The following is a 54,935-nucleotide window of genomic DNA, read 5'->3' as shown; positions in this document are numbered from 1 at the left end:
CGCCGGAGCAGCTCGCCGCCGTGCTGACGCGTGGTGCGGGGATGGGGCTGCGTCCCGCCGTGCACGCGATCGGCGACGCCGCGCTCGCGCACGTGCTCGACGTCTTCGAGGCGACAGGGGTCACGGGGCGCATCGAGCACGCGCAGCTCGCGACCGACGTCGACGTCGCGCGGATGGGGGCGCTCGGCGTCACCGCATCGATCCAGCCCGAGCACATGCTCGACGATCGCGAGCTCATCGCCCTCTACTGGGCCGGCCGCGAGCGACTGGCCTATCGCATCCGGTCGCTGCTCGACGCGGGCGTGCGCGTGATCCTCGGATCGGATGCGCCGGTCGCGCCGCTCGACCCGTGGGTGTCGCTGTCGGCCGCGGTGACGCGCACGCGCGACGGCGACGCCCCGTGGCAGCCCCACGAGGGGATCGACGTCGCGACGGCGCTCGCGTGCTCGACGCGCTCGCGCATCGAGGTCGGCGAGCCCGCCGACCTCGTCGCGATCGACGCGCCGCTCGAGCCCGAGCGGCTGCGCACGATGCCCGTCGCCCTGACGATCGTCGGCGGCGACGTGCTGCACACGACGCTCTAGGACGGACGCCGCCGGCGTCCGGCGCCCTGCAGCGCCGCGACCGCCGCCCACACGAGCAGCGCCGTCGCTGCGCCGAGCAGCAGACCGCCGACGACGTCGCTGAGCCAATGCACGCCGAGGACGAGCCGGGATGCCGCCATCGCCACCATCCACGCAGCGGCGAGCACCAGCCATCCGCGCGAGCCGGCGGCGATCGCCACGGCGAGCGCGAGCGCCGCCGCCTCGGCGGCGTGCCCGGAGGGGAAGGCCGACGAGTGCGCCTCGAGCAGACCGCCGTCGGGCCGCGCCCGACCGAGCCACGGCTTCATCGCCTCGCTGAGGGCGAAGCCCGCCACCGCGCTCGTCGCCACGGCGATCGCCGCCCACCAGCGACGCCCGGCGACGAGGAGGAGCACCGCGACGACGCCGACGACGGCCGCCCCCGTCCTCGCGCCCACGAGGTCGAGCGCCGAGGCGATCGAGACCATCCATCCGGTGCGAGCGGTGGCGACCCACGCCTGCACGGCCTCGTCGGCCTGCGAAGTCGCGCCCGCGCCGACCGCGGCGGTGAGCGCCACGAGGCCCACGAGGCATGCGAGCCCGCCGAGGGCGAGGCGGGCGGGGCGGATGCGGCGCATCCAGCCACGCTACGGCTTGTCGAGTCGGCACCATCGATCCGACGATCGGTGGTGGACATCCGACAATGCACGACGGAGCATGCGGAGGCCGATCTGTCGCCCGCGTCAACGCTCGCCCCACGCTCGGGGAGTCGGCGTACCGTCGCAGCCATCCGCGAGATCCGTTCGATGGAAGCCATGGAGGAATCGGTGGTCGACACCCTGTCCGCATCCCAGCCGCTCGAGGTCGAGGAGACGCACGCGCCCCTGGATCTCGAGCCCGCGCCGCGCCGCGCCCGCATCGACGTGGACTGGCTCGGCCGCGACCTGCTCGGCACGTGGGCCGAGCGTCGCCTCGCCGCACGCGCGAAGGCCGCGAACCCCGCCTACCAGCGCATCCCGAACCAGACGATGGAGGAGCACCGCGAGCGCGTGCTCGGCCAGCTGCGGATGCTCGTCGACGACGGCGCCGTGCTCGTGGCCTTCCCGAAGGAGCTCGGCGGCGAGGACGACCACGGCGGCAACATCGCCGGCTTCGAGGAGCTCGTGCTCGCCGACCCCTCGCTGCAGATCAAGTCCGGCGTGCAGTACGGGCTCTTCGGCGCCGCCGTGCTGCACCTCGGCACGACCGACCACCACGAGCGGCTGCTGCCGCCCATCATGCGCTTCGACGTGCCCGGCGCCTTCGCGATGACCGAGACGGGGCACGGGTCGGACGTCGCGTCGATCGGCACGACCGCGACCTACGACGAGGCGACGGAGGAGTTCGTCATCCACACCCCCTTCCGCGGCGCGTGGAAGGACTACCTCGGCAACGCCGCGAAGGACGGCGTCGCGGCGGTCGTGTTCGCGAAGCTCGTCACGAAGGGCGTCGACCACGGCGTCCACGCGTTCTACGTCGACATCCGCGACCCCGAGACCGGCGAGTTCCTGCCCGGCGTCGGCGGCGAGGACGACGGCTTCAAGGGCGGCCTCAACGGCATCGACAACGGTCGGCTGCACTTCGACCACGTGCGCGTGCCGCGCCGCAACCTGCTGAACCGCTACGGCGACGTCGCCGCCGACGGCACCTACTCGTCGTCGATCGAGAGCCCGGGACGCCGCTTCTTCACGATGCTCGGCACGCTCGTGCAGGGCCGCGTCTCGCTCGACGGCGCCTCGGCGGTGGCGTCGAAGGCGGCGCTCGCGATCGCGATCCGGTACGGCGCCGAGCGTCGCCAGTTCCAGGCGTCGAGCGACGTCGAGGAGGAGGTGCTGCTCGACTACCGCAGGCACCAGAAGCGCCTGTTCACGCGCCTCGCCGAGACGTACGCGATGTCGTACGCCCACGAGCGGCTGCTCACGGAGTTCGACGGCGTCTTCTCGGGCGAGACCGACACCCCGGAGGCGCGCGAGGACCTCGAGACGCTCGCCGCCGGCCTCAAGGCGCTCTCGACCTGGGCTGCGCTCGACACGCTGCAGGAGGCGCGCGAGGCGTGCGGCGGCCAAGGCTTCCTCGCCGAGAACCGGCTGACGATGCTGCGCCAGGACATGGACGTCTACGCGACGTTCGAGGGCGACAACACCGTGATGCTGCAGCTCGTCGGCAAGCGCCTGCTGGGCGACTTCGCCAAGCAGTTCAAGGGTGCGTCCGCCGCGCAGCTCGCGCAGTTCGCTGCGAAGGAGTTCGCCGGACGTGCCGCGGCGCAGGTCGGCCTCCACGTCGTCGCGCAGGACGTGCGCGACCTGCGGCAGCCGGCGACGGCGTCCCGCGCCCTGCGCACGACCGCGGTGCAGCGCGAGCTGCTCACGGACCGCGTTGAGACGATGGTCGCCGAGATCGGTGGGCGCCTGCGCCACGTGCCGCGGGGCGACGCCGCGAAGACCGCGAAGGCGTTCAACAACGTGCAGAACGAGCTCATCGAGGCCGCACGGGCCTGGGCCGAGCTGCAGCAGTGGAAGGCGCTGACGGAGGCCGTCGAGCGGATGTCGGGCGAGACGGCGCGCGTCATGACGTGGGTGCGCGACCTCTTCGCGCTCACGCTGCTCGAGCGGCACCTCGCCTGGTACCTCGCGAACGGTCGCCTCTCGGGCTCGCGTGCGAAGGTCGTGACGTCGACCATCGAGCGACTGCTCGTGAAGATCCGACCGCACGCGCTCGACCTCGTCGACGCCTTCGGCCTCGGCGACGAGCTGCTGCGCGCCCCGATCGCGTCGGGGGTCGAGGGCCAGCGGCAGGCGGAGGCGATGGCGTACTACGAGGCGCACCGCGCCGCCGGCACGCTGCCGACGCCCGAGAAGCAGGCGAAGCGCCGCTGACGCCGTCTCCCGACCAGCTGCTCGGAGGTCGTCTCCGTGCAGCTGGTCGAGGAGCGCAGGCGCGCAGCGCCTCCGCGTCACGAGACCTCGTGACCGCCGCTCCTGCCCGATCGCGCGTGGTCGCGGGGAGCGGGCATGTCGCGTGGTCTCGTGACGGCTCCTCGCTGGCGCTCGGGGCCTCCTCGACCGGCTGATGGTGCGGTCGGGGGGTCTTCGATGGCGACCCCGTGCAGCTGGTCGAGGAGCGCAGGCGCGCAGCGCCTCCGCGTCACGAGACCTCGCGACCGCCGCTCCTGCCCGGCCCCGCGCATCGCCACCGCCGCGGCCCGGTATCGTCGCAGCACGTGAGCGAGAGTCTGTGGGCCGCGTCGGGCGACGAGCTGCTGCGGCGCACGGCGTCCGCCGAGCCGACGCCCGGGGGCGGCTCGATCGCCGCGCACGCCGCGTCGCTCGGCGCCGGCCTCGTGCTCATGGCGATCGACGTGACGCTCGCGGGGAAGGGCATGGACGACGATGCCGCCGCAACCCTGCACGAGGCGCGCACGCGAGGCGAGGGCATCCTCGAGACGCTGCGTGCAGCGGTCGACGTCGACGTCGAGGTCTTCGAGGCGCTCATGGACGCCTACCGCATGCCGCGCGGCGACGACGCCGAGCGTGCCGAGCGCACCGCGGCCATCCGCGTCGAGACGGTCGTGGCCACCGTCGCGCCGCTCGATGTCGCGGACGCCGCACTCGAGGCCGTCGCGTTCTCGACGGCCGTCGAGCCCCTCGTGAAGACGGGCGTGCGCAGCGACGTCCTCGCCGGTCGCGACCTGCTGCTCGGTGCGGCGCGCGCCGCGATCCGCACGGCCGACGTCAACCTCGCGGGCCTCGACGACGAGCCGGCGCTCCAGGAGCGCAGGCAGCGCGCGTGGGATGCGATCCTGACCGCGCTCGAGGTCGGAAGCCGCGCATGACCGCCACCATCGTCGACCCGTCCGAGGTCGCCCGCGCGTACCGCGACGAGGTGAGCTCCGCCGTCGCGGCGCTGGTCGAGCGCGGTCGGAGCCTCCGCGTCGTCGGCATCCTCAGCCAGGACGACGGCCCCGCGGCGACGTACGCGCGCTACGCGCGGAAGGGCTGCGAGGCCGTGGGCATCGCCATGGAGGTGCGGCACGTCGGCGCCGACGAGGTCGAGGCCGCGATCGCCGCGGCGAACGCCGACCGCGACGTCGACGGCATCTTCCTCTACTACCCGCTCATGGATGCCGCCGCCGACCGCTGGCTGCGCGAGCTCGTCGACCCGCGCAAGGACATCGAGGGCATGCACTCCTTCTGGAGCCGCCTGCTCTACGAGAACCGCCGGTTCGTCGACGACGACGGCGCGAAGCGCGCGATCCTGCCCTGCACGCCGCTCGCGATCCTCAAGCTGCTGCAGCACGCGGGGATGCGCGGCGAGGGCTCGGAGGCGCCGCTCGAGGGCCTCACGGCGTGCGTCGTGAACCGGTCCGACATCGTCGGCCGCCCGCTCGCGGCGATGCTCGCGAACGACGGCGCGCGCGTGCACTCCCTCGACGTGCACGGCTCGCTGCTGCTCGAGCCGGCGATCGGCAGGCACACGCACGACGTGCGCGACTCGACGGCGTCGCGCGCCGAGGCGCTCGCGGAGGCCGACGTCGTGGTGTCGGCGGTGCCGGCGCCCGCGTTCGAGCCCATCACGGGCGCCGAGCTGAAGCCCGGGGCGCTGCTCGTGAACGTCGCGGAGCGCCGGAACTTCGACGACTCGGCGCTGGAGGTCGCGTCGGCGTTCGTGCCTCGCGTCGGCCCCCTCACCGTGACGATGGCGACGCGCAACCTCGTGCGCCTCGTCGAGACGCTGGGGCGCTGACGCTCCAGCCTCGGCCGGCGAGGGCCGTGGCGGGACGTCGGGACGTGCCCCGACGCGGCCGGGCGCGTGGCTGGGACGGAGCGGCGCTCGCGTGGTCTCGTGACGCGTGCTCGCCTGGCGGCTCGCGCGCTCCTCGACCGGCTGGTCAGGGAGCCCCTTCCCGGTACCGGCCCTTGAGGTGCGAGCGGAGCGAGCCTCGAAAGGGTCCCTCGCACCCGCGTGTCCCCATCAGCCGGTCGAGGAGGCCGCAGCCGCGGGCTGCAGCCGTCACGAGACCTCGTGCGTGCCTGCTCAGCGCGACCGAGCACGTGGCTGCGCGGGTGCGGCGGTCGCGTGGTCTCGTGACGCGTGCTCGCTGCGCTCGCGCGCTCCTCGACCAACTGCGTGGGGCCGCCCCAGAACCGGCCCTTGAGGTGCGAGCGGAGCGAGCCTCGAAAGGGTCCCTCGCACCCGCGTGTCCCCATCAGCCGGTCGAGGGGGCCGCAGCCGCAGGCTGCAGCCGTCACGAGACCTCGTGCGTGCCTGCTCAGCGCGACCGAGCACGTGGCTGCGCGGGTGCGGCGGTCGCGTGGTCTCGTGACGCGTGCTCGCCTGGCGGCTCGCGCGCTCCTCGACCGGCTGGTCAGGGAGCCCCTTCCCCGTACCGGCCCTTGAGGTGCGAGCGAAGCGAGCCTCGAAAGGGCCCCCGCACCCGCACCCGCATGCTCCCATCAGCTGGTCGAGGAGGCCGCAGCCGCAGGCTGCAGCCGTCACGAGACCTCGTGCCGTGCGCGCTCGACGCGACCGAGCGCGTGGCTGCGCGGGTGCGGCGGTCGCGTGGTCTCGTGACGCGTGCTCGCTGCGCTCGCGCGCTCCTCGACCAACTGCGTGGGGCCGCCCCAGAACCGGCCCTTGAGGTGCGAGCGAAGCGAGCCTCGAAAGGGTCCCGCTCGTCGGTCGGGTCGCACGGCTGGCCGAGGAGGCCGCAGCCGCAGAGGGCCGTCGATGCCTCAGGCGGGCGAGTCGACGATCCCGACGAAGCGGCCACCGATGCCGTCGATCTCCGATCGCACCGTGCCGGCTGCCGGCCGCGGCGCCTCGGAGGGGTCGTGGCGGTCGCACAGCACCATCGTGAGCTCCGGCCACCACTTCTTCGGCCGCTCCCACTCCTCGAGCCCGCACACGACGCACTCGAGCCGCACCCAGACCGGCCGCGCGCCCGGGCGCCGGTCGGCGCGGGACTGCAGGAGCCAGGCAGGTGGCTCCGCCTCGATCGCCGTCAGCTCCCCGTCGCGGATCATCGCGGGGATGCCGTGCCGCTCAGCCATCTCCACGGGGATGTCGAGGCGGATGGCGGCCTCGCGTCGCGTGAACATCTCTCCAGCGTAGGCGCGGGCCGACGAGCCGTCGGCGGCTAGGACGCCGCCCGGGCCGCGACGAGGTCCGGGTGGTGGATCGCCGCGACGTCCGGATGCGCCCGCAGCCGCGACTTCAGCGCGTTCTCGCCGTAGGTGGCGTAGATCGGGTTCGCCGGGTCCTGCGAGACGCCGCCCGCCTCCGCGGCGAGCGCCGGCGGGAGGTCGAGCACGGGGATGCGCGCGTCGAGCCCGGGATTGAGGAAGAAGGGGATGGAGACGCGGTCCTCGCCCGACCGCGGCGTCAGCACGCGGTGCCGCGTCGCCTGGAGGTAGCCGTTCGTCGCGTGCTCGAGCAGCTCGCCGATGTTCACGACGAAGGCGCCGTCGATCGGCGGCGCATCCACCCACGCTCCGTCGATCTCGACCTGCAGGCCGTCCTTGCCGGGCTCGACCCACAGGAGCGTCAGGACGCCGGAGTCCTTGTGCGCGCCGACGCCCTGGCCGTCGCGGCGCGCGTCGGAGCCGGGGTAGCGCACGATCTTGATGAGCGTGAAGGGATCGGCGAAGGCGTCGTCGAAGACGTCGGCGGGTGCGCCGAGCGACTGCGCCCAGGCGGCGAGCAGCCGCCGCCCGACGTCGGTGAGCCGGTCGTGCCACTCGCGCACGACGACCTCGAGCTCGGGCAGCGACTCGGGCCAGAGGTTCGGGCCCTGCAGCCGCCAGTAGTCGGCGTCGTCGCGGTCGGAGGGCTCCCGCTCGGGACCGACGTCGATCTGCTCGCGCCGATCGACCTTGCCCTCGGTGCGCTCGCCGCCGAGCCGCGTGTAGCCGCGGAAGTGCGGGCTCGTGACGTTCTCGATCGCGAGCTTGCGATCCTCGGGCAGCGCGAAGAACGCCCTGGCGAGTCCGTGCACCCGGCTCTGCAAGTCGTCGTCGACGCCGTGGCCGACGAGGTACAGGAAGCCGACGTCGCGCGTCGCCTCGCGCAGGCGCGTGCGGAAGGCGGCTGCTGCCGCCTCGCCGCGGTCGAGATCGGAGAGGTCGAGGACGGGGAGGTTCGCCATGGTCCGGCCACCGTAGCCGCGTCCTCCCACGTGGGGCTGCGGTGCGTCGTCATGTGACGGCCGACCGAGCACCGGCGCGCCCGGCGCAACACGTCCCGATCCCCGTCGAGCCGCCTCCCGGGGGAGCAGTCGGCCGCCTCCCCTCGGCCGACGCCTCGCTGGCGCACGCTGGCTACGCTGACGCCATGCCGTCCCCGCGCCCGTCGAGACTCGCGATCGCGGGCGCGGTCGTCTCGCTCGTCGTCGTCACGGCCGTGCAGCTCGGGCGCCTCGGCATGACGGGCCGGCCGATGCTCGGCTGGCGCGAGCTCGGTCTCGGCGGCATCGCACCCGCGCTCGCCGCCGCGAGCGTCATCGCGGGGATCGTCGCATCCCTCGCGCTGCTCGTCGTCGACCGCTGGCCGCGGACGGGGATGCTCGTCGCCGCGGCGTCCGCGACGCTCACCTGGATCCTCGTGCCGTGGCCGCCGCCGATCGGCGTGCTGCCCTTCGCGTTCGCGATCGTGCTGGCCGTGCGCCGCGGGGAGGCGATCTGGGCCGTCGGCGCCGTCGTCGGCACGCTCGTCGCCGCGGTCGTGACGATCTCGATCGTGAGCCCGCCGAGGGGCTGGATCGTGACGTCGGTCATGACGTGCGTCGCGTTGACGATCGTGCTCGTCATCGCGACCGCGCGGCGCGCCCGCCGCGAGCAGGAGCGCCTCGCCCGTGAGCAGGCGGAGGAGCAGGCGCGCACGCGGCAGGCGAGCGAGCGCGAGGCCATGGCCCGCGAGCTGCACGACGTGCTGGCGCACTCGCTCTCGTCGATCTCCGTCCAGGCGAACGTCGCGCTGCACCTCGCCGACCGCGAGCCCGCCCGCGCGACCGAGGCGCTCGCGACCATCCGCGACACGAGCAGGCAGGCGCTCGACGACGTGCGCCACATGCTCGGCGTGCTGCGCGGCGAGGCCACGGGGCCGCTCGTGCCCGAGGCGAGCCTCGACGCGCTCGACGCGATCGTGGCGAGCGCGACGGCGATGGGCGTCCGCGTCGAGATCGCCGACGCGCTCCAGCCGAGGCCGGCGACGGCGATCCAGTCGGCGATCGTGCGCATCGTGCGCGAGGCGCTCACGAACGCCGCGCGCCACGCGCCCGGCGCGACGGTGCGCATCGCGCTGTCGCGCGCGGACGGGGCCGCCCGCGCCGCCATCGTCGACGACGGTCCAGCGGGTCCCGCGCCCGCGACGCCCGGCGCCGGCACCGGCATCCTCGGCATGCGCGAGCGGGCGGCGCTGCTGGGCGGCACGCTCGAGGCGGGCCCGTCCGGCCGCGGCTTCGCCGTCGTCGCGACCTTCCCGGAGGCACCGTGATCCGCGTCGCCCTCGTCGACGACCAGGCGCTCATCCGGGCCGGCCTCCACGCGCTGGTCGACTCCGAGCCCGACATGGAGGTCGTGGGCGAGGCGGCGACGGGCGAGGATGCCGTGGCCCTCGTGCGCGCCGAGCGGCCCGACGTCGTGCTCATGGACATCCGGATGCCGGGGCGCGACGGGCTCTGGGCGACGCGGAGCATCGTCGCCGATCCCGATCTCGCCGGCACGCGCATCGTCGTCGTGACCACCTTCGAGCTCGACGAGCTCGTCGGCGACGCGATCGTGGCCGGCGCGAGCGGGTACGTCGTGAAGGACGCCGACCCCGTCGACCTGCTGCGCGCCGTGCGCGTCGCCGCGGAGGGCGACGCGCTGCTCAGCCCCTCCGTCACCAGGCGTCTGCTCGAGCGCGTCGCGGACGGCATTCGACCGGTCGACGCGGCACCGCTCGCCGCGCTCACCGAGCGCGAGCGCGAGGTGCTCGCGCTCGTCGGCGAGGGCCTCACGAACGAGGAGATCGCCGCGCGGCTCGTGCTGAGCCCGTTGACGACGAAGACGCACGTGTCGCGCATGATGGGCAAGCTCGGGGCGCGCGATCGCGTGCGGCTCGTCGTGCTCGCCTACGAGACGGGCCTCGTGCGACCCGGGTGGGCGCAGGGCTGATCGCCGACCGCCTCCTGGGGGAGGCAGCAGGTGCATCCCGACGCCGGACGCGCGGACGGGGTGCGCGGCGGGAGCCTCGACGTGGCGGTCAGGGCGACCGCAGGTCAGGAGGACCGACATGTCCATCACCATCGCGCAGGCGGCGCCGGCGCTCGTCGAGCAGCTCGACCGCTTCGGACCCGGCGGCGGCCCGCTGTGGTTCCTCAGGATCCTGATCCCGCTGCTGTGGATCGGGATCATCGTGGCCGTCGTGCTGCTGCTGCGCCGGTCGCTGCGTCGCCGCCCGTTCGTGCACGCGGCCGCCGCGGGCGAGCAGGCGCTCGCGACCCGGTTCGCGAACGGCGAGATCGACGAGACCGAGTACCGCGCGCGCCTCGAGGTGCTGCGCAGCGAGCGCGACCGGCGCTGAGCCGCTCGCCCGCCGGGATGGCCGCATCTCGTCGCGAGCGACGCCGCTCGCGGCGCCTCGCGACGAGATGCGTCCCCCACGACGGCCCTTCGGTCGCGATGCGGCATGCGCTCCCGCGTAGCGTGGATGCGAGGACTCGGACTCGGGGGAGACGATGACGCGACGACGCATGCCCGTCCGGCGGGCGATCGCCGGCCTGTACTGGCGCTGCAGCCGATGGACGCTCGTCCGCGAGGAGCCGGCGGTGCAGGGCTCCCGCATCGTCATCGGCGCTCCGCACACGTCGAACTGGGACTTCGTGCTCATGCTCGCGATCGCGTGGTCGCACGGCATCAGCCCGCGCTTCCTCGGCAAGCACCAGCTCTTCCGCGGTCCGGCCGGCTGGATCATGCGCCGCCTCGGCGGCATCCCCGTCGACCGCCGCGATCCGTCGCGCATCGTCGACGAGGTCATCGCGCTCATCGAGGGCGGCGAGGAGATCCAGCTCGTCGTGACCCCGGAGGGCACGCGCGGCTCCGGCACGCACTGGCGCAGCGGCTTCCACCGCATCGCGGTCGCGACGGGCCTGCCCGTCACGCTCGGCTACCCGGACGTGACGACGATGACGGCGGGGCTCGGCCCCACGTTCCACCTCACGGGCGACGTGCCGACCGACATGGATCGCATCCGCGCCTTCTACGCCGACAAGGCGGGCGTGCGTCCCGAGCTGCGCACCGAGCCGCGCCTCGCGAGCGAGGACGCGATCCGCGCCTGACCGGTCGCGGCGTCACTCCTCCGGGCGCTCGTCGCGCGTGCGACGGAGGCCGCGCAGCGCGAGCACGAGCGTCGTCGCGGCGCCCGCGAGCAGCAGCACGCCGAGCACGACCGTCATCGCCGGCGTCGACGGACCCCGAGCGCCCGCGGACGCCGTGAGCGCGACGGGATCGACGAGGCACGCGGCACCGAGCACGCCGAGCGTGGCGACGACGAGCCCCGAGGCGAACGGGCGCACGCGACGGAGGCTGCGCATCGGCAGCAGCAGCGCGACGCCGACGGCGGCGAGCGCGATCGTCACGGCCAGGAAGGCCAGCACGGCGACGAGCGCTTCGCCACGGCCGAGCGCGATCGGCAGCGCCACGAGCAGGCAGACGCCGGCAGCGCCGAGCATCACCACGCCGACGACCACGTCGGATGCCCTGGGTCGTCCCTCGCCTCGCATGCCTCGATCGTCGCAGGCGGGGCTGGACGCGTCCCGCACTGCCTAGGCGTCGGCGACGCGCCGGAAGCGCGGGCCGACGTAGCCGTCCTGCTGCACGCGCTCGACGAACATCGCGACCGGCCGGACCCACAGACCGCGCTCGCCGTACGAGGCCCGGTAGACGACGAGGCGCTCCTCCGTCTCCGAGTGCGACGCGACGCCCAGCACCTCGTACCGCGCGCCCTTCCAGTGCTCGTAGACGCCCGGCGTCGGCTCCTCGCTCATGCCGTCATCCTCGCAGCCGGCAGTGCCGTGCCACGGGCATGGGCCGCCGACGTGCTTCGCGACTCGGCTAGCCTCGCGCCGTGGCGAGACGCATCGAGCTCGAGAACGTCGCAGACGGGATGACCGGGCACTTCGTCCGCGACGCGGGGTGGGAGCAGGACTGGATCCTGGGCGATCTCGCTCGCGCGGCGGTGCTCTCGGGCTCGAGCACCCTGAGGCTCGACCTCGAGGGATCGGACCGAGCGGCGACCAGGGATGCGCGCATCCTTCGGGCGGACCTGCAACGGCATCTGGCACGACGCCGGATCCCGTCCGAGTGGGTCGTCGGCGCGACGCTCGAGCTCTGGGTGCTCGCGGTTCGAGGACGTCGTGCGCAGGTTCGCTGTCGGATCTCGATCGCCGACGACCTGGGTCGGGTGCACGCGTCCACGCGCTCGACGGCGGTCGGCCTGCCGCGATTCGGTCTCGTCAGCCGGCTCGCGCGTCGCCTGATCCCGGAGCGCTGACACCGAGATCGGCGTGCAGCCCGCACCTCCCGAGCTGCCATCGGTCGACGAGCAGACCTGGCTGCGTCGACGACCGAGCACGCGCCCGGGCATGAAGGAACCCCCGCGATGTAGAAGCTACGCGGGGGTTCAGCAGCGGCGTAACGACCGCTGCGTGGCTCCGACGGGCGTCGATCCCGTGACCTCACGATTTTCAGTCGTGCGCTCTACCAACTGAGCTACAGAGCCGGACCGGGAGCGCGGCCCCCGGACCTAGCGTGAACCCCTCGCTCTCGCGAGGGGCCGCACCGCGACCCTGACGGGACTTGAACCCGCGACCTCCGCCGTGACAGGGCGGCGCGCTAACCAGACTGCGCTACAGGGCCTTGCATCATCGACCAGTGACCCCAACGGGATTCGAACCCGTGCTGTCGCCGTGAAAGGGCGATGTCCTAGGCCGCTAGACGATGGGGCCATGCGTCATGGACTCATGGCTACCGAGGGAAGACACTACGCGACGATGCCTCCGCCTGCAAATCCGGCGCCGGGCGCGTCCGCCGCGCGTGTCGGGCGCCGTCGCGGGCGAGCGCCGACCGGCGCGCAGGAAGGTCGAGCGGGCTCACGCGACCCACCGCGCGCCGCGGCGGATCCGGTGGAAGAGGATGCGAGCATGGCCGGGCTGCGCGCGGGCACCCGCGTCGGCGAGCCGGACGAGGGCACGCCCGCCGACCATCCTTGACTCTCAACCTCTGGTTGATAGTCTGCAGCAGCCAGCCCCGTCTCCATCACTGGCGAGGAATCCCGCATGCAGAGCACCGCGCAGCCGCAGCGACGTCCGTCGCGCCTGCGCCTCGGGCTCATCGCCACGGCCGCGATCGCTGCGCTCGCCGCGACCATCGTCACACCCGGCAGCCCCGCGCAGGCCGAGGACGCCTGGGGCTTCCCGACGTGGAGCGAGGTCGAGGCGGCGCGCGGCGACGTCGCAGCGCAGCAGGCGCAGATCGCCGAGATCCGCGATCTCATCACCAGGCTCGAGTCCGAGCAGGCCGCAGCCGAGCAGCTCGCGAACCAGCGCGCCGGCGAGGCGGCCCTCGCGCAGGAGCGCTACGACGAGGCGGCCTTCACCGCATCGCAGCTCGAGGAGCAGGCGGCTGCCGCGCAGCGCGTCGCGGAGGACTCGCAGCGCGCCGCGTCACAGCTCGCAGCGCAGCTCGCGCGCACCGGCGGCACGGGAGACCTCTCGGTCGAGCTCTTCGCGAACCCCGGCAGCGCCGACGAGTGGCTCTACCGGCTGAGCCTGCTCGACAGCGCCGCCTCGACGGCTGACACGCTCTACACGCAGGCGCAGCAGGACGCGAACACCGCGTCGTCGCTGCAGGACCAGGCCGACGTCGCCCGCGACGAGCGGCAGCGGCTCAGCGAGGAGGCGAACGCCGCCCTCGAGGCCGCGACGGCGGCGGCGGCCGAGGCGGCGGCTGCGGTCGACCGCACGAACGCCCACAAGGCCGAGCTGGAGGCGCAGCTGAGCGTGCTCGAGGAGAACCGCGCCGCGACCGAGGCCGACTACAACGCCGGCCAGCAGTGGTACGCGTACCTCGCCGAGCAGGAGCGACTCCGTCAGGAGGAGGAGCGTCGTCAGCAGGCGGCTGCGGCGGCAGCCGCGGCGGCAGCGGCTGCGGCCGCGCAGCAGAACGGCGGCAGCAGCAGCGGCGGAAGCGGTGGCGGCTACGCCGGCCCGGGCGTCTCCGGCAGCGGATGGACCTCGCCGCACTACGGTCGCATCTCGTCGACGTTCGGCTGGCGCACCGACCCCGTCACGGGATCCTTCTCGAAGCTCCACGCCGGCCTCGACATCGTCGCAGGCTGCGGCACCCCGATCTACGCCGCGGCCGCCGGCACGGTCGCCGTGCGCGGCCAGGACTCCTACGGCGCCAACATGATCTGGATCGATCACGGCGGCGGCGTGCAGACGCGGTACTACCACATGGCCGCGCCCTCGCCTCTCGGCTACGGGCAGTACGTCGCGGCGGGTCAGGTCGTCGGCTACGAGGGCTCGACGGGCTGGTCGACCGGCTGCCACCTGCACTTCGAGATCCGAGTGAACGGCGTGGCGCAGGATCCGCTGCCGTTCCTGCGGGCGCGCGGCGCGAACATCTGACGCGCGAGGCGACGGTCGCTCGGCACCCTTCGAGGCTCGCTGCGCTCGCACCTCAGGGAGCGGGTGGTGGCCGCTGCGCTCGCCGCGACGAGCGGGTGGTGGCCGCTGCGCTCGCCGCGAGGAGCGGGTGGTGGGCGCCGCGCACGCAGACGACGAGGGCGGCGCATCCATCGGATGCGCCGCCCTCGTGACGTGCTGCTGCGGTCGTCAGTCGCGACCGGGCGCCGGTGCCTCCACGGGCGCGTCGTCGTCGTGGCCCGACGCCTCGAACGCGGCGAATCCGGCCCGCACGGTGGCCTCGGCGGCCTCCGCGCCCTCCCAGCCGCCGACCTTCGCCCACTTGCCGGGCTCGAGGTCCTTGTAGTGCAGGAAGAAGTGCTCGATCTCGTCGCGCGTCTGCTTCGGCACGTCGTCGATGTCCTGGATGTGCGACCAGCGCGGGTCCTTCTCGAGCACGCAGATGACCTTGGTGTCGATGCCGCCGTCGTCCTCCATGTTCAGCTGCCCGACGGGGCGCACCTTCACGAACACCCCCGGCGGCACGGGGTACTCGAGCAGCACGAGCGCGTCGACGGGGTCGCCGTCGAGGCCGAGGGTCTGGTCGAAGAAGCCGTAGTCGGTCGGGTAGACGAAGGTCGTGAAGAGGACGCGGTCGAGGTAGACGCGACCGGTCTCGTGGTCGACCTCGTACTTGTTGCGGCTCCCCTTGGGGATCTCGATGACGACGTCGTAGGCGGCCACTGGCGCTCCTGTCTCGGGTGTTGCGATCGGCAATAGGATCATCGCATGCCCCCCACCGACGACCGGCGCCCTCGGCTCACGCCCGCGGTCGCCGACACGCGGCGCGCGGTGCGCGAGTCGCTCGCGGGCATCGAGGAGGGCGCGCTCGTGCTCGTCGCGCTCTCCGGCGGCCCCGACTCGCTCGCGCTCGCCGCGGCGACGGCGTTCGAGGGACCCCGGGCAGGGATGCGCGTCGGCGGCGTCGTCGTCGACCACGGGCTGCAGGAGGACTCGGCGCAGGTCGCCGAGACCGCCGCGCAGCAGGCTCGCGACCTCGGTCTCGACCCGGTGCTCGTGCGGCGCGTGACCGTCGACGGGCACGGCGGCCCCGAGGCTGCCGCGCGGCAGGCGCGCTACGCGGCGCTGCTCAAGGCGCGCGCCGAGCTCGACGCGGCGGTCGTGCTCCTCGGCCACACGCTCGACGACCAGGCCGAGACGGTGCTCATCGGCCTCGCGCGCGGCTCCGGCCCCGAGAGCCTGTGGGGCATGCACCCGGCGATCGGCTTCCTCCGCCGGCCCTTCCTCACGGTGCGGCGCGCGGACACCAAGGCTGCCTGCGGAGACCAGGGCCTCACGCCCTGGCACGACCCGCACAACCACGACGAGCGCTTCCTGCGCGCACGCGTGCGCGACCGCGTGCTGCCGATCCTCGACCAGGAGCTCGGCGGCGGCGTCGTCGAGGCGCTCACGCGCACGGCCGACCAGCTGCGGGAGGATGCGGAGGCGCTCGCGCACTTCGCGCAGGAGCAGATCGGCGACCTCGTCGAGCACGCCGAGGGCGGCCTCTCGCTGCACGCGGGCGCGCTCGCGTCGAACCCGCCCGCGCTCCGGCAGCGCATCATCCGCCTGGCGGTGCAGAGCGAGTTCCACGTCTCGCTCACCCGGCAGCAGACGCTCGAGGTGTCGCGGCTCGTGACCGACTGGCATGGCCAGGGGCCCATCCACCTGCCCGGCATCCGCGTGGCGCGCGAGGGCTCGCTGCTGCTGTTCACTGCCGCCTGAGGCCGCGGTCGTCCGCGCATGTCCGCCCGGGCATGCAGCGAGGATCGGCGCGTGAGGTCACGGCTCCATCACAATGGCGCGCCGGGCGGTGCCGCGCCCGTATGCCCGCGAGGCTGGGGCGATCAACCTGCATGCCCGATCGAGCGCATCCGGTGTCACCGGAGCCCGATGCCGGACATGACGGGACGGATGCGCACCTCGCGCACGAGAGGAGACGCCGACATGACCCGCCGAGTCCGCCCCCTGGCCATCGCGGCGACGGCAGCGATCGCGCTGCTCGCCGTCGCCGGCTGCGCGCCCGCGAGCGACGAGGCCGTCGGGGAGTCGTCGCAGCCGTCGCCGAGCCCGTCGGCCGAGCCGTCGACGAGCGCCTCCGACGATGGCATCGACACGAGCGACTGGCTCGAGTACTCGACGCACGACGGCGACATGACCTACCGGTACCCCGCCGACTGGACGCTCGAGAGCGAGTCCGTGGAGTCGTCGCCGGAGATGGGCGGTCGATGGTTCGACGACGCGAGCCTGACCGCTCCGAACGGGCAGGTGCTGCTGCAGTCGTCGGACTTCGTCGACATCGGCGGCGCATGCGGCGAGGACGACCAGTTCCCGATCGAGGTGCTCGCGAGCGAGCCCGCCGACGTGCAGCCGCTCGTCGAAGGCGAGACGCCGCAGATCACGACGGTCGCGCTCGGCACCGCGGACGGGCGCTGGACCTTCGGCGTCGGCATCACGTCGGCCGATCGGCTGCCGGCGCCGGATTCGACCGGGTGCGGCTGGTACTTCGTGCACGGATCGAGCGACGGCGGCGTGTCCATCGGCACCCACTTCGTCATGGCCTCGGGCGAGGACGATCCGCTCTGGACCGTCGACACCCTCGACGACGCCGAGGCGTACATGGAGACCGAGGAGTACGCGACACTCCTCGAGATCCTGCGCTCGGTGCGCACCGCCTGACCGCGCGGGCGACGGCCGAGTCGGTGCGCGCGGGCGCCGACGTCACCGGTGCCCGCATGCCGGACATGACGGAGCGATCGTGCCGACCGAGGAGACCCGCCATGCACCGCATCCGACTCGCACCGCTCGTCGCGCTCGTCGCTGTCGCCGTCGCCGGATGCTCCGCTGCCGACGCCGACCCGGCCAGCTCGCCCGGCTCCACCGCGTCGCCCAGCGCGTCGTCGACTCCGACGACCGCGCCCTCGGCGTCGGAGGAGCCGTGGCAGACGGTGACCGCCGACGACGGCGCGACATGGAGCATGCCGGCCGACTGGACGACGGTGGATGCGAGCACCGAGGGCGAGGTCGGCGGGTGGCTGCAGGTCGACGTGCTCGACGAGGACGGCGACCGCGTGCTGTCGTACGCCCACGACCTCGGTGGCCTGAGCGGCCTCGGGGGCGCATGCCAGACCTTCCCCGAGGTCCAGTCGTTCGCGGCCGAGCCCTCGCAGGCGGGATTCCAGCCCGTCCGCGACGAGGCGTTCCTCGACGCGGCCTATGCGATCGAGCAGGCCGACGGGTCGGTGGTGCTGTCGATCGGCGTCGTGCCCGACTCCGCCTTCGACGCGTCGATCCCGCGCTGCCTCGTCTACAACTCCGGGCTGCATCCTGCGAACGGCAGCACCGTGTCCTTCGCCACCGACCTCCAGACCGGCTCGGGTGATGCTGCGAGCAGCACGACGTGGGGATTCGGCTCGTTCGACGAGGCGCGCGCGTTCGCAGACTCGGCCGAGGGGCAGACGCTGCTGCAGGTCGTCGAGTCCCTGCGCCTGCAGCCCTGAGCGCCTACGGTGGGCGCATGGCTCGCATCCTCGGCATCGTGATCGGGGCGGTCGTCGTCGCCGCCGGCACGCTCTTCTTCCTGCAGGGCATCGGCATCGTCGGCGGCTCGTCGATGACGAACACGACCACGTGGACGGTGCTCGGGCCGCTCATCGCGCTCGCGGGCGTGATCGTCATCGTGGTGACGCTGCGCCGCACGCGCCGCAGGTAGGTTGGGAGGCCCGAGCCGACCGCCACCGCCAGGAGCGCAGCACATGGACCTCAAGGACATCGAGCAGGACCTCGCGGGCGTCCTCCACACCGAGGAGGAGCTGCACGCGCGGCTCGAGGAGCTCGCGCGCGAGATCGAGCGCGACTACGAGGGTCGCTCGATCCTGCTCGTCGGCGTGCTGCGCGGCGCCGTCATGGTCATGGCAGACCTGTCGCGTGCGCTCAAGCGCGACGTGGAGATGGACTGGATGGCCGTCTCCTCCTACGGGTCCGGCACGGTCTCGAGCGGCGTCGTGCGCATCCTCAAGGACCTCGACACCGACCTCACGGGTCGCGACGTGCTCATCGTCGAGGACATCATCGACTCCGGCCTCACGCTCTCGTGGCTGCAGGCGAACCTGCGCTCGCGCGGTGCGGCATCCGTCGAGATCTGCACGATGCTGCGCAAGCCCGACGCGCTCAAGGTCGAGGTCGACGTGCGCTACTGCGGCTTCGACATCCCCAACGAGTTCGTCATCGGCTACGGCCTCGACTACGCCGAGCGGTACCGCAACCTGCGCGGCATCGGCGTGCTCGCGCCGCACGTGTACGCATCCGCCGACGACGCCTGAGCCACGGCCCGCGCCACGCCTGCGCTGGGCGGTGTCACAGCCTCCGTCGCCTGCAGCGAACAGCGGTCGGTGGCCCCATCCCGCCCGGGTAGCCTGATCAGCACCGACGCGACGCAAGGACTGTCTTGGACATCAAGAAGCTGCTGCGCGGCCCCATCCCGTGGGTCGTGCTCGCCCTCATCATCGGCGTGTTCGCCTTCACGCTCATCACGACGCCGACGTTCCGCGAGATCCGCACCGACCAGGGCATCGAGCTCATCGAGTCGGGCAAGGTCCAGCAGGCCGAGATCATCGACGGCGAGCAGCGCGTCACGCTGGTGCTGACCGACGTCGACGACGACCTCGGCACCGACCGCGTGCAGTTCTACTACGTGTCGCAGCGCGGCGAGGCGATCGTCGAGGCGATCGACGCCGCGAACCCCTCGGACGGCTACGACGACACCGTGCCGCAGTCCAGCTGGTTCGTGTCGCTGCTCAGCATCCTCCTGCCCGTGCTGCTGCTGGGCGCGCTCTTCTACTTCATCATGACGCGGATGGCCGGCGGCGGCCGCGGGGTCATGCAGTTCGGCAAGTCGAAGGCCCAGATGGTCTCGAAGGACATGCCGCAGGTGAAGTTCACCGACGTCGCCGGCGCCGACGAGGCCGTCGAGGAGCTCTCCGAGATCAAGGAGTTCCTGCAGGACCCGGCCAAGTTCCAGGCCGTCGGCGCACGCATCCCGAAGGGCGTGCTGCTCTACGGCCCTCCCGGCACCGGCAAGACGCTCCTGGCACGCGCCGTCGCAGGCGAGGCGGGCGTGCCCTTCTACTCGATCTCGGGCTCGGACTTCGTCGAGATGTTCGTCGGCGTCGGTGCGAGCCGCGTGCGCGACCTCTTCGAGCAGGCGAAGCAGAACGCGCCCGCGATCATCTTCGTCGACGAGATCGACGCCGTCGGTCGGCACCGCGGCGCCGGCATGGGCGGCGGCCACGACGAGCGCGAGCAGACGCTCAACCAGATGCTGGTCGAGATGGACGGCTTCGACGTCAAGACCAACGTCATCCTCATCGCCGCGACGAACCGTCCCGACATCCTCGACCCCGCGCTGCTGCGTCCGGGCCGCTTCGACCGGCAGATCGGCGTGGACGCGCCCGACATGGCCGGTCGCGAGACGATCCTCCGCGTCCACGCCAAGGGCAAGCCGATGGCCGACGACGTCGACCTCGCGGTGCTCGCGCGCAAGACGCCCGGCTTCACGGGCGCCGACCTCGCGAACGTGCTCAACGAGGCCGCGCTGCTCACGGCGCGCACCAACCAGAAGCACCTCACGAACGCGTCGCTCGACGAGGCGGTCGACCGGGTCATGGCGGGTCCGCAGCGCCGCACCCGCGTCATGAACGACAAGGAACGCCTCATCACGGCGTACCACGAGGGCGGCCACGCCCTCGCGGCGGCGGCGATGAACCACTCCGACCCCGTCACGAAGGTGACGATCCTGCCGCGCGGCCGGGCGCTCGGCTACACGATGGTCATGCCGATCAACGACAAGTACTCGGTGACGCGCAACGAGCTGCTCGACCAGCTCACCTACGCCATGGGCGGTCGCGTCGCCGAGGAGATCGTCTTCCACGACCCGACGACGGGCGCCTCGAACGACATCGAGAAGGCGACGGGCATCGCGCGCAAGATGGTCACCGAGTACGGCATGACGTCGACGCTCGGCGCCGTGAAGCTCGGCGGCGGCAGCGGCGAGGTCTTCATGGGTCGCGACATGGGCCATGGGCGCGACTACTCGGAGGACGTCGCCCGCGAGGTCGACGGCGCCGTGCGCGCCCTCATCGAGCAGGCGCACGACGAGGCGTGGACGGTGCTGAACCAGAATCGCGCCGTGCTCGACCGGCTCGCGACCGAGCTGCTCGACAAGGAGACGCTCGACCACCTGCAGCTCGCCGAGATCTTCGCCGACGTGCAGAAGCTCACGCCGCGCGAGCAGTGGCTCTCGAGCGACCACCGCCCCGTGAGCGACCAGCCCCCCGTCTCGCTGCCGGTGTCGCAGCAGGTCGACGCCGCCGTCGAGGTGGATGCTGCCGAGCCGGGTGCGGAAGGCGCGAGCGGAGCCTGACGGTGGCGGTGGATCGGGCACGCGTCGCCGCCGCGGTGGCGGAGCTGCTCGCGGCGATCGGCGACGACCCCACGAGGCAGGGACTCGCCGAGACCCCCCGCAGGGTCGCCGAGGCGTACGCCGACTACTTCTCGGGCGTGGGCGTCGACGCCGCCGAGCCGCTCGCGGACTCGACGAGCCTCGACGGCGAGACGGGCGAGCTCGTCCTGCTGCGCGGCATCGAGCTGCGGTCGATCTGCGAGCACCATCTGCTGCCGTTCACGGGCATCGCCCACGTGGCCTACCTTCCCGGCGATCGGATCGTCGGCCTCGGACGCATCCCCGCCGTCGTCGACGTCGTCGCGTCGCGACCGCAGATCCAGGAGCGACTCACCGACGAGATCGCCGACGCGCTCGTGCGCGGGCTCGCACCGCGCGGCGTGCTCGTCGTCGTCGAGGCCACGCACGGCTGCGTCACGGCGCGCGGTGCGCGCCAGACGCGATCGTCGACCGTGACGATGGCGAGCCGCGGCGCGCTCGCCGCGCCGCTGGAGCGCGCCGAGATCATGGCGCTCATCGGGGAGTCGCGATGACGCGCATCCTCGGCGTCCTCAACGTCACGCCCGACTCGTTCAGCGACGGCGGCAGGTTCGAGGATGCGGGCGCCGCGATCGCGCACGCGCGCCGCCTGCGGCTGCAGGGCGCCGACGTCGTCGACGTCGGCGGCGAGTCGACCCGGCCGGGCGCGACGCCCGTCGCGGTCGAGGCGGAGCTCACGCGCATCCTTCCCGTAGTCACGGCGCTCGCGGGCGGCGGCATCGCGGCATCCATCGACACGATGCACGCGGAGACGGCGCGCGCGGCCGTCGCCGCGGGGGCGACGATCGTCAACGACGTCTCTGGCGGGCTCGCCGACCCTCGCATGGCGTCGGTCGTCGCGGAGCTCGGGGTGACGTACGTCGTGACGCACTGGCGCGGCCACGACCTCGCGCACGGCACGAGCTACCGCGACGTCGTCGCGGACGTGCGCGACGAGCTCTCGGCGCGCGTCGACGCCGTCGTCGCCGCGGGCGTCGACCCGTCCCGCGTCATCCTCGATCCGGGCCTCGGCTTCTCGAAGGGCGCCGACGACAACTGGCGGCTCGTCGCGGGCCTCGACCGCATCGTCGACCTCGGGCTGCCCGTGCTCGTCGGCGCGAGCCGCAAGCGATTCCTCGGCGCGCTCCTGCCGACCGACGCGCCGATGGAGGCGCGCGACCACGGCACGGCGGCGCTGTCGGTGCTCGCGGCGCAGGCGGGCGCATGGGGCGTGCGCGTGCACGACGTCGCGTCGACCCGCCGCGTGCTCGACGTGCTCGACGCCGTGCGCGCCGCAGCGCCCGCCGCGGTGCCGCAGCCGACGCGAGGCGTCGCCGATCGCATCGCCCTGCGCGGCCTCGAGGTCTTCGCCCACCACGGCGTCTTCGAGCACGAGCGGCGCGACGGCCAGCGCTTCCTCGTCGACCTCGACGTGGAGGTCGACCTCGTCGCGGCGGCCCGCGGCGACGACCTCGCGCGCACGGTGCACTACGGCGAGCTCGCCGAGGCGGTGAGCGCCGCGGTCGAGCGCGACCCCGTCGACCTCATCGAGACGGTCGCGGAGCGCGTGGCGACGGTCGCGTTGGGCTTCGAGGCAGTGACGCTGGCGCGCGTCACGATCCACAAGCCCGACGCGCCCATCGCCGTGCCGTTCGGCGACGTCGCGGTGACGATCGAGCGCAGGCGCGCGTGATGCTGCGCGAGGCCGAGGCCGTGCTGTCGATCGGCGCGAACCTCGGCGATCGCGCTGCGCTCGTGCGTCGTGCGATCGACCTGCTGGATCGTGCGCCCGGCATCCGCGTCACCGCGCGCTCCGGGCTGTGGGAGTCGCCCGCCTGGAAGCCGGACGGGGCGGACGGCGCACCCGACTACGTGAACGCCGTCGCGATCGTGCGCACGACGCTCGAGCCGCTCGCCCTCCTGCACGCCGTGCACGCGATCGAGGATGCGCTCGGTCGCGTGCGCCTCGAGCGCTTCGGGGATCGCACGATGGACGTCGACGTCGTCGCCTACGACCGCGTCGCCTCCGACGATCCGGTGCTGACGCTGCCGCATCCGCGCGCCCACGAGCGGCAGTTCGTGCTGCAGCCGTGGCTCGAGCTGCAGCCCGATGCCGAGCTGCCCGGCCACGGCGGCATCGCCGAGCTCGCGGAGTACGCGCACGGCGACGTCTGGCCCTACCGCGAGGCGCGCGCATGAGCCGCACCACGCCTGCGACGCTCATCGCGACCTGGCTCGTGGCCGCAGCCGTGGGCTTCGCCGTCGACGCGGCGCTGGCCGCCGCCGGGCGTCCGATCCTCCCCCTGCCGCCGACGATCGGCGTCGTGCTCGCGGGCATCGGCGTCGTGCTCGTCGTGTTCGCGTGGCCCGTGCGGCAGATGGTCCGCGGCGGCCGCAAGGTCGGCTTCCGGCACGCGACGAGCGTGCTGGCCGGCGCGAAGGCGTCGGCGCTCGTCGCGGGCGTCGTCGGCGGCTGGGCGAGCGGCGCGCTGCTGTTCCTGCTGACCCGCGCCGTCATCTCCGGCGACGCCGTCACGATGTCGCTCGTGACGATGGGCGGCTCGATCGTGCTGCTCGTGGCGGCGCTCGTGGCGGAGACCTGGTGCATGCTGCCGCCCGAGGACGACGGCGCGACGCCCGCCTGAGGCGCCCGCTCCGAGCTCCCCGTCTCAGCTGGTGGAGGCGCGGCGTCAGCGCGGACTCCGGCCCCTCCTCGGGTGGTCGGAGAGCGGGCGAGCGCATGTCCAGCTGGTCGAGGAGCGCGCGAGCCCGTGGGCGAGCACGCGTCACGAGACGTCGTGACTGCGGCTCCTGCCCGGCCATGCGCGTGGTCGCGTGGGGTGCGTGGGTCGCGTGGTCTCGTGACGGCTCCTCGCTGCGCTCGGGGCCTCCTCGACCAGCTGGGGAAGACGCGACGTCAGCATGGACTCCGGCCCCCTTCCAGCTGGTCGAGGAGCGCGCGAGCCCGTGGGCGAGCACGCGTCACGAGACCTCGTGACTGCGGCTCTTGCCCGGCCATGCGCGTGGTCGCGTGGGGTTCGGCTGCGGCCTCCTCGACCGGCTGCAGGGGGAGGAGGGCAGCCGCGCGGCATCCCCCGCACGGCGTCCGTCGCTCGCGGGAACCGGCGTCCAGCCCCGCGGCCTAGCCTGGAGCCATGGAGCGCATCGACATCGCCGGGGACTGGCGCCGAGTGAGCCCCCGTTACGCGTGGGCGGAGCTGTGGACGACGGCGATCTGGGCCGTGGTGATCGCCGGCGCGACCGGCGCGATCCTCTGGTTCGTGACCGGCCTCGAGCGCTGGGCCGTCGTCGTGATCGCCGTCGCGATCCTCGTCGCGATGCTCGCGAGCGGCGTCGTCGCCTTCCTCCGCGTGCGCACGATCGGCTTCGCGATGCGCGAGGACGACCTGCTCGTACGCCGCGGCATGCTCTTCCGCCGCTTCGTGAGCGTGCCCTACGGCCGCATGCAGGTCGTCGACGTGACGCAGGGGCCTGTCGAACGGATGCTCGACCTGAAGACGCTGAAGTTCGTGACCGCGGCCGCGACCAGCGCCGTCACGATCCCGGGCCTGCCCGGCACGGACGCGGAGGTGCTGCGCGACGAGCTCGTCGCGGTCGCCGAGTCGCGACGGGCCGGGCTGTGAGCGAGCCGCACGTCCCACCGGACGAGCAGCAGCCGGCTCCGCCCGCCGTGACACCGCCCGCTCCTGCGACGGACGCGCAGGCGACGCCAGCCGCGGCGCTCATCGCGCCGCCGTCCGAGCAGCCGCCGGAGGCCGCTCAGGAGCGTGCGCGGACGCTCGTCGACGGCGACTGGCACCGGCTGCACCCGGCGACGCCGCTGCTGCGCGGCGGGCTCGCCGTCATCGTCGTCGGCGCGATCCTGCTGAACTCGCTGCGCGACCGCCTCATCGCCCTCTTCCTGCCCGCGGGCGTCGACTACGACGGCGACGCCCCCGACGCCATCGAGGCCGCCGAGCGGCTCGCGCTGAACGGCACGCTCATCTGGGTGCTGCTCGGCTTCCTCGTCGTGCTCGCGCTGTGCGTGCTCGGCTTCTGGCTCGCATGGCGCGTGCACCGCTTCCGCGTCACGGGCGACGTCGTGGAGGTGCAGCAGGGCATCCTCTTCCGCTCGCACCGTCGCGCCCCGCTGGCGCGCATCCAGGGCGTCAACCTCGAGAAGCCGCTGTTCGCACGGCTGTTCGGCGCGTGCAAGCTCGAGATCCAGTCGGCCGGCGCCGATGCGAACGTCGACCTCGCCTACCTCCGCACCGACGTCGCCGACGCGCTCCGCTTCGAGATCCTCGCGCGCGCCGCGGGCCGCACGACGACGCAGCAGCACCAGCAGCAGGGCTCGCATGCGCAGCGCGTCGTCGACGACTTCCTGCGCCCCGACGCCGAGCTCGTCGGCGTCGCGCCGACGTCGCTCGTGCGGCTCAAGGCGAGCACGGTGGTCGTGTCGTCGCTGCTCGACCTCGGGCTCGTCATCGGCGTGCTCGCGTCCATCGCCGCCGTCGTCGCCATGCTCGTACTCGACATCCCGTGGCTGCTGTTCACCCTCGTGCCCACGATCCTCTCGATCGTGAGCATCACGGTGCGCACGCTGTCACGGAAGCTGCGCTACTCGATCGCGCAGACGCCCGACGGCATCCGCCTCGCGTACGGCCTGCTCTCGACGACGACGGAGGTGCTGCCCGCCGGGCGCGTGTTCTCGATCACGGTGAGCCAGCCGCTGCTGTGGCGCCCGCTCGGCTGGTGGAAGGTGGCCTTCACCCGTGCGACCAAGACGACGGATGCCTCCTCCGGCCAGCAGAAGCAGTACGCGAACGTGCTGCTGCCGGTCGGCACGCTCGCGGACGTCGACACCGTGATCGGGCTCGTGCTGCCGCAGCTGCGCGGCTCGCGGCTGCTGCACGACGGCCTGCTCGGCATTAGGGCCGGGGACGAGGATGCGCGCGCCGACGCGGCGGTGGATGCCGACGGGAGCGAGCGCGGGGGGTTCGTGACGACCCCGCGCCGCGCACGCATCCTGCGACCGCTGTCCTGGCGACGCAACGGCGTCGCCCTCGGCGACGACGCCGTGCTGCTGCGCAAGGGACGCATCTGGCGATCGCTCGGCATCGTGCCGCTCGCGCGCACGCAGTCCTTCGCATTGCACCAGGGCCCCCTCGAGGGTGCGCTCGGCGTCGCGCACCTCGCGGTGCACGTCGTCGGCAGCGCGCTGTCGCCGACGATCGGAGCGCTCGGCGTCGACGACGCGCAGGCGACGTTCGCACGCGCCCGCGAGGTCGTGCCCGCCGCGATCGGCGCCGACACGACCGAGACGTGGCACGTGCGCACGGCCGGCGTCGGCGAGGAGCCGGCCCCGGTCGCCGCCGCCGCCGCCCCGATGCCCGCGCCGCACGCCGCGTCCAGTAGCGTCGACGGGTCCGCACCGCACGACCGCATGGAGCAGCACGACGTGACCCACGACGAGCACCGCGGCGAGCCGCGCCCGTGACGCCCGCTCGTCTCGGCGTCGGCATCGTCGGCGCCGGCCGCGTCGGCCCCGTGCTCGCAGCAGCCCTGGCCGGAGTCGGGCACGCGCTCGTCGGCATCTCCGGCGGCGGCGATCGCGTCGAGGCGATGCTGCCCGGCCTGGCCGTGCTCGACGTGCCGACGATCGTCGAGCGCGCCGAGCTCGTGATCCTCGCCGTGCCGACGAGCGAGCTGCCCGCGCTCGTCGCGGGCCTCGCCGCCACCGAGGCGTGGCAGCCCGGCCAGCTCGTCGTGCACACCGCCGCCGAGCACGGCGTCGAGGTGCTCGAGCCCGCACGCGCGGCGGGCGCCATCCCGCTCGCCATCCATCCCGCCATGGCCTTCACGGGCACGAGCCTCGACCTCGCGCGGCTGCGCGACGCCGTGTGCGCCGTCACGGCGCCCGCGCCCGTGCTGCCGATCGCGCAGGCGCTCGTCGTCGAGCTGGGCGCCGAGCCCGTCGTCGTCGCGGAGGCCGACCGCGCCGACTACGCCGAGGCCGTCGCGATGGCGACGGAGACCGGGGAGCGGGTCGTCGGCGACGCGCTCGCACGCCTCGCCGCGATCGGCGTCGACCGACCGGTGCGGCTGCTCGGACCCGTGGTGCGCTCGAGCGTCGAGCGGGCGCTGTCGCGCGCGCCGGGGCATCCCGAGGCGGATACGCTCGGCGACGACTCGAAGGGACCGTAGGTGGAGACCCTGACCACGATCGCCGCCGTGCGCGACGTCGTGCACGCCGCGCGCAGCCGCGGCGAGCGCATCGCGCTCGTGCCCACGATGGGTGCGCTGCACGAGGGGCACCTCGCGCTCGTCGAGGCGGCGCACGAGCACGCGGACGTCGTCGTCGTGTCGATCTTCGTGAACCCCATGCAGTTCGGGCCGACCGAGGACCTCGCGCGCTACCCGCGCGACCTCGACGCCGACCGCGCGCGGCTCGCGGAGGCGGGCGTCGCCGCGATCTTCGCCCCCACGGCCGAGGAGATGTACCCGACGGGCGCCGCATCGCCCACCGTCGTCACCGCCGGGCACCTCGGGACGGTGCTCGAGGGTCGCAGCCGCCGCGGGCACTACGACGGCGTGCTGACGGTCGTCTCGAAGCTCCTGCACATCGTCGCGCCCGACGTCGCGTGCTTCGGCGAGAAGGACGCGCAGCAGCTCTTCCTCGTCCGCCGCATGGTGCGCGACCTCGACATGCCGGTCGAGATCGTGGGCGTGCCCACCGTCCGCGACGCCGACGGCCTCGCCCTCTCGAGCCGCAACCGGTTCCTCTCGGGCCACGATCGTCGCACCGCGCTCACGCTCTCGCGCGCGCTCGAGGCGGCCGGGGCCTCCGCCGATCGCGGCGTCGAGGCGATGATCGCCGCGGCGCAGGGCGTGATCCAGTCGGACACCGGCGTGCAGCTCGACTACCTCGCGGTCGTCGATCCGGCGACGTTCGCCTTCGTCGGCGAGGCCCACCACGGCCCCGTGCAGGTGCTCGTCGCCGCGCGCGTCGGCGACGTGCGCCTCATCGACACGGCGACGTTCGCGATCCCGTGACCCGACTGTGACCTCCGGCCCCAGGTGGACATGCCTGGTCGAGGGGAGGGACGCGACGCGCCCGGGACGCGTCCAGCGACACCGCAGGAGCGGTGCCGGACAATCCAGGGCGTGACCGCCGAGCAGACCGACGCGCAGCTGTGGGCTGCCGTCGTGCGCGGCGACGGCATCGCATTCGCGACCGTGTTCGACCGGCACGGCGATCGCGTCTGGCGGCACGCGTGGAGGATCATGCAGCACAGGCAGGACACCGAGGACGTCGTCTCGGCGGCGTTCGCGGAGGCGTGGCGCAAGCGCTCGAGCGTGCGGATCGTCGACGACTCCCTGCTGCCCTGGCTCCTCATCACCGCGACGAACTGCGCGCGCAACGCGAGCCGCGGGCGGCGCCGCCTCGAGCGGCTCATCGCGCACATCCCGCGCGCCGACGACGCCCCCGATGCGGCCGACGTCGCGGGCGATCGCGACGAGGCGGAGACGGCGCGCACCGCCGTCGCCGACGCGCTTCGGGCGCTCTCGCCCGCCGACGCGTCGCTCATCGCCCTCGTGATGCTCGAGGACATGCCGCTCGCGGATGCCGCCCGCGCGCTCGGCATCGGCTACGGGGCGGCGAAGACGCGCATCCACCGCGCCCGGGGCCGGATGCGGGCGCACCTCGAGGCGGCAGGCATGGCCCCGTCGATGGAGGAGGTGCCGTGAACGACGATCGAGTCCCGCAGATGGACGACGAGTTCGCCGCGCGCATGCGCCGCGGCCTCGCCGCCATGGCGCCGCGCGAGGTCGCGCGCACCCGGCGGATCCAGGAACGCGTCGCCAGCGCGGTCGGCGTGCTCGTGATCGTCGCCGTCGTCGTGCTGGGTGTGCAGACCTTCGCACCGACGATCGGCGGCCCGGGCGTCGAGGCGGTGCCGACGAGCACACCGACGCCGTCGGTCACGCCGTCTCCCGAGCCGACGCCGACCCCGACGCCGACCCCGACGCCGGAGCCCGAGCCCGAGCCGACGCCCCCGCCCGGCTTCGAAGGGGTCGCTGCCGGCGTGCCGGTGATCACGGAGCTGTCCCTCCCCGGATTCGGCGACACCGGAGCCGCAGGCGGCTCCACGATCACCGCGTTCGTCGACGTCTACGTCCTGTGCCAGGGGGCTGGTTCCGTCGACGTCGGGGGATACACCGTGGACTGCACGCAGGAGGCGCCGTCGACCGTCATCGCGATGCTCCCTGTCGGGTTCGACCCCGCGGTCGAGTCGTCGCCCTCGATCGTGCCCGATGCCGCCTTCACCGGCATCGTGCGCGTCGTGGCGCGCGGCGAGCAGCCGGCCGGGCTCGGTATCGGCGGCGTCGCCTCGGTCTGGGTGCAGTGCCCATCGACCGGCACCGTGATCGGCGGCGTCGCCTTCGACTGCGATGAGCTGTACGACGGGCTCCACATCCGCGAGCTCGCGGCATGGGGCATCCCGTACTCCGCCGACCAGCTCGTGCCGACGATCGTGCTCGGCGAAGGGGGCGGGGGACTGCTCCGCTTCGTCCTCGACCCCGACTCGTGACCCGATCGTGACCCGCGCGCGGTGACGCCGCTCGCCTGCTGGACATGTCGGGATGCGCGGCGAAGGCCGCACGAGAGGAGGCGGCCGTGATCGCACGGGCACATCGATCCCGCATCGCGACGTCGATCGGCGCGCTGACTGCCGCCGCGCTGCTCGCGGGCTGTGCCGCGGCCGCGGAGCCCGAGGAGGTCGACCTGGGCGCGCCGAGCCCGAGCCCGAGCGCGAGCCCGACGCCCACGGCCGAGCCGACGACGGTCACGACGCAGAACGGCACGGCGTCGTTCGCGCTGCCCGCGGGCTGGACCGTCCAGGACGACAGCCTGCTCGAGCCGATGAGCAACCACGGCGGACCCATCTGGCAGAACTGGCTCACGGTGCTCGACGAGGACGCCGTCGTGCGTGCGCGCTACGGCGACGGCTACGCCGACGACGTCGGCGCCGCGGCCGACCGCGGCGTCGTGCAGGCGATCGCGATGCCCGGCGGCCTGCACGCCGCAGCGTGGTGGTCGACCGCTGCCGACGGCGTCTGGCAGGTCCAGGCCACCGTGGTGGACGACCCGAGCGACCCGAACGGCTCGGTGATGCTCGACGGCGTCGACCGGCTGCACTCCTTCTCCAGCGACCTCGCCGCCGTCCCCGAGTGCGGCTCTGTCGTCGACGAGGCGAGCGCGATCGCGTGCCTCGAGGCGCCCGACACGACCGAGGTGCTCGAGCTGCTGGCGACGCTCGAGCTCGAGCCGCTGCCCTGGGATGCGATGCCCGACGGCGTCGACCCCGTCGCCGACGTCCCGTGGGTCGACTACGTCTCGGCCGATGGCGGCATCGCGTTCTCGCACCCCGAGGGCTGGACCGTCGAGGAGCTCTCGTCGCCCGACGGCCCGTTCGTCGTGCTCTCGACCCCCGACGGCTTCCAGGCCCTCGACGTGGCGACCTACCGCGATCGAGCCGAGTTCCCCTTCGTCAGCGATTGCGCGCCCGGCACGGCGGGCCTGGGGCCGTTCACCGTGCTCGAGCGGGTGCCCATCGAGCCGCTCGTCGGCGCCCTGCAGGGCACCGCGGCATCGACGCTCGAGGCGGTGACGCTCGAGGTCGCCGACCTCGTCATCGTGGCGGTGCTCTCGACCTCGGACGTCGACGCCGGCTGCCTCGACCCCGGCGTCCTCGTCGCGGGCGGCATGATACGGGCGACGACGCCGTACCAGACGGACGCGCCCGGGCTGATCTACGACCGCTACGCCGATCGGCGATTGCCGGTGGGCTCGTACGAGCATCGGGTCATCGTCGAGGTGCTCGGCACCCTGCGCCTCTCGGCGCTCGACGCCTCGTGAGCATCGCCGCGGCGCATCCGCCCGCGCCGTAGGATCGGTGTCCGTGAGCTCGCCGACCCCGACCCCCACCGACGTCCGCGACGACTGGGTCTCGAGGCTCGCCGACGAGGTGATCGCCGAGGCCGAGCGTCGCGGCACCCCGCCCGTCGTGGCCTCCGGCCTCTCGCCCTCCGGCGTCATCCACCTCGGCAACTTCCGCGAGGTCATGAGCCCGCACCTCGTCAGCGATGAGATCCGCCGCCGCGGCCTCGAGGTCGAGCACATCATCTCGTGGGACGACTACGACCGCTTCCGCAAGGTGCCGAAGGGCATCGAGGGCGTCGACGAGTCGTGGGCCGAGCACATCGGCAAGCCGCTCACGGCCGTGCCCGCCCCTCCCGGCTCGCCGCACGAGTCGTGGGCGGCGCACTTCCGCGCGCAGGCGGAGGAGGGCTTCGCCGCCCTCGGCATCCGCTACCGCGGCATCTCGCAGACCGAGCAGTACACCTCGGGCGCGTACACCGAGCAGATCCTCGCCGCCATGCGCATGCGGCGCGAGATCGACGCGATCCTCGCGCGCTTCCGCACCCTGCCCGCCGCGAAGGACGACGACGAGGAGCTGCAGAAGGCGCTCGAGGCCGGATCGGGCGCGGCCTCGGAGGACGATGGCTCGGGCGGCGCCGAGTACTACCCGTACAAGCCGTACTGCACGGCGTGCGGCACCGACCTCACGACGATCACCGCCTACGACGACGAGACGACCGAGCTGTCGTACTCGTGCGCGTGCGGGCACGCCGAGACCGTGCTGCTGCGCGAGCACCGCTCGGGCAAGCTCGTCTGGAAGGTCGACTGGCCGATGCGCTGGGCCTACGAGCGCGTCGTCTTCGAGCCCTCGGGCGTCGACCATCAGTCGCCGGGCTCGTCGTTCCAGGTCGGCCTCGAGCTCGCGCCGCTGTTCGGCTGGGAGCGCCCGTACGGCCCGATGTACGCGTTCGTCGGATTCGGGGGAGCGGCGAAGATGTCGTCGTCGCGCGGCGGTGCGCCGGCCCCGATCGACGCGCTGCAGGTCATGGAGGGCCCCGTGCTGCGCTGGCAGTACGCACGGCGCCGCATGAACCAGTCGTTCGACGTCGCCTTCGGCTCCGAGCTGCAGCGGCTCTACGACGAGTGGGACGCGCTGGCCCGCAAGCTCGAGGCGGGCACGGCGGGCGCCGCGGAGGTCGCCGCGCATGCGCGCGCGATCGGCACCGCCGACGAGACGCTCGAGTCGACGCCCCACCGCGTCGCCTTCCGCACCCTCGCATCCCTCGTCGACCTCTCGACCGGCGACCCCGCGCAGCTCGTGCGCCTCGTGCGCCAGGTGGATGCGTCGGTCGGGGACCTCGGCACGCTGCAGCCGCGCCTCGGCCGCGTCGAGACGTGGGTGGCGACGCAGATGCCCGCCGAGGAGCGAACCGTCGTGCGCGACGAGCCCGACCGCGAGGCCCTCACCGCGCTCGAGCCGGGCCAGCGCGGCGCGATCGACCTGCTGCTCGACGGCGGCGGCGGCCTGCCTCCGATCGGCGACGCGTGGACCATCGAGGGGCTCACGAACCAGGTCTACGGCGTCGTGAAGGTGCAGCGCGGCCTCGAGCCGACCGCGATCGTCAAGGGCGACAAGGAGATCGCCGCCGAGCAGCGCGCGTTCTTCACGCTGCTCTACCGGCTGCTCGTCGACCGCGACGCCGGCCCGCGCCTGCCGACGCTGCTGCTGGCGATCGGCGAGGAGCGCCTGCGCGCGCTGCTGCGTCCCTAGCGCGGACGCGGCAGACGAGGGTCGCCCGCCTCCGGCGCTCCGACCACCGCTCCCCGAGGTGCGAGCGAAGCGAGCCTCGAAGGGTCCCGTGGTCGACGCCATGGCTGGTGCCCTTCGAGGCTCGCCCTTCGGGCTCGCACCTCAGGGAGCGGGTCGGGGGGCTCGCCCTTCGGGCTCGGGCCGTCGCCCTTCGTCCTCGAGCGTCGCCGACCGTGCTCGCGGGTCGCCCATCGGCTGGTCGAGGAGCGCAGGCGCGCAGCGCCTTCGCGTCACGAGACCCGTCGTGCCGCGCGGGGCGGTGCGCGGCGCGGTCGGATCGTGTCCGCGGCTTCCCCTCACCGCTCCCTGAGGTGCGAGCGAAGCGAGCCTCGAAGGGTCCCGTGGTCGACGCCATGGCTGGTGCCCTTCGAGGCTCGCCCTTCGGGCTCGCACCTCAGGGAGCGGGTCGGGGGCTCGCCCTTCGGGGTCAGAGCGTCGTCCCTCGGGCTCGGGCGTCCCTCACCAGGTGGTCGGGGAGCGCAGGCGCGCAGCGCGTTCGCGTCACGAGACCCGTCGTGCCGCGCGGGGCGGTGCGCGGCGCGGTCGGATCGCGTCGGCGGCTTCCCCTCACCGCTCCCTGAGGTGCGAGCGAAGCGAGCCTCGAAGGGTCCCGTGGTCGACGCCATGGCTGGTGCCCTTCGAGGCTCGCCCTTCGGGCTCGCACCTCAGGGAGCGGGTCGGGGGCTCGCCCTTCGGGGTCGCACCTCAGGGAGCGGGACGGGGGCTCGCCCTTCGGGCTCGCACCTCAGGGAGCGGGTTGAGGGCTCGGGCTTCGGGGTCGGAGCGTCGCCCTTCGGGCTCGGGCGTCGCCCATCAGCTGGTCGGGGAGCGCAGGCGTGCAGCGCCTCCGCGTCACGAGACTCGTCGTGCCGCGCGGGGCGGTGCGCGGCGCGAGGTCCGTCGGTGGCGCGGGTCTCGTGGCGACTCCTCGCTGCGATCGCAGCGTCCTCGACCAGCATGTGCGGGATCGTCCTCGACCACGGCTGGCGGGGGATCGTTCGCGCGCCCCGCGGTACCATGGAGGCATGCCGCAGGACTTCTGGGGGAACGCGATCTTCTCGCTGATCCCGACCATCGTCATCTGCGTCGTGTTCTGGTTCGTGCTCCGCTCGATCCTCCGCGCCGACCGCACGGCGCGACGCGTCTACGACGAGATCGAGGCCGAGGAGCGCGAGAAGGCCGGCCTGCCGCCCAAGCGCTGACGCGCGGACGCCGTCCGCGACGCACGAACGCCCGCACCGGATGGTGCGGGCGTTCGTCGTCCGGGCGCGATCAGCGCTCGTCGCGCGGCGGCTCGGACGCCGGGTCCGATGCGGGCGGCTCGACCGGCGCGTCCCAGCCGCGGGAGGCATCGCCCTGCGGCGGCTCGACCGGCGCACCCCAGCCGACCTGCCGCGCCTCGCCCTGCGGCGCGTCATCCCGCCGCGGCGCATACGCGTGCCACTGGCCGGGAGGCTGCCATCCCGCGGCCTGCGCCTGCTGCTGCCAGCCAGCCGACGGCCCGAAGGTCGTCGGTGCGCCGAAGGGCGTCGCCTGCGACGCCGGGGCGAACGGCGCGGCGGCCTGCGGCGGCATCCCGTAGCCCGGAGCGCCGTCGCCCGGCACGGCGTATCCGGGCATGCCCGGGGCACCCGCGTAGGCCGGCTGCGCGAACGCGATCGGCTGCGGCTTCGGCAGCAGCAGGAGCTCGGCACCCGGAGCCCCCTCGGTGCGTCGCTGCCAGCGCCGCGACATGAGGTGCACCGCGAGGTACGACAGCCCGAGCGCGGCGACGCAGGCGACGAACGCGACGAGCTGGATCCAGAACGGCCCCTCCTCGCCCGAGGACGTCGCGAACGGCGACATGCCCATGAGCGCGAGCGGCAGCATGATGAACACGTTGTTCGCCGTGTGCACGACGCATGCGGCCTCGAGGCCGCCGGTGCGGAACGTGAGCATGGCGCACGTGAAGCCCACGAGCGACACCTGCAGGATCGCCAGCGGCGGGTAGCCGATGTGCGCGAGGCCGAAGACGAGGCCGATGAGGCCGCCCGTCACGAGCGACGACACCCAGGGGTTCCGCATCCACGAGCCGAGCTGCTGCGTGACGATGCCGCGGAAGGCGAACTCCTCGCCGGAGGACTGCAGCGGCGTCGTGAGCACGACGATCGCGACGAGCAGCCAGTCGGGCTGGAAGCGCCATTCGAAGGTCGGATCGATGAGGAACGTGATGCCGACGTAGACGGCGAAGATGGGCGCGACGACGAGCGCCGAGCGGCCGACGGCGCCCCAGCGCCAGCGACCGGCGACCGAGAAGGCGAACCCCATCGCCTTGTCGCCGTAGGCGGCGAGCGCCACGACGGCGCCGGGGATCATCGCGGCCCAGGAGAGGTTGACGCCGAGGAACGCCATGGGCGAGCCCATGAGGGAGCCCATGAGCTCCTCGGGGTTCGCGGCGACGGCCGTCGGGTCGGCGAACAGCTCGATGATGCTCGGCATGAGCAGCACGAGCGCGATCGTCTGGCCGAGGGCGAAGAAGCCGATCGCGATCGCCCACGCGAGGAACCAGCGGCCGACGCGGCGGGGCAGCGGACGCAGCACCTGCGCGTAGACCTGGCCTTCGAGCGGCAGGGCCGCGGGCACGCGCGCCCGCGACGGGGGCGCGGGGGGCGGCTGATGCCACGGCGGCGGCTGGGTCGCGGACGGCGCCGGCGGCTGCTCGACGCCCCACTGCTCGCGGTAGATGGCGTCCTCGCCGCGGCTGAAGCCCGACGGTACGACGCGCTCGGGCGGGCGCATCGCGCCCGCAGGGTTCTCGACGGCGGCGGTCGGATCGGCGGGCTGCGGGCGTGCGAGCGGCGGCGGGGCACCGATGCGACGCGGGTCGTCCAGGCTCACGAGACCTCCTCGCCAGGCAGGGTATCCAGCGCGCATCGGTCGCACCTGTGCGTGGCGTCACCCGCGGCCAGCGCGCGGCGCCATGCCGACAGCGAACAGCGGCGCCGGAGCCCGCATCCACGGTCTAGCCTCGAATCCAGACGTCAGGAGGCATGCGATGTTCGAACGGTTCACCGATCGCGCCCGCCGTGTGGTCGTCCTCGCCCAGGAAGAGGCGAAGATGCTCAACCACAACTACATCGGCACCGAGCACATCCTGCTCGGCCTCATCCACGAGGGTGAGGGCATCGCCGCGAAGGCGCTCGAGCAGCTCGGGATCTCGCTCGACGCCGTGCGCGAGCAGGTGCAGGACATCATCGGCACCGGTGCGCAGCAGTCGAGCGGCCACATCCCCTTCACGCCGCGTGCGAAGAAGGTGCTCGAGCTGTCGCTGCGCGAGGCGCTGCAGCTCGGCCACAACTACATCGGCACGGAGCACGTGCTGCTCGGCCTCATCCGCGAGGGCGAGGGCGTCGCGGCGCAGGTGCTCGTGAAGCTCGGCGCCGACCTCAACCGCGTGCGCCAGACCGTGAACCAGCTGCTCTCGGGCACGCAGTCGCGGGAGTCGACGACGGTCGGCGGCGAGGCGCAGCAGCAGGGCAGCGACCAGAAGGGGTCGCAGATCCTCGACCAGTTCGGCCGCAACCTCACGGCCGCTGCTCGCGAGGGCCGGCTCGACCCCGTCATCGGTCGCGAGAAGGAGATCGAGCGGGTCATGCAGATCCTCTCGCGCCGCTCGAAGAACAACCCCGTGCTCATCGGCGAGCCCGGCGTCGGCAAGACGGCCGTCGTCGAGGGCCTCGCGCAGGCGATCGTCAAGGGCGAGGTGCCCGAGACGCTCAAGGACAAGCAGGTCTACACGCTCGACCTCGGCTCGCTCATCGCCGGCTCCCGCTACCGCGGAGACTTCGAGGAGCGACTCAAGAAGGTCACGAAGGAGATCCGCACGCGCGGCGACATCATCACCTTCATCGACGAGATCCACACGCTCGTCGGCGCGGGTGCCGCCGAGGGTGCCATCGACGCGGCGAACATCCTCAAGCCGCTGCTGGCTCGCGGCGAGCTGCAGACGATCGGCGCGACGACGCTCGACGAGTACCGCAAGCACTTCGAGAAGGATGCCGCGCTCGAGCGCCGCTTCCAGCCGATCCAGGTGAACGAGCCCTCGGTCGCCCACACGATCAACATCCTCAAGGGCCTGCGCGACCGCTACGAGTCGCACCACAAGGTCACGATCACCGACGGCGCGCTCGTCGCGGCCGCCAACCTCGCCGACCGCTACGTGCAGGATCGCTTCCTCCCCGACAAGGCGATCGACCTCATCGACGAGGGCGGTGCACGCCTGCGGCTGTCGATCCTGTCGGCGCCGCCGGAGCTGCGCGAGTTCGACGAGCGGATCGCCGACGTGCGCATGCGCAAGGAGCGCGCGATCGAGGACCAGGACTTCGAGGGCGCCGCGCGCCTGCGCGACGAGGAGAAGAACCTCCTCGGCGAGCGCCTGCGCCTCGAGAAGCAGTGGCGCTCCGGCGACGGCGGGCCCACGGGCACGCTCGACGAGGGCATCATCGCCGAGGTGCTCGCGAACGCGACCGGCATCCCCGTCTTCAAGCTCACCGAGGAGGAGTCCGCTCGCCTCGTGTTCATGGAGAAGGCGCTGCACGAGCGCGTCATCGGCCAGGACGAGGCGATCGGCGTGCTCGCGAAGTCGATCCGACGCCAGCGCGCGGGCCTCAAGGACCCGCGCCGTCCGGGCGGATCGTTCATCTTCGCCGGCCCCACGGGCGTTGGCAAGACCGAGCTCGCCAAGGCGCTCGCCGAGTTCCTGTTCGACGACGAGGACGCCCTCATCTCGCTCGACATGTCGGAGTACAGCGAGAAGCACACCGTCTCGCGCCTCTTCGGCGCCCCTCCCGGCTTCGTCGGCTACGACGAGGGCGGCCAGCTCACCGAGAAGGTGCGCCGCAAGCCGTTCTCCGTCGTGCTCTTCGACGAGATCGAGAAGGCGCACGCGGACATCTTCAACTCGCTGCTGCAGATCCTCGAGGAGGGTCGTCTCACGGATGGTCAGGGTCGCGTCGTCGACTTCAAGAACACGATCATCATCATGACGACGAACCTCGGCACGAAGGACATCGCGGGCGGCCCCGTGGGCTTCGTGCTCGAGGGGAGCACGGCGAACGACTACGACCGCATGCGGGCGAAGGTCAACGAGGAGCTGAAGAAGTCGTTCCGCCCCGAGTTCCTCAACCGCGTCGACGAGACGATCGTCTTCCCGCAGCTGACCCCCGAGGAGCTGCTGCAGATCGTCGACCTGTTCGTGAAGCGCCTCGCCGACCGCATGCTCGACCGCGACATGACGATCGAGCTGACGACGCCCGCGAAGGAGCGCCTCATCCACCTCGGGTACGACCCGGCGCTGGGCGCTCGGCCGCTGCGTCGCGCCGTGCAGCACGAGGTCGAGGACGTGCTGAGCGAGAAGATCCTGCACGGCGAGCTCGCCGCCGGCGCGCACGTGATCGTCGACTTCGTGGACGACGCGTTCACGTTCTCGGTCGAGGACAAGCGCCCCGCGGCGGAGGCCGTGGAGGCGACCGCGGGCTGACCCGCTCCTCCGGGCACGACGCCCCCGCATCCGATGGATGCGGGGGCGTCGTGCGTCGGGCGGGGCATCCGCCCGCGGCTAGCGTGGAGCCATGGCATCCGTCCACGTCCGCCAGGCTCGCACGAGCGACGTCCGCGCGATGCGCGACCTCATCGAGCCCTACGTGCAGCGACGCATCCTGCTCGGCAAGGAGCTCGTGACGCTGTTCGAGGCGGTGCAGGAGTTCGTGGTCGCCGAGGCCGACGGTCGGGTCGTCGGCTGCGGCGCCCTCCACGTGATGTGGGAGGACCTGGGGGAGATCCGCACGATCGCCGTCACCGACGACGTGCACGGATCCGGCGTCGGCCATGCGATCCTCGAGGCGCTCGAGGCGCGCGCGGCGGACCTCGGGCTCTCGCGGCTGTTCTGCCTCACCTTCGAGACGGCGTTCTTCGGCAGGCACGGCTTCGAGGCCGTCGCCGAGGAGATCGTGCCGCCCGACGTCTTCCAGCAGCTGCTGCGCTCGCACGACGACGGCATCGCCGAGTTCCTCGACCTCGCGCACGTGAAGCAGAACACGCTCGGCAACACCCGCATGGTGAAGCGGCTCTAGCGGCCTCGCGCCGCCTACCCTTGGCGGGTGACGACGGATCGGGAGCGCAGACGGCGGCAGGCCATCGCCAGGCGCCGTCGCACCGTGGCGCTGCTCGTGCTCCTCGTCGTCGCGGCGCTCGTCGTCGTCGCGCTCATGTGGCGGCCCTGGGCCGCCGCCGACGAGGCATCGGCAGACCCGGCACCCAGCGCATCCGTCGATCCGAGCGCGTCCCCGACGCCCAGCCCGAGCCCGAGTCCGAGCCCGACGTCGACGCAGCAGTACACGCCCATCGGCGGCATCCCGGAGGAGGGCGACGGCTCGGCCGCGTGCACGCCGGAGCAGGTGCTCATCACGCCGATCACCGACGCCGTCACGTACGCGCCGGGCCAGCCCGTGCAGATGTCGTTCCAGATCCAGAACGTGTCGGGCGAGCCGTGCAGGCTCAACGTCGGCACGACGCAGCAGTCGTACCAGATCCGCACCGGCGAGCAGGTCGTCTACCGCTCGAGCGACTGCCCCGTCGACCAGGTCGACCAGATCGTCGAGCTCGAGCCCGGCGTGCCGCAGCGCACGATCCCCGTGGCGTGGGACCGCACGGCCTCGTCGCCCGAGACGTGCGCTTCCCCGCGCGACCAGGTGGTCGCCGGCGGCGCGAGCTACCACCTGTCGATCACGGTGTCCGGCGTCGCGAGCGCCTCCGAGCAGCAGATCATCCTGTACTGACCATCCGCGTCCCGGGTCGTCGGCGGTAGCACACGCGGGGAAGAGATGCGGGGGCCTCGCGTCGAGGCATCCGGCGCTCCTAGCCTGCCCGCATGTCGATCTCGCCGAACCATCACGTCATCTCGTACTCCGGAGCCGACGCCGCGGAGGCCGCCGCGTCGCTCGACGCCGCGGTCGCCGCGCTCGACTTCCCCGCGGAGGTCGTCTGCGTCGCCCTCGCGTCGCACGACGGCATGCTGCAGGGCGTCGCCACGGTGCGGCTCATCGAGGTCGTCGACCCCGACGCCGTGCCCGCGGTCGGCGGCTCGACCGCCGACGAGGGCGCGATCGACGACATCGACGCCTCGCTCCTGCGCTGAGCCCGTCGCGGGCGCGGGATCCGCGCTCGGCGTCGCCGCCGGATGCGGATTCGGTTGCAATCAGACCTCGCGACTATCGGATCCGCCATCGTTCGTCGTATGCTGCGACGACATCCATCGTGAAGGAGCATTCAGGATGAGCGATCCGCAGCAGCCGTCGACGATCGAGGCCGACGTCGTCGTCATCGGGGCCGGCGTCGCCGGGCTCTCGGCGGCGACGCGACTGCAGGAGTCCGGGCACGACGTCGTGGTGCTCGAGGCGCGCGAGCGCGTCGGCGGCCGCCTGTGGACCGAGACGATCGACGGCGCGATGCTCGAGCTCGGCGGCCAGTGGGTCTCGCCCGATCAGAGCGCGCTGCTCGAGACGCTCGACGCCCTGGGCCTCGCGACGTTCTCGCGCTACCGCGACGGCGACTCGGTCTACGTCGACGATGCCGGCACGCGCGTGCGGTTCACCGGCGAGCAGCTGCCGGTCCCCGCGTCGACCGTCGCCGAGATGGAGCGCCTCACGGTGCTGCTCGACGAGCTCACCGCCGAGATCGGCGCCGACGCGCCGTGGGCGCATCCGCGGGCGCGCGATCTCGACACCATCTCGTTCGCCGCCTGGCTCGCGCAGCAGTCCGACGACCCCGTCGCCTGCCGCCACATCTCGATGTTCATCGGCGAGGCGATGCTCACGAAGCCCGCGCACGCGTTCTCCGCGCTGCAGGCGGTGCTCATGGCCGCATCCGCCGGCTCGTTCTCGCACCTCGTCGACTCCGAGTTCATCCTCGACAAGCGCGTCGTCGGCGGCCTGCAGCGCGTGCCGATCACGCTCGCCGAGCGGCTCGGCGACCGCGTGCGCACCGGGACGCCCGTGCGCCGCCTCGAGCACTCGGCCGACGGCGTCGTCGTCACCTCCGACCGCGTCGTCGTGCACGCACGGCGCGCGATCGTCGCGATGCCGCCGAACCTCTTCGGCCGCATCGACTACCAGCCGCCGCTGCCGCGTCGCCAGCACCAGCTGCACCAGCACCTCTCGCTCGGCCTCGTCATCAAGGTCCACGCCGTCTACGACCGGCCCTTCTGGCGCGAGGACGGCCTGTCGGGCACGGCCTTCAGCCCCTACCGCCTCGTGCACGAGGCGTACGACAACACGAACCACGAAGACCCGCGCGGCACGCTCGTCGGCTTCGTCTCCGACGAGCACGCCGACGGCGTCTTCGCGCTGCCTGCCGAGGAGCGGAAGGCGCGCATCCTCGCCGACCTCGCCGAGTACTTCGGGCCCGAGGCCGCGAACCCCGTCGTGTACTACGAGTCCGACTGGGGCACCGAGGAGTGGACGCGCGGCGCGTACGGCGCCTCGTACGACCTCGGCGGCCTCAGCCGCTACGGCGCCGACCAGCGCACGCCCGTCGGCCCCATCCACTGGGCGTGCTCCGACTTCGCCGGCCTCGGGTTCCAGCACGTCGACGGCGGCATCCGCTCGGGCTGGGCAGCGGCCGCCGACGTCGCCGAGGCGCTCGCGTCGAGCCGGGCGGACGTCGGCGCGTGAGCAGCCAGATCGCGGTCCAGAAGGTCGCGCAGAAGGGGCTCGCGAAGGGCTCGGTCGGGCTCATCGGCGCCGTCGTCATCGGCATCTCGTGCATCGCCCCGGCGTACACGCTCACCGCGGCGCTCGGCCCCACCGTCTCGGCCGTCGGCGCGCAGGCGCCCGCGATCATCCTCCTCGGCTTCATCCCGATGCTGCTCGTGGCCTTCGGCTACCGCGAGCTGAACTCCGTCATCCCCGACTCCGGCACCTCCTTCACCTGGGCGACGCGCGCGTTCGGCCCCTACGTGGGATGGATGGCGGGGTGGGGCCTCATCGCCGCGACGATCCTCGTGCTGTCGAACCTCGCCGGCATCGCGGTTGACTTCCTGTACCTGCTCGTCGCGCAGGTCACGGGTGCGTCGGACGTCGCCGCCCTCGCGACGAACCCGCTCGTCAACGTCGTCACCTGCCTCGCCTTCATGGCGGCGGCGACCTTCATCGCGTACCGCGACATGCAGACGACGCAGCGCGTGCAGTACGCGCTCGTCGGCTTCCAGGTGCTCGTGCTCGTCGTCTTCGCGATCGCGGCGTTCGTGCACGTCGCGAACGGCACCGCGTTCGACGCGACGCCCGTGTCGCTCACGTGGTTCGACCCGTTCGCCGTCGACTCGTTCTCGGCGCTCGTCGCCGGCCTGTCGCTGTCGATCTTCATCTTCTGGGGCTGGGACGTCACCCTCACGATGAACGAGGAGACGAAGGATCCCGAGCGCACGCCGGGTCGGGCCGCGACCATCACGGTCGTCGTCATCGTCGCGCTGTACCTGCTGCTCGCCGTCGGCCTCACGGCCTTCGCCGGCACCGGCGAGGGAGAGTTCGGGCTCGGCAACCCCGACATCCAGGACAACGTCTTCTTCGCGCTCGCCGGCCCCATCCTCGGCCCGCTCGCGGCCTTCGTGTCGCTCGCGGTGCTGTCGTCGTCGGCGGCCTCGCTGCAGTCGACGTTCGTGTCGCCCGCGCGCACGCTGCTCGCGATGGGGCACTACGGCGCGCTGCCGTCGCGCTTCGCCGTCGTCTCGCGCTTCAAGACGCCCGGCTTCGCGACGCTCGTCGCGGCCCTCGTCGCCTCGGCCTTCTACGCCGTCATGCGGTTCGTGAGCGAGAACGTGCTGTGGGACACGATCACGGCGCTCGGCATGATGATCTGCTTCTACTACGGCCTCACGGCGTTCGCGACCGTCTGGTACTTCCGCACCACGTGGTTCGCGTCGGTGCGCAACGCCCTCTTCCAGCTCGTCTTCCCGCTCGTCGGCGGCGTCGTGCTCGCCGTGCTGTTCGTCACGACGCTCGTCGACTCGATGGACCCGGACTACGGCTCGGGCTCGTCGATCGGCGGCGTCGGGCTCGTGTTCGTGCTGGGCGTGGTCGTGCTCGTGCTCGGCGCCGTCGTGATGATCGTGCAGCGGGTACGCGAGCCGGCGTTCTTCCGAGGAAGGACCTTGGATGCGGGCACGGCGACGGGCATGATCGACACGGAGGTCACCTCGCGCGGCGTCCAGGACTAGACGTCTCGGGGAGCGGGTCGGCTCCCCGGGCACCCGGGCCACGGCCCCGCAGGCGATCTCCCTCGCAGGCGGGCCGTGGCCCCTTCTCGTGTGCGCGTCGTCCTCCGTGCCGTCGCGGCGGGTTGCGTCTTGCAGGCGAATCGAGGTGGCAGAGGGGCATCTTCCCTCGGCCCACCCGGATCGCCTGCGAAACGCGTGGGGTCGTCGTGGGTGGTTCGCGTTTCGCAGGCGATTCGGCCTCTCGAGGGCGATCGTCCCTCGTGCGCCGGGATCGCCTGCGAAACGCATCGGGTCTCTCGCGACCGGCGCCGCCTGCGAGACCCCTGACGGCTGTCGACGGAGTCGCCGTCGCTGCTGTCGAGGGGGCCTCAGCGCAGCCGGACGAAGGCTCGCAGCGGATGCGGAGCGACGTCGTGGGCCTCGGTGAAGCCGGCGGCTTCGTAGAACGCGCGCTGGCCGGGCTCCGCATCCGTCAGCAGCACCGTCTGCCGGATGCCCTCCGTGCGCGCCGCGATCGCGTCGAGCAGCGCTCGACCGATGCCGGTGCGTTGCTGCGACGGAGCGACGAGGACGTCCTGCACGTACGCGATCGTCGCGCCGTCGGAGACGACGCGAGCGAGACCGACGAGCGCGCCGTCGTCGTCGCGGGCGGCCAGGACGAGCCAGGCGCCATCGATGCCAGCGAGCAGGGCCTCTCGGTCGCGCGTGTACGCGCTCCACCCGACGGCGTCGTACAGGGCGACGAGCTCATCGGGATGGGGTCGATCCGGGGCGATCGTCGCGGGCATGCCTCCATGCTCGCAGTGCTGGGCGACCCCGACGGCTGCGCCAGGCGATCGGCGGCGAGTCGCGGCACCGTTCCCCGCGCCCTGCGCGCCTCAGAACTCGACGACCCCCGCGGGCTGGCGCAGCGCATCCGACAGCAGCGTGATCGTCTCGACCGCGCCGCGCAGGTGCACGGCGGAGTCGTCGAGCACGTGCTCGTAGCCCAGCCTGCGCGCCTCGTCGACGCGCTTGCGCGACGCGGTCGCCGGGCGGATCTCGCCGGCGAGGGAGAGCTCGCCGACGGCCACGAGCCGCGCGGGCAGCGGCACGTCGCGCACCGACGACACGATGGCGAGGGCGATGGCGAGGTCGGCGCCCGGCTCGTGGAGGCGCATGCCGCCGACGGTCGAGACGTACACGTCGCGATCGGCCAGGCGCAGTCCCACGCGCTTCTCGAGCACGGCGAGCAGCATCGCGACGCGCGACGAGTCGACGCCGTTCACGACCCGGCGCGGATTCGGTGCCGACGAGGTGACGGCGAGCGCCTGGATCTCGACGGGGATCGCGCGGCGACCCTCGAGCGCCACCGTCACGCACGAGCCGGAGTCGGGCGCCGTCTGCCGCGACAGGAACAGGCCCGAGGGATCCGGCACCTCCGCGATGCCCTCGCCCGTCATCTCGAAGCAGCCGATCTCGTCGGTCGGGCCGAAGCGGTTCTTCGTCGCCCGCACGAAGCGCAGCGCCGTCTGCCGGTCGCCGTCGAAGTGCATGACGACGTCGACGAGGTGCTCGAGCACGCGCGGGCCGGCGATCGTGCCCTCCTTCGTCACGTGCCCGACGAGCAGGATGGGGATGCCGGTGGTCTTCGCGAGGCGCGTGAGCGCGTTCGCGACGTCGCGCACCTGGCTCGGCCCGCCGGCGATGCTGTCGTTGTCGGCGTTCGCCACGGTCTGCACCGAGTCGACGATGACGAGCTCGGGCTCGACGGCGGCGATCTGCCCCATGATCTGCGCGAGGTCGGTCTCGGCGACGAGGTAGAGCCGTTCGTGCAGCGCTCCCGTGCGCTCGGCGCGCAGCCGCACCTGCGCCACCGACTCCTCGGCGCTCGCGTAGAGCACGCGCCTGCCCGCCTGCGCCGCGCGGCTCGCGACCTCGAGCAGCAGCGTCGACTTGCCGACGCCGGGCTCGCCCGAGCACAGCACGGCTGCGCCGGGCACGATGCCGCCGCCGAGCACGCGGTCGAACTCGCCGATGCCGCTCGCCCAGCGCGGCGCGTCGGCGACGTCGATCTCGGTGATGGGCCGCGCGACGCGCGAGGTCGGGATGGAGGCGGCCTTCACCCGCTCCGCCGCCGCCGCGCCGACCTCCTCGACCGTGCCCCACTGCTGGCACTCGCCGCAGCGCCCGACCCACTTCGCGGTCTGCCAGCCGCACTCGGAGCAGCGGAAGCGCGCGTCGGTCCTGGCCATCCCCCGACGGTACCGGGCGCCGCCGACACCGGAGGCGGCCCATCCGCCGCCGGCGCGCGCGAGCGTAGGGTGACCGCATGCTCGTCGTCGGCTCCATCGTCATCCGCGTCGCCGACCTGCGCCGGCAGGTCGCGTTCTGGACGGCGGCGCTCGACTACGTCGTCCGCGAGCCGATGGACGACGACTTCGCGCTCCTGCGCTCGCGCTCGGGCGCCGGGCCGAACGTCTCGCTCGACGCGATGCCGAGCGAGCGGGTGCTGCCGCCGCGCATCCATCTCGACCTCTACGCCGAGGACCAGGCGGGCGACGTCGCCCGGCTCGAGGCGCTCGGCGCCGAGGTCGTGCCCTGGGATGGGCGTCCCGACGACGCGGACTACGTCATCATGCAGGACCCCGAGGGCAACCGCTTCTGCGTCGTCGACGCGGCGGGCTGGCCGGGCTTCGAACGCCACCGCGTCGTGCCGCTCGTCTGATCGCCCGTCGCTCCCATCACCGTTCCTCGAGGTGCGAGCGGAGCGAGCCTCGAGAGGGACCCTCGGGAGACGCTCCACGGAGCGATCGCGCTACCGTCGGACGATGGCCGACACCACCGTGCGCACCGCGACCGTCGACGATGCGCGCGCCATCTCGGTCGTGCAGGTCGAGACGTGGCGCGCGGCGTACGCGGCCCTCATGCCCGAGGCGCTGCTGCGCAGGATGGACGTCGAGCGCAGCACCGCGCGCCGCACGGAGACGTGGGCGCAGCGGCATCGCGATCCGCGCGTCGCGGACCTCGTGGCCGAGCGCGACGGCGAGGTCGTGGGCTGGGCGTGCGTCGGCCCGACCGATCAGGACGACCTGCCCGCCCACGGCCAGCTGTTCGCGATCTACGCGCTCGAGCACGCGTGGTCGTCCGGCGTCGGCCATGCGCTCATGGCCGAGGCGGAGACGCGGCTGCGCGACGCCGGCTTCGAGCGGGCGTGCCTGTACGTGCTCGACGGCAACCATCGCGCCGCCGCGTTCTACGAGCGGCACGACTGGCGCGAGGACGGCCGCACGTGGATCGACGAGCGCTTCGGGTACGACGGCGTGCTCGTGCCGCTGCTCGAGCGCCGTCGCGTCCGCGACCTGGGGGAGGACGCGTGACGCTCGTGCGCGACGCGACGGCCGCCGACGCCGCCGGGGTCGCCCGCATCCACGTCGCCGCATGGCAGCACGCCTACGCGGGCCTCATCGACCAGAGCGTGCTCGACGCGCTCGACGTCGCCGACAAGACATCCTCGTGGACGCGCTGGCTGCAGCGCTCGCTCGCCGGCGAGGGCACCGACGGCGAGGTGCGCCACGCGATGGTCGTGGCCGAGCGCGACAGCGCGGTCGTCGGCTGGGCGACGTTCGGCCCGGCGCGGCTGCCGGAGCGTGCGGGATGGGGCGAGCTCGCCGGGCTGTACGTGCACCCCGACGCGGCGCGCGGCGGCGTCGGGGCTGCGCTCGTGCACGAGGTCGAGCGCAGGCTCGCGACCGCGGGCTTCGCGCGCGCCTACCTGTGGGTGCTGGAGGGCAACGCCGCCGCCGATGCGGCGTACGAGCGGTACGGCTGGCACCTCGACGGCGCGACCCTCGAGGATTCGCGCACGGATCCCACGCGCGTGCTCGTCGATCGCGCCCGCGTGCGCGACCTCCCGGCCGGCTGAGCGGGCCGTTTTGGGCGGGACCCCTCGACGTGTGTATCCTCGACGGCGGTGACGTGTCCGAGCGGCCGAAGGTGCAACTCTCGAAAAGTTGTGTGGAGTAACCCTCCACCGTGGGTTCAAATCCCACCGTCACCGCCAGCGAGAAGCCCCGACCAGCAGGTCGGGGCTTCCGTCATGTGCGGGGGAGTCGCCTCAGACGCCGAGCTCGTCGAGCGCGTCCTCGAGCGTCTCCATCTCGCGGGAGGGCTCGTCGCCGTCCTCGGGCACCACGAGCACGCCGTATCCGTCGCCGACGGGCACGACGAGGCCCACGACCTCGCCGCCGACGACGACCTCGAGCACGGCGTCGTCGCGGCCGCCGTCGAGGGCGCCGGGCGCATCCTCGTCGTCGCCGTGCGTGCTCGCCGCGTCGAACGCGACAGGCGCCTCCGGGGCTCGCAGCAGCACGTCGGTGCCGTGGTGGGAGGTCTCGAGGGCGGTCTGCGCGACCGCCTCCACGAATGCGTCGTCCAGATCGGTCATGGCTCCACCCTCTCGCGCCGGCGGGACACGCGCCACCGGGTGGCGCGAGCGCGACTCATCGCTCGTCGTCGCCGAGGAGGGCGCGCCGCGCGCGCTCGCGCTCGGTCGCGTCGATGCGGCCGGATGCGAACGCCTCGTCGATCTCGGCGAGGCGCTGCTCGAGCGTCGCGTCGTCGGGCGCGACGGGCGAGGGCGGACCGGGCAGCGGCACTTCCTCGGGGCGCTGCGACCACGGACGGGGCGGCAGGGGCGGCGCGCCGTCCTGCAGGTCGCGGTTGCGGCGCATCGACGCGATCGCCGCGACGATGCCGACGAGCGTGCCCGCCGCGACGACGATCGTCACGACGACGCGCGCCCAGTCGGGCAGGAACGCGATGAGCGGCACGGCGGCCGAGGACTGCAGCATGCTCCCACGGTACGCGGCTCGCTCCGCCGGTCCGTGAAGCACGGTTCGCATGCGCTTCGCAACGGCCTGCTGGGCGCCTCGACGACGCACCTACCGTCGGCCTCGGGTCGCAGTCGACCGAGGACATGAGGAGCGTGCGATGCGCAGAGGACGGATGACGATGGCGGCGGCGAGCGCGGTGGCGGCGCTCGCGGTCGCGGGATGCGGTGGCGGCTCGGCCGGAGGTCCTGTCGAGTTCACCGACGAGCCGGAGGACTCGCTCGAGGTCTGGGGGTTCGAGAACGCCGACGACGTCGGGCAGTCGCGCCTCGACCACGCTGCGGCGCAGCTCGACGGCGTGGAGATCGAGATCGACGCGGCCGCGTTCGACGCGCAGCGCTTCACCGCGCAGGCTGCGAGCGGCGATCTGCCCGACGTGGTGCAGATGGATCGCAACTTCGTCGCGACGTACGCGGCGCAGGGGCTCATCGTGCCGCTCGACGAATGCCTGGCGCTGCACGACGTGGACCCCGAGGAGCGCTGGTATCCGCAGGTCGCGGCCGACGTCACCTACGACGACCAGCTGTGGGGCGTGCCGCAGTTCTACCAGCCGCCGCTCATCCTGCTGAACGAGCGCGTCGTCGCCGAGGCGGGGCTCGATGCATCCGCCTTCGACATCACCGATCCCGACGGGCTCGTCGCGGCCGTCGAGCAGCTGACGGTGCTCGACGGCGACACCCCGACCCGGCTCGGCTTCGACCCGCAGGGCGTGTCGAAGGCTGCGCTGTGGATGCTCGCGATGGGCGGCAGCATCGTCGACGAGGACGGCGTGCCGTCGCTCGACGATCCGGCGAACGTCGAGGCCATCGAGCTGCTGCAGCGCCTCTACAACGCGCAGGGCGGCTACGCGCAGGTGCGCTCGTTCGTCGACGCGTTCGACCTCTTCGGCGACGGCAACCCGTACGTGACCGACCAGGTCGCGGCCGCGGTGTTCGACCAGTGGTACGTCAACGTCCTCACGCCCTACGCCGACCAGGTCGAGCTCGGCGCGACGCCGATGCTCGACGCGGACGGCGAGCCCTTCACGGCGGCGAGCGGACAGGCGTTCGTCGTGCCGATCGGCGCCGAGCACCCGTCGGCGGCGTGCCGATGGATGCTCGACCTCACGAGCGAGGACGCGTGGATGGCCGCGGGCGCGGCGCGCGCCGAGACGACGGCCGCGGAGCCCGAGCGCAACGGCATCAACGCGGGCCTCTTCACCGGCTCGCCCGGCGCCGACGAGGCGGTGCGCGCCGAGTACGTGCAGCCCACCGACTACCCGGGCTTCGACGCGACGATCCAGGCGTACTACGACGTCGCCGCCGAGGGCGTCTCGTTCGGCGCGACTCCGGCGGGGCAGCAGCTGCAGTCCGAGCTGCAGGACGCTGTCATCTCGGCGCTGCTGGGCGAGGCGAGCCCCGAGGATGCGCTCGCCGACGCGCAGGACGCCGCGATGCGCGCGTACGAGCAGGTGTCGGGCGGCTGATCGCTCGCGCCGCGACGCGGCCCCGTCCCGAGCGGGCGGGGTCGCGTCGCGCGTTGGCTGGTCTGTGCGGGTCGGTGCCCTCGCAGCTGGTCGAGGAGTGCGCGAGCCCTTGGGCGAGCTCGCGTCATGAGACCCGCCGTCCGTGCGGATCGTCGGCAAGCGAGACGTGCGTTCGGTCCCTCGGGTCTCGTGACGCGGAGGCGCTGCGCGCCTGCGCTCCTCGACCAGCTGGTGGGGAGCGTCTCGAGGCGATGCGAGGCGAACGCGCCGAGCGCGGTCGGCTCAGCGCGGCGTCGGCACGAGCTCGACGTCGATCGTCGCGCCGTCGATCGTCGCGAGCATGACGGTGCCGACGGGCTGCCGACGGCGATCGGTGGGGGAGCCGGGGTTCAGCAGTCGGAGGCCGCCGGGCGTCGTGGAGTCCCACGGGATGTGCGAGTGGCCGAAGACGAGCACGTCGCACGGCTCGTCGCTCGCCGCCCCGAAGCGTGCGTCGCAGCGTCGCTCGCGGCCCGCCGCGGCGCCCGTCTCGTGCACGACCGCGATCCGCACGTCCTCCACCGTCACGCGCGCGACCTCGCCGAGGCGTGCCCACAGCGCGTCGCCGTCGTTGTTGCCCGCGACACCCACGAGTCGGGCGGCGCGCGCCTCGAGCGCGTCGAGCAGGTCGACGTGCACCCAGTCGCCGGCGTGCACGACGACGTCGACGTCGTCGACGAGACCCCACACCTGGTCCTGCAGCGCCGTCGCGCGCACGGGCAGGTGGGTGTCGCTCAGGAGCAGGAGCCGCGTCGTCACGCCTACCAGTCTGCCGGTGCGCGCACGCGCGACCAGCCGGTCGCGCTCGTCGCGGCCGCGAGCACCGCGACCAGCGCGGCAGCGACGAAGGCGGCCGGGAGCCCGATCGCCGGCTCGAGCGCGCCGACCGCGGCGGCCCCCACGGCCTGGCCGAGGACGAGCACGACGAAGAGCATCGCGGTGCCGGCCGCCGCGTGCCGCGCCTCGATCGCGGCCGTCCATCCGATGAGCGCTCCCGTGCCCGCCGTGTAGCCCCAGCCGAAGGCAGCGAGCGCGACGACGGCGACGAGGGATGCGCCCGGCGACGCCGCGAGCGCGACGGTCGCCGCCGCGACCGTCGCGACCGTCGCCGTCCATGCGCGTCGCGGTCCGAGGCGATCGAGCACGCCCGCCGTGAGCACCGCGAGCGCACCCCCGGCCCCGAGCGCCACCCAGGCCAGCGTCGAGCCGGTCGCGGTCGCGCCGGCGTCCACGAGGATCGTGCGCCCGAAGCTCCATGCGGCGGCCGAGCCAGCGCCGAGCAGCGCCGCCGCGACGATCGGCGCCGCGTGCGCGCGCAGCCATCCGCGCGACACGCGTGCCGTGTCCGCGTCGTCCTCGACGCCCGGCTCGGGTCGATGCGTCACGAGGATGCCGACCGCCGCGCCCGCCGTGACCACGGCGGCGACCAGCCAGACCGTGCGCCAGTCGACGGCGAGCGCGAGCGCCGCCGCGATGGCGATGCCCGGTCCGGTGCCGGCGTTCACGACCGACTGCAGCCGCGGCCTCGACGCCGTGGCGCGATCGACGCGCAGCATCGCGACGAGCGACGGCGAGGCGAGACCGGCGCCAGAGGAGGCGGCGATCGCCGCGATCGCGAACGCACCTGCGTCGCCCGCCGTCGCCATCCCGACCGCACCGAGCGCGGCGCCGAGGCCGCTGCGACGACGAGCGCTCGAGCGCGCCGACGCGCCAGCACGAAGCCGATGACGGCGCCGAGGCAGTAGACCGCGGATGCGCTCGCGGAGATCGCGCCGGCGGCGGGCGCATCGATGCCCAGCTCGTGCTGCACGTCGGGCAGCAGGAGCCCGTAGGCGAGCCGCACGAGGCCGTAGGTCGCGGCGATCAGCGCGATGCCCGACGCCACGACCGGGGCACTCCTCGTCACAGACGAAAACGATCGTTTCACTTTGGCAGTCTACGGTGGGGGCATGGCGATGCGCACCTCCACCCGCGAGCGCATCCTCGACGCCGCCGACGAGCTCTTCGCCGTGCGCGGCATCGCCGCGACGCCCGTCGATGCCGTGCTCGAGCGCGCCCGCGTCTCGAGCGCGACGCTCTACCGCGGGTTCGCGAGCAAGGAGGCGCTCCTCGCCGCCGTGCTCGAACGGCGGCACGAGGAGTGGCTCGCGACGTGGGATGCCGCCGTCGACGACGCCTCCGACCCGGAGGGCAGGCTGCTCGCGGTCTTCGACGCGCTCGACGCCTTCCGCGACCGCCCGCGCGGCTCGCGCTGGTGCGCCTTCCTGGGGGCGGCGGCCGAGTACGCCGACGCACCGGCGGAGGTCGCGCGCGCCGTGCAGGCGGACACCGATGCGCTGCGCGATCGGCTCGCCCGCCTCGCCGCGGATGCCGGCGTCGACGACGCCGACGCTTTCGCCGAGCGCCTCCTGCTCGTCGTCACCGGCGACCTCGCGATGCGCCTGCGCGAGCCGGGCCGCACCACGCGGACGGCGCGCGCCGTCGCCGAGGCGCTCCTCGCCCAGGCGCGGACGCTCGCCTAGCCCTTCCGCCCCTGCGTCGCGATGCCCTGCACGAAGTAGCGCTGCCCGAAGGCGAACAGCAGCAGCATCGGCAGCGTCACGAGCAGCGCCGCCACCATGACGTACTGGTAGTCGCCCTGGCCGCCGTTCGTCGGGCTGAAGCGCGTCATCGCGCTCGCGATGCCGAGCGGCACCGTGTATCGGTCCTCCGACCCCGTGTTGAGGTAGATGAGGGCTGCCTGCAGGTTGTTCCACGACGCCTGGAACTCGAACAGCAGCACGATGATGAACGACGGCACCGACAGCGGGAAGGCGATGCGCCAGAACATGCCCCACGGGCGCAGGCCGTCGACCGTCGCCGCCTCGAAGAGCTCGCGCGGCAGCCCGAGGTAGAACTGCCGCTGCAGGAAGATGTAGAACGCCGACCCGAAGAGGTTCGCGCCCCACAGCGGCACGCTCGTGCCGACGAGGCCGAGCTCGTTCCAGATGAGGTACTGCGGCACGAGCGTCACGGCGCCCGGCAGCATCATCGTCGCCAGCACGATCCCGAACAGCACGCCGCGGCCCGGGAAGCGGAAGTACGCGAAGCCGAACGCGACGAGCGACGACGAGACGGCCACGAGCACGGCCGCGAGCACCGCGATGAGCACGCTGTTGCCGACCCATGCCGCGAGCGGCAGCTCGCCGAAGACCTCGACGTAGTTCTCGGGCGTGAACGTCTGCGGCCACAGCCGGTTGTCGAAGACCTCCCCCCGCGGCTTGAGGCTCGCAGCGAGGAGCCACGCGAGCGGGTAGAGGAACAGGGCGGAGATCACGAGCAGCAGGGCCCAGCGCAGCACCTGCCCCGCCCATCCCCATGCCGTCAGCGGTCGGCTCCGTCGGTCGCCGAGGCGTCGCCTGCGGCGCTGCGGCATCGCGGCACCGGTCTGCACGGCCGTGGCGGCCTGCGGCGTCGCGGTCATCTCAGCGCTCGCTCTCGTAGTAGACGAACCGGTTGCCGACCTTCACCTGGATGAGCGAGATCGCCAGCACGATGACGAACAGCAGCCAGGCCATCGCGGCGGCGAAGCCGAAGTCGAACTGCCGGAAGGCCTGCTGGAAGAGATAGATGGCGTAGAAGACGGAGGCGTCGGACGACGCCTGCACCTGGTCGCGATGGAAGAGCAGGAAGGCCTGGTCGAAGATCTGGAACGCGGCGATCGTGAGCACGAGCACGTTGAAGAAGATCGCGCCCGAGATCATCGGCAGCGTGATCGACCAGAAGCGGCGCACGGGCCCGGCGCCGTCGAGCTCGGCCACCTCGTAGAGGTCGCGCGGCACCTGCTGCAGCGCGGCGAGGAAGATGACCATCGTGCCGCTCACGCCCCAGATCGTCATGAGCACGATCGACGGCTTGATCCACGCCGGGTCGACGAGCCACTGCGGCCCGTCGATGCCGATCGCGGCGAGCCCGCGGTTGATGGCGCCCTGACTGCCGTTCAGCAGCAGCAGGAAGACGGATGCCGTCGCGACCGTCGGCGTCATCTTCGGCAGGTAGAAGATCGTGCGGAAGAGGCCGGACCCCTTCCGGACCCCGTTGAGCAGCAGCGCGAGCAGCAATGCGACGGCGACCTCGAGCGGCACCGCGAGCACGGCGTAGAAGAGCGTGTTGCCGAGCGCCGTCGCGACCATCGGATCCTCGACGAGCCGCTCGTAGTTCGCGGTGCCGACGGGGGTCGCCGTGTTCGTGGCGAGCTGGTACCGCGAGAACGAGATGACGAGGCTGTAGACCATCGCGCCGAGGGTGAAGACGAGGAAGCCCACGATCCACGGCGAGATGAAGAGGTAGCCGGCGATCGCCTCGCGGCCGCGCATCGTCCGATGCCATGGGCGTCGCTCGCGCCTCGCCGGCGGCGCCGCGCCCGCATCCGCTCGTCGTCCGCCGTCGTCGCCCGACGCCGTCGTCGCCGTCGTCTCGCTCACCGCCATCGCATCGCCTTCCGCTGTGCGGCGCCGAGGCACCGCTGCTCGGACGGTAGGAGCGGCTCGGCGTCGCTCGGCAGGCGGTTGCGAGGAGCAGCGCTTCTCGCGTAGGAGCGCTGCGCCCGGGTGCACGGCGCAGGAACGCTGCGCCCGGGCGCAGGGGGTCGACGGGGCGGCCGCTGCTCTGCCGGGCCGCACGGCCGCGCGCCCGTAGGCTCGGAGCATGAGCACGGCCCCCATCTCCGCACGCGTCCCCGACCTCGGCGAGCCCGGGTTGCCGGAGCCGGTCGCGGGCGTCGCGTGGCGTCGTCCGACCGTCGCGGACGCGCCCGCGATGCACGTCGCGGCCAACCTGTCCGGTCGCGTCGACCACCCCGAGTACCAGGTGCCGCTGCAGGAGATCGTCGACGACTTCGCGGCGAGCCACGTCGACGTCGAGCGCGACCTCGTCGTCGGCGAGCGGGACGGCGCGATCGTCGCGATCGGATCGGCCGTGATGCCCGACGGGCAGACCGACGTGCGCCGCGTCTTCCTCGGCGGCACCGTGGTGCCTGAGGCTCGCAGGCAGGGGATCGGCGCCGCGCTGCTCGCCTGGGAGGAGCGTCGAGCCGTACAGCGCCTGCGCGAGCACGGCGACGACGTGCTGCCCGCGCAGATCCACGCCTGGGCCGGATCCGAGAACGCGACGGTGCCCTTCCTCACGAGCGCCGGCTACGACGTGGTGCGATGGTTCACCGACCTGCATCGCGACCTGTCGCAGCCCATCGAGCCGCTCGACGACGGCGGGCTGACGATCGTGCCGTTCACGCCGGACCTCTTCGAGGCGGGCCGCATCGCGCGCAACGACGCCTTCCGCGACCACTGGGGCTCGCAGCCGACGACGGCCGAGCGCTGGGGCCGCTTCGTGGGCCGCGACATCCTGCGCTCCGACCTGTCCGCCGTCGCCGTCGAGGGCGACCGCATCGTCGGCTTCTGCCTCGCCGAGCACGACCCCGACGACGCCGCGGTCGCGGGATTCACGTCGGTCTACGTCGCCCTCGTCGGCGTCATCCGCGAGCGCCGCGGGCTCGGCATCGCGCCGAGGCTGCTGACGCGCACCCTCGAGGCGGCACGGGATGCGGGGCTCGAGCGGGCGGTGCTCGACGTCGACTCCGAGTCGCCCACGGGCGCCGTCGGCCTCTACGAACGGCTCGGCTTCACGACGGCGAAGCAGTCGGTCGTGCTGGAGCGCGCCTGGTGAGCCCCCGCGGGCGCGCGTCGCGGCCCGCCCGCCCCGGGCGGCCGTCGGGAGCGCGCGCCCAGGGCGG

The 54,935-nt window shown here is 73.2% G+C and carries 57 protein-coding genes and 4 tRNA genes (2 of these 61 running past the window's edge); 43 read left to right on the top strand and 18 right to left on the bottom strand.

Going from position 1 to position 54,935, the window contains the following annotated elements:
• Positions 1–584, top strand: the 3' end of a protein-coding gene (locus C1N71_RS12610) for an amidohydrolase (protein ID WP_254678002.1). Its footprint begins 823 nt before the window's first position; only the last 584 of its 1,407 coding nucleotides appear in the window; its start codon lies beyond the left edge, outside the window; its stop codon occupies positions 582–584.
• Here C1N71_RS12610 and C1N71_RS12605 read toward each other — a convergent pair.
• Positions 581–1,201 (bottom strand): phosphatase PAP2 family protein, encoded by a 621-nt coding sequence (locus C1N71_RS12605; RefSeq protein ID WP_137756724.1) that lies wholly within the window; start codon positions 1,199–1,201, stop codon positions 581–583. The genes C1N71_RS12610 and C1N71_RS12605 overlap by 4 nt on opposite strands.
• Before the next feature lie 177 nt (positions 1,202–1,378).
• Between C1N71_RS12605 and C1N71_RS12600 the strand changes: the two genes are divergently transcribed.
• From C1N71_RS12600 to C1N71_RS12590, 3 genes are all read left to right on the top strand, one after another.
• Complete coding sequence (locus C1N71_RS12600) at positions 1,379–3,478, top strand: acyl-CoA dehydrogenase family protein (protein ID WP_137756723.1); 2,100 nt, start codon at positions 1,379–1,381, stop codon at positions 3,476–3,478.
• Positions 3,479–3,822: 344 nt separating this feature from the next.
• Complete coding sequence (locus C1N71_RS12595) at positions 3,823–4,434, top strand: cyclodeaminase/cyclohydrolase family protein (protein WP_175414214.1); 612 nt, start codon at positions 3,823–3,825, stop codon at positions 4,432–4,434.
• Entirely contained in the window at positions 4,431–5,345 is a 915-nt protein-coding gene (locus tag C1N71_RS12590; RefSeq protein ID WP_137756721.1) for a bifunctional methylenetetrahydrofolate dehydrogenase/methenyltetrahydrofolate cyclohydrolase, read from the top strand. Before C1N71_RS12595 ends, C1N71_RS12590 begins: the two co-directional genes overlap by 4 nt.
• A 989-nt stretch (positions 5,346–6,334) precedes the next feature.
• Here C1N71_RS12590 and C1N71_RS12585 read toward each other — a convergent pair.
• Together C1N71_RS12585 and C1N71_RS12580 are read right to left on the bottom strand one after the other, a co-directional pair.
• Entirely contained in the window at positions 6,335–6,700 is a 366-nt protein-coding gene (locus C1N71_RS12585; protein ID WP_137756720.1) for a hypothetical protein, read from the bottom strand.
• A gap of 38 nt (positions 6,701–6,738) precedes the next feature.
• Complete coding sequence (locus C1N71_RS12580) at positions 6,739–7,746, bottom strand: isopenicillin N synthase family dioxygenase (RefSeq protein ID WP_137756719.1); 1,008 nt, start codon at positions 7,744–7,746, stop codon at positions 6,739–6,741.
• A gap of 185 nt (positions 7,747–7,931) precedes the next feature.
• Between C1N71_RS12580 and C1N71_RS12575 the strand changes: the two genes are divergently transcribed.
• From C1N71_RS12575 to C1N71_RS12560, 4 genes are all read left to right on the top strand, one after another.
• Positions 7,932–9,092, top strand: coding sequence for a sensor histidine kinase (locus tag C1N71_RS12575; RefSeq protein ID WP_137756718.1), 1,161 nt, complete (start codon positions 7,932–7,934; stop codon positions 9,090–9,092).
• On the top strand, positions 9,089–9,754 hold the full coding sequence (locus C1N71_RS12570; protein WP_137756717.1) for a response regulator: 666 nt from the start codon (positions 9,089–9,091) through the stop codon (positions 9,752–9,754). Before C1N71_RS12575 ends, C1N71_RS12570 begins: the two co-directional genes overlap by 4 nt.
• Before the next feature lie 118 nt (positions 9,755–9,872).
• Positions 9,873–10,163, top strand: a complete 291-nt coding sequence (locus C1N71_RS12565; protein ID WP_137756716.1) for a hypothetical protein — start codon at positions 9,873–9,875, stop codon at positions 10,161–10,163.
• Positions 10,164–10,332: 169 nt separating this feature from the next.
• Complete coding sequence (locus tag C1N71_RS12560) at positions 10,333–10,917, top strand: 1-acyl-sn-glycerol-3-phosphate acyltransferase (RefSeq protein ID WP_137756715.1); 585 nt, start codon at positions 10,333–10,335, stop codon at positions 10,915–10,917.
• Between the two features lie 12 nt (positions 10,918–10,929).
• On the opposite strand, the gene C1N71_RS12555 is transcribed toward C1N71_RS12560, so the two are convergent.
• Both C1N71_RS12555 and C1N71_RS12550 read right to left on the bottom strand, forming a co-directional pair.
• On the bottom strand, positions 10,930–11,361 hold the full coding sequence (locus C1N71_RS12555; protein WP_137756714.1) for a hypothetical protein: 432 nt from the start codon (positions 11,359–11,361) through the stop codon (positions 10,930–10,932).
• A gap of 42 nt (positions 11,362–11,403) precedes the next feature.
• Positions 11,404–11,625, bottom strand: coding sequence for a DUF1653 domain-containing protein (locus C1N71_RS12550; protein WP_137756713.1), 222 nt, complete (start codon positions 11,623–11,625; stop codon positions 11,404–11,406).
• An 80-nt stretch (positions 11,626–11,705) separates the two neighbouring features.
• Between C1N71_RS12550 and C1N71_RS12545 the strand changes: the two genes are divergently transcribed.
• On the top strand, positions 11,706–12,131 hold the full coding sequence (locus C1N71_RS12545) for a hypothetical protein (protein ID WP_137756712.1): 426 nt from the start codon (positions 11,706–11,708) through the stop codon (positions 12,129–12,131).
• A 155-nt stretch (positions 12,132–12,286) separates the two neighbouring features.
• On the opposite strand, the gene C1N71_RS12540 is transcribed toward C1N71_RS12545, so the two are convergent.
• The 3 genes from C1N71_RS12540 to C1N71_RS12530 all read right to left on the bottom strand — a co-directional run bounded on the left by C1N71_RS12540 (position 12,287) and on the right by C1N71_RS12530 (position 12,585).
• Positions 12,287–12,359 (bottom strand) — tRNA-Phe (locus tag C1N71_RS12540).
• Between the two features lie 62 nt (positions 12,360–12,421).
• Positions 12,422–12,496, bottom strand: a tRNA-Asp gene (locus C1N71_RS12535).
• Positions 12,497–12,512: 16 nt separating this feature from the next.
• A tRNA-Glu gene (locus C1N71_RS12530) sits at positions 12,513–12,585 on the bottom strand.
• Positions 12,586–12,915: 330 nt separating this feature from the next.
• Here C1N71_RS12530 and C1N71_RS12525 point away from each other — a divergent pair.
• Positions 12,916–14,268 (top strand): M23 family metallopeptidase, encoded by a 1,353-nt coding sequence (locus C1N71_RS12525; protein ID WP_137756711.1) that lies wholly within the window; start codon positions 12,916–12,918, stop codon positions 14,266–14,268.
• 207 nt (positions 14,269–14,475) lie between these two features.
• Here C1N71_RS12525 and C1N71_RS12520 read toward each other — a convergent pair whose 3' ends face one another.
• Positions 14,476–15,009 carry an inorganic diphosphatase gene (locus tag C1N71_RS12520; RefSeq protein ID WP_137756710.1) on the bottom strand — a complete coding sequence of 178 codons (534 nt, stop codon included), beginning with the start codon at positions 15,007–15,009 and terminating at the stop codon, positions 14,476–14,478.
• A 45-nt stretch (positions 15,010–15,054) separates the two neighbouring features.
• Here C1N71_RS12520 and tilS point away from each other — a divergent pair, with 45 nt between their 5' ends.
• The 19 genes from tilS to C1N71_RS15025 all read left to right on the top strand — a co-directional run bounded on the left by tilS (position 15,055) and on the right by C1N71_RS15025 (position 33,743).
• On the top strand, positions 15,055–16,050 hold the full coding sequence (tilS, locus tag C1N71_RS12515; protein ID WP_137756709.1) for a tRNA lysidine(34) synthetase TilS: 996 nt from the start codon (positions 15,055–15,057) through the stop codon (positions 16,048–16,050).
• Positions 16,051–16,272: 222 nt separating this feature from the next.
• Positions 16,273–17,004: a hypothetical protein gene (locus C1N71_RS12510; RefSeq protein ID WP_137756708.1), complete on the top strand. Its 732-nt coding sequence runs from the start codon at positions 16,273–16,275 to the stop codon at positions 17,002–17,004.
• A gap of 101 nt (positions 17,005–17,105) precedes the next feature.
• Complete coding sequence (locus C1N71_RS12505; protein WP_137756707.1) at positions 17,106–17,825, top strand: hypothetical protein; 720 nt, start codon at positions 17,106–17,108, stop codon at positions 17,823–17,825.
• A 17-nt stretch (positions 17,826–17,842) separates the two neighbouring features.
• Complete coding sequence (locus C1N71_RS12500) at positions 17,843–18,037, top strand: hypothetical protein (protein ID WP_137756706.1); 195 nt, start codon at positions 17,843–17,845, stop codon at positions 18,035–18,037.
• A gap of 43 nt (positions 18,038–18,080) precedes the next feature.
• Entirely contained in the window at positions 18,081–18,647 is a 567-nt protein-coding gene (gene hpt / locus C1N71_RS12495; RefSeq protein ID WP_137756705.1) for a hypoxanthine phosphoribosyltransferase, read from the top strand.
• Between the two features lie 125 nt (positions 18,648–18,772).
• On the top strand, positions 18,773–20,746 hold the full coding sequence (gene ftsH, locus C1N71_RS12490; protein ID WP_137756704.1) for an ATP-dependent zinc metalloprotease FtsH: 1,974 nt from the start codon (positions 18,773–18,775) through the stop codon (positions 20,744–20,746).
• A 2-nt stretch (positions 20,747–20,748) separates the two neighbouring features.
• Positions 20,749–21,318, top strand: a complete 570-nt coding sequence (folE, locus tag C1N71_RS12485; protein ID WP_137756703.1) for a GTP cyclohydrolase I — start codon at positions 20,749–20,751, stop codon at positions 21,316–21,318.
• The gene (gene folP, locus C1N71_RS12480) at positions 21,315–22,496 is read left to right on the top strand and encodes a dihydropteroate synthase (RefSeq protein ID WP_137756702.1); all 1,182 of its coding nucleotides are present in this window, start codon (positions 21,315–21,317) and stop codon (positions 22,494–22,496) included. Before folE ends, folP begins: the two co-directional genes overlap by 4 nt.
• Positions 22,496–23,002, top strand: coding sequence for a 2-amino-4-hydroxy-6-hydroxymethyldihydropteridine diphosphokinase (gene folK / locus C1N71_RS12475; RefSeq protein WP_137756701.1), 507 nt, complete (start codon positions 22,496–22,498; stop codon positions 23,000–23,002). The genes folP and folK overlap by 1 nt, the downstream gene beginning before the upstream one ends.
• Positions 22,999–23,448, top strand: coding sequence for a DUF3180 domain-containing protein (locus tag C1N71_RS12470; RefSeq protein WP_137756700.1), 450 nt, complete (start codon positions 22,999–23,001; stop codon positions 23,446–23,448). The genes folK and C1N71_RS12470 overlap by 4 nt, the downstream gene beginning before the upstream one ends.
• Before the next feature lie 510 nt (positions 23,449–23,958).
• Positions 23,959–24,447, top strand: a complete 489-nt coding sequence (locus C1N71_RS12465) for a PH domain-containing protein (protein WP_137756699.1) — start codon at positions 23,959–23,961, stop codon at positions 24,445–24,447.
• Positions 24,444–26,303 (top strand): PH domain-containing protein, encoded by a 1,860-nt coding sequence (locus C1N71_RS12460; protein ID WP_137756698.1) that lies wholly within the window; start codon positions 24,444–24,446, stop codon positions 26,301–26,303. Before C1N71_RS12465 ends, C1N71_RS12460 begins: the two co-directional genes overlap by 4 nt.
• Positions 26,300–27,010 (top strand): Rossmann-like and DUF2520 domain-containing protein, encoded by a 711-nt coding sequence (locus tag C1N71_RS12455; RefSeq protein ID WP_137756697.1) that lies wholly within the window; start codon positions 26,300–26,302, stop codon positions 27,008–27,010. The genes C1N71_RS12460 and C1N71_RS12455 overlap by 4 nt, the downstream gene beginning before the upstream one ends.
• Before the next feature lie 9 nt (positions 27,011–27,019).
• A complete protein-coding gene (gene panC, locus C1N71_RS12450; protein WP_217496070.1) occupies positions 27,020–27,859 on the top strand; it encodes a pantoate--beta-alanine ligase in 840 nt (279 codons plus the stop codon).
• 111 nt (positions 27,860–27,970) lie between these two features.
• Positions 27,971–28,555, top strand: coding sequence for an RNA polymerase sigma factor (locus C1N71_RS12445; RefSeq protein WP_254678001.1), 585 nt, complete (start codon positions 27,971–27,973; stop codon positions 28,553–28,555).
• The gene (locus C1N71_RS15030) at positions 28,552–29,400 is read left to right on the top strand and encodes a hypothetical protein (protein WP_175414212.1); all 849 of its coding nucleotides are present in this window, start codon (positions 28,552–28,554) and stop codon (positions 29,398–29,400) included. The genes C1N71_RS12445 and C1N71_RS15030 overlap by 4 nt, the downstream gene beginning before the upstream one ends.
• An 86-nt stretch (positions 29,401–29,486) precedes the next feature.
• On the top strand, positions 29,487–30,728 hold the full coding sequence (locus C1N71_RS12435) for a hypothetical protein (RefSeq protein ID WP_137756694.1): 1,242 nt from the start codon (positions 29,487–29,489) through the stop codon (positions 30,726–30,728).
• Between the two features lie 43 nt (positions 30,729–30,771).
• Positions 30,772–32,502 (top strand): lysine--tRNA ligase, encoded by a 1,731-nt coding sequence (locus C1N71_RS12430; RefSeq protein WP_137756693.1) that lies wholly within the window; start codon positions 30,772–30,774, stop codon positions 32,500–32,502.
• 1,064 nt (positions 32,503–33,566) lie between these two features.
• The gene (locus C1N71_RS15025) at positions 33,567–33,743 is read left to right on the top strand and encodes a hypothetical protein (protein ID WP_175414211.1); all 177 of its coding nucleotides are present in this window, start codon (positions 33,567–33,569) and stop codon (positions 33,741–33,743) included.
• A gap of 70 nt (positions 33,744–33,813) precedes the next feature.
• On the opposite strand, the gene C1N71_RS12425 is transcribed toward C1N71_RS15025, so the two are convergent.
• Entirely contained in the window at positions 33,814–35,418 is a 1,605-nt protein-coding gene (locus C1N71_RS12425) for a CPBP family intramembrane glutamic endopeptidase (RefSeq protein WP_175414210.1), read from the bottom strand.
• 157 nt (positions 35,419–35,575) lie between these two features.
• Between C1N71_RS12425 and C1N71_RS12420 the strand changes: the two genes are divergently transcribed.
• The 6 genes from C1N71_RS12420 to C1N71_RS12395 all read left to right on the top strand — a co-directional run bounded on the left by C1N71_RS12420 (position 35,576) and on the right by C1N71_RS12395 (position 42,790).
• Positions 35,576–38,059, top strand: coding sequence for an ATP-dependent Clp protease ATP-binding subunit (locus C1N71_RS12420; protein WP_137756691.1), 2,484 nt, complete (start codon positions 35,576–35,578; stop codon positions 38,057–38,059).
• 91 nt (positions 38,060–38,150) lie between these two features.
• Positions 38,151–38,651, top strand: a complete 501-nt coding sequence (locus C1N71_RS12415) for an amino-acid N-acetyltransferase (RefSeq protein WP_137756690.1) — start codon at positions 38,151–38,153, stop codon at positions 38,649–38,651.
• 27 nt (positions 38,652–38,678) lie between these two features.
• Complete coding sequence (locus C1N71_RS12410) at positions 38,679–39,356, top strand: hypothetical protein (protein ID WP_137756689.1); 678 nt, start codon at positions 38,679–38,681, stop codon at positions 39,354–39,356.
• A gap of 92 nt (positions 39,357–39,448) precedes the next feature.
• Positions 39,449–39,715, top strand: a complete 267-nt coding sequence (locus C1N71_RS12405) for a hypothetical protein (RefSeq protein ID WP_137756688.1) — start codon at positions 39,449–39,451, stop codon at positions 39,713–39,715.
• Positions 39,716–39,851: 136 nt separating this feature from the next.
• A complete protein-coding gene (locus C1N71_RS12400; protein ID WP_137756687.1) occupies positions 39,852–41,249 on the top strand; it encodes a flavin monoamine oxidase family protein in 1,398 nt (465 codons plus the stop codon).
• Positions 41,246–42,790 (top strand): APC family permease, encoded by a 1,545-nt coding sequence (locus tag C1N71_RS12395; protein WP_137756686.1) that lies wholly within the window; start codon positions 41,246–41,248, stop codon positions 42,788–42,790. The genes C1N71_RS12400 and C1N71_RS12395 overlap by 4 nt, the downstream gene beginning before the upstream one ends.
• A gap of 368 nt (positions 42,791–43,158) precedes the next feature.
• On the opposite strand, the gene C1N71_RS12390 is transcribed toward C1N71_RS12395, so the two are convergent.
• Together C1N71_RS12390 and radA are read right to left on the bottom strand one after the other, a co-directional pair.
• Positions 43,159–43,578 (bottom strand): GNAT family N-acetyltransferase, encoded by a 420-nt coding sequence (locus tag C1N71_RS12390; RefSeq protein ID WP_137756685.1) that lies wholly within the window; start codon positions 43,576–43,578, stop codon positions 43,159–43,161.
• Positions 43,579–43,668: 90 nt separating this feature from the next.
• A complete protein-coding gene (gene radA, locus C1N71_RS12385; RefSeq protein ID WP_137756684.1) occupies positions 43,669–45,024 on the bottom strand; it encodes a DNA repair protein RadA in 1,356 nt (451 codons plus the stop codon).
• Positions 45,025–45,101: 77 nt separating this feature from the next.
• On the opposite strand from radA, the gene C1N71_RS12380 reads away from it, so the two are divergent.
• From C1N71_RS12380 to C1N71_RS12365, 4 genes are all read left to right on the top strand, one after another.
• Positions 45,102–45,497, top strand: coding sequence for a VOC family protein (locus C1N71_RS12380; protein ID WP_137756683.1), 396 nt, complete (start codon positions 45,102–45,104; stop codon positions 45,495–45,497).
• A gap of 103 nt (positions 45,498–45,600) precedes the next feature.
• Entirely contained in the window at positions 45,601–46,149 is a 549-nt protein-coding gene (locus C1N71_RS12375) for a GNAT family N-acetyltransferase (protein WP_175414209.1), read from the top strand.
• Complete coding sequence (locus tag C1N71_RS12370) at positions 46,146–46,694, top strand: GNAT family N-acetyltransferase (protein ID WP_137756681.1); 549 nt, start codon at positions 46,146–46,148, stop codon at positions 46,692–46,694. The genes C1N71_RS12375 and C1N71_RS12370 overlap by 4 nt, the downstream gene beginning before the upstream one ends.
• Positions 46,695–46,741: 47 nt before the next feature.
• Positions 46,742–46,832 (top strand) — tRNA-Ser (locus tag C1N71_RS12365).
• A gap of 54 nt (positions 46,833–46,886) precedes the next feature.
• Here C1N71_RS12365 and C1N71_RS15020 read toward each other — a convergent pair.
• Both C1N71_RS15020 and C1N71_RS12355 read right to left on the bottom strand, forming a co-directional pair.
• Positions 46,887–47,216 (bottom strand): hypothetical protein, encoded by a 330-nt coding sequence (locus tag C1N71_RS15020; protein ID WP_175414208.1) that lies wholly within the window; start codon positions 47,214–47,216, stop codon positions 46,887–46,889.
• Positions 47,217–47,271: 55 nt separating this feature from the next.
• A complete protein-coding gene (locus C1N71_RS12355) occupies positions 47,272–47,622 on the bottom strand; it encodes a hypothetical protein (RefSeq protein WP_137756680.1) in 351 nt (116 codons plus the stop codon).
• A gap of 139 nt (positions 47,623–47,761) precedes the next feature.
• Here C1N71_RS12355 and C1N71_RS12350 point away from each other — a divergent pair, with 139 nt between their 5' ends.
• Complete coding sequence (locus C1N71_RS12350) at positions 47,762–49,126, top strand: ABC transporter substrate-binding protein (protein WP_137756679.1); 1,365 nt, start codon at positions 47,762–47,764, stop codon at positions 49,124–49,126.
• A 282-nt stretch (positions 49,127–49,408) separates the two neighbouring features.
• Here the strand turns inward: C1N71_RS12350 and C1N71_RS12345 are convergent, their stop codons facing one another.
• Positions 49,409–49,924: a metallophosphoesterase family protein gene (locus C1N71_RS12345; protein ID WP_137756678.1), complete on the bottom strand. Its 516-nt coding sequence runs from the start codon at positions 49,922–49,924 to the stop codon at positions 49,409–49,411.
• Between the two features lie 2 nt (positions 49,925–49,926).
• Entirely contained in the window at positions 49,927–50,811 is an 885-nt protein-coding gene (locus tag C1N71_RS15165) for an MFS transporter (protein WP_137756677.1), read from the bottom strand.
• A 303-nt stretch (positions 50,812–51,114) separates the two neighbouring features.
• On the opposite strand from C1N71_RS15165, the gene C1N71_RS12335 reads away from it, so the two are divergent.
• Positions 51,115–51,687, top strand: coding sequence for a TetR/AcrR family transcriptional regulator (locus C1N71_RS12335; RefSeq protein WP_137756676.1), 573 nt, complete (start codon positions 51,115–51,117; stop codon positions 51,685–51,687).
• Here C1N71_RS12335 and C1N71_RS12330 read toward each other — a convergent pair.
• Positions 51,684–52,628, bottom strand: a complete 945-nt coding sequence (locus tag C1N71_RS12330; RefSeq protein ID WP_137756675.1) for a carbohydrate ABC transporter permease — start codon at positions 52,626–52,628, stop codon at positions 51,684–51,686. The genes C1N71_RS12335 and C1N71_RS12330 overlap by 4 nt on opposite strands.
• A 1-nt stretch (position 52,629) precedes the next feature.
• Positions 52,630–53,520 (bottom strand): carbohydrate ABC transporter permease, encoded by an 891-nt coding sequence (locus C1N71_RS12325; RefSeq protein ID WP_254678170.1) that lies wholly within the window; start codon positions 53,518–53,520, stop codon positions 52,630–52,632.
• 331 nt (positions 53,521–53,851) lie between these two features.
• Between C1N71_RS12325 and C1N71_RS12320 the strand changes: the two genes are divergently transcribed.
• Entirely contained in the window at positions 53,852–54,868 is a 1,017-nt protein-coding gene (locus C1N71_RS12320; protein WP_137756673.1) for a GNAT family N-acetyltransferase, read from the top strand.
• A protein-coding gene (locus tag C1N71_RS12315; protein WP_137756672.1) for a LysR family transcriptional regulator substrate-binding protein crosses the window boundary here: on the top strand, positions 54,865–54,935 show its 5' end (the start). The gene runs 640 nt beyond the window's last position; only the first 71 of its 711 coding nucleotides appear in the window; the start codon lies at positions 54,865–54,867; its stop codon lies beyond the right edge, outside the window. Before C1N71_RS12320 ends, C1N71_RS12315 begins: the two co-directional genes overlap by 4 nt.

This window comes from Agrococcus sp. SGAir0287 (genome assembly GCF_005484985.1).
Lineage (GTDB): Bacteria > Actinomycetota > Actinomycetes > Actinomycetales > Microbacteriaceae > Agrococcus.
This window is presented reverse-complemented; position numbering and strand designations above follow the sequence as displayed.

What these genes read in the sequence shown, in the direction of transcription:
- C1N71_RS12600 (WP_137756723.1), top strand. Translation starts at nt 1,379, where the DNA reads ATGGAGGAATCGGTGGTCGACACCCTGTCCGCATCCCAGCCGCTCGAG.
- C1N71_RS12400 (WP_137756687.1), top strand. Translation starts at nt 39,852, where the DNA reads ATGAGCGATCCGCAGCAGCCGTCGACGATCGAGGCCGACGTCGTCGTC.
- C1N71_RS12550 (WP_137756713.1), bottom strand. Translation starts at nt 11,625, where the DNA reads ATGAGCGAGGAGCCGACGCCGGGCGTCTACGAGCACTGGAAGGGCGCG.
- C1N71_RS12350 (WP_137756679.1), top strand. Translation starts at nt 47,762, where the DNA reads ATGCGCAGAGGACGGATGACGATGGCGGCGGCGAGCGCGGTGGCGGCG.
- C1N71_RS12415 (WP_137756690.1), top strand. Translation starts at nt 38,151, where the DNA reads ATGGCATCCGTCCACGTCCGCCAGGCTCGCACGAGCGACGTCCGCGCG.
- folK (WP_137756701.1), top strand. Translation starts at nt 22,496, where the DNA reads ATGCTGCGCGAGGCCGAGGCCGTGCTGTCGATCGGCGCGAACCTCGGC.
- C1N71_RS12555 (WP_137756714.1), bottom strand. Translation starts at nt 11,361, where the DNA reads ATGCGAGGCGAGGGACGACCCAGGGCATCCGACGTGGTCGTCGGCGTG.
- C1N71_RS15165 (WP_137756677.1), bottom strand. Translation starts at nt 50,811, where the DNA reads ATGGCGACGGCGGGCGACGCAGGTGCGTTCGCGATCGCGGCGATCGCC.
- C1N71_RS12380 (WP_137756683.1), top strand. Translation starts at nt 45,102, where the DNA reads ATGCTCGTCGTCGGCTCCATCGTCATCCGCGTCGCCGACCTGCGCCGG.
- C1N71_RS12505 (WP_137756707.1), top strand. Translation starts at nt 17,106, where the DNA reads ATGCACCGCATCCGACTCGCACCGCTCGTCGCGCTCGTCGCTGTCGCC.
- folP (WP_137756702.1), top strand. Translation starts at nt 21,315, where the DNA reads ATGACGCGCATCCTCGGCGTCCTCAACGTCACGCCCGACTCGTTCAGC.
- C1N71_RS12565 (WP_137756716.1), top strand. Translation starts at nt 9,873, where the DNA reads ATGTCCATCACCATCGCGCAGGCGGCGCCGGCGCTCGTCGAGCAGCTC.
- C1N71_RS12605 (WP_137756724.1), bottom strand. Translation starts at nt 1,201, where the DNA reads ATGCGCCGCATCCGCCCCGCCCGCCTCGCCCTCGGCGGGCTCGCATGC.
- C1N71_RS12375 (WP_175414209.1), top strand. Translation starts at nt 45,601, where the DNA reads ATGGCCGACACCACCGTGCGCACCGCGACCGTCGACGATGCGCGCGCC.
- C1N71_RS15020 (WP_175414208.1), bottom strand. Translation starts at nt 47,216, where the DNA reads ATGACCGATCTGGACGACGCATTCGTGGAGGCGGTCGCGCAGACCGCC.
- C1N71_RS12465 (WP_137756699.1), top strand. Translation starts at nt 23,959, where the DNA reads ATGGAGCGCATCGACATCGCCGGGGACTGGCGCCGAGTGAGCCCCCGT.
- C1N71_RS12560 (WP_137756715.1), top strand. Translation starts at nt 10,333, where the DNA reads ATGCCCGTCCGGCGGGCGATCGCCGGCCTGTACTGGCGCTGCAGCCGA.
- C1N71_RS12525 (WP_137756711.1), top strand. Translation starts at nt 12,916, where the DNA reads ATGCAGAGCACCGCGCAGCCGCAGCGACGTCCGTCGCGCCTGCGCCTC.
- C1N71_RS12325 (WP_254678170.1), bottom strand. Translation starts at nt 53,520, where the DNA reads ATGCGCGGCCGCGAGGCGATCGCCGGCTACCTCTTCATCTCGCCGTGG.
- C1N71_RS12390 (WP_137756685.1), bottom strand. Translation starts at nt 43,578, where the DNA reads ATGCCCGCGACGATCGCCCCGGATCGACCCCATCCCGATGAGCTCGTC.
- C1N71_RS12510 (WP_137756708.1), top strand. Translation starts at nt 16,273, where the DNA reads ATGACCCGCCGAGTCCGCCCCCTGGCCATCGCGGCGACGGCAGCGATC.
- C1N71_RS12335 (WP_137756676.1), top strand. Translation starts at nt 51,115, where the DNA reads ATGGCGATGCGCACCTCCACCCGCGAGCGCATCCTCGACGCCGCCGAC.
- C1N71_RS12575 (WP_137756718.1), top strand. Translation starts at nt 7,932, where the DNA reads ATGCCGTCCCCGCGCCCGTCGAGACTCGCGATCGCGGGCGCGGTCGTC.
- C1N71_RS12580 (WP_137756719.1), bottom strand. Translation starts at nt 7,746, where the DNA reads ATGGCGAACCTCCCCGTCCTCGACCTCTCCGATCTCGACCGCGGCGAG.
- hpt (WP_137756705.1), top strand. Translation starts at nt 18,081, where the DNA reads ATGGACCTCAAGGACATCGAGCAGGACCTCGCGGGCGTCCTCCACACC.
- C1N71_RS12500 (WP_137756706.1), top strand. Translation starts at nt 17,843, where the DNA reads ATGGCTCGCATCCTCGGCATCGTGATCGGGGCGGTCGTCGTCGCCGCC.
- C1N71_RS12355 (WP_137756680.1), bottom strand. Translation starts at nt 47,622, where the DNA reads ATGCTGCAGTCCTCGGCCGCCGTGCCGCTCATCGCGTTCCTGCCCGAC.
- C1N71_RS12420 (WP_137756691.1), top strand. Translation starts at nt 35,576, where the DNA reads ATGTTCGAACGGTTCACCGATCGCGCCCGCCGTGTGGTCGTCCTCGCC.
- C1N71_RS15025 (WP_175414211.1), top strand. Translation starts at nt 33,567, where the DNA reads ATGCCGCAGGACTTCTGGGGGAACGCGATCTTCTCGCTGATCCCGACC.
- radA (WP_137756684.1), bottom strand. Translation starts at nt 45,024, where the DNA reads ATGGCCAGGACCGACGCGCGCTTCCGCTGCTCCGAGTGCGGCTGGCAG.
- tilS (WP_137756709.1), top strand. Translation starts at nt 15,055, where the DNA reads ATGCCCCCCACCGACGACCGGCGCCCTCGGCTCACGCCCGCGGTCGCC.
- C1N71_RS12320 (WP_137756673.1), top strand. Translation starts at nt 53,852, where the DNA reads ATGAGCACGGCCCCCATCTCCGCACGCGTCCCCGACCTCGGCGAGCCC.
- C1N71_RS12405 (WP_137756688.1), top strand. Translation starts at nt 39,449, where the DNA reads ATGTCGATCTCGCCGAACCATCACGTCATCTCGTACTCCGGAGCCGAC.
- C1N71_RS12590 (WP_137756721.1), top strand. Translation starts at nt 4,431, where the DNA reads ATGACCGCCACCATCGTCGACCCGTCCGAGGTCGCCCGCGCGTACCGC.
- C1N71_RS12470 (WP_137756700.1), top strand. Translation starts at nt 22,999, where the DNA reads ATGAGCCGCACCACGCCTGCGACGCTCATCGCGACCTGGCTCGTGGCC.
- C1N71_RS12585 (WP_137756720.1), bottom strand. Translation starts at nt 6,700, where the DNA reads ATGTTCACGCGACGCGAGGCCGCCATCCGCCTCGACATCCCCGTGGAG.
- C1N71_RS12330 (WP_137756675.1), bottom strand. Translation starts at nt 52,628, where the DNA reads ATGACCGCGACGCCGCAGGCCGCCACGGCCGTGCAGACCGGTGCCGCG.